Source organism: Salinimicrobium sp. WS361, assembly GCF_050750585.1.
GTDB lineage: Bacteria > Bacteroidota > Bacteroidia > Flavobacteriales > Flavobacteriaceae > Salinimicrobium.
Genome location: NZ_JBOJLM010000019.1, coordinates 1 through 57437, shown reverse-complemented (window position 1 = coordinate 57437; position 57437 = coordinate 1). Strand labels below are relative to the sequence as shown.

Here is a 57437-nt window from a genome sequence, read left to right as displayed (position 1 = left end):
TTCGGCCATGCGCTTAACCAGTTCGCCTTCTTTTTTCCGGTTTTCCACTCTTTTGTCCTGAGCGTATTGTGGTCCGGCTTCCAGCCCAAGGTAATCGTCGGGGTCGGGTTCGCTTACGTGAAGGATCCAAATCTTGGATCCGAAAGCCTGAGCAATTTCTTCGGCTTTGGCTATTAAACGATCGGCATTTTTTTCAATGTTGATCGCTACGAGGATCTTTTTCATGGTAGAAGTAAATTAGATTAATTAAAGGTAGGAAAAATACTGTAAATCTGGAAGCGAATGACTGGGGTGAATGCAAAGAGACTGTCGTTAAAGCTCTGTTTTGTGATCCTTTACACGTCTCAGATATTGTATGCTTCTGAAGGTGAGTAAAGTATGCTTCTGAATAAATTCAGAATGACATTTTACAGCTTTAAAGACAGCCTCTTTTTGCCCTTTTTGGCAGGTTAATCTAACAGGGTTTCATTAAATAACTTCAGGATTCTCCTGTATTCATCGGTCCAGCTGCTTGGTTCGGTAAAACCGTGATCTTCTACCGGATATACGGCCATTTCCCAATTCTCTTTTTTAAGTTCGATGAGCCTCTGGGCCAATCTCACTACATCCTGAAAATGCACATTAACATCTATCATTCCATGTGCTATTAGCAGGTTCCCTTCAAAACCTTCAACAAAATAAATAGGGGAAGAGCGCCTGTAGGCAATAGGGTCATTTACCGGCTCGTTGAGTATGTTTGAGGTATAGCCATGGTTGTAGTGAGCCCAGTCTGTCACTGAACGCAAAGCAGCGCCAGATTCAAATGTTTCGGCTTCAGTAAACATAGCCATGAGAGTGATGAACCCACCGTAACTACCGCCGTAAATTCCGACTTTCTCTGGGTTTACGCCATGTTCAGCAATTAAATATTTTACACCGTCTACCTGGTCGCTAAGGTCTTTACCGCCCATATGCCTGTAAATCCCGGTGCGCCAGTCACGGCCATAACCTGCACTTCCGCGGTAATCTATGTCTAGAACCGTGTAGCCAAGATCGGCCAGCAGGTTGTGGAACATATATTCCCTGAAGTAGCTTGACCACCAGCTATGTGCGTTTTGTAAGTAACCGGCACCGTGAACAAATACCACCGCAGCACCATTCTTTGCCTCGGCTGAAGGTTTGTACAACCGGGCAGGAACCATGGCGCCATCTGTGGCTTCGAACTTTACAAGTTCCGGTTCTCTCCAGTTATACTTCTGAAATTCTTCAGACTGGCCTGTGGTCACCTGTTTAGCTTCGGCTGAAGCAGTAGTTTTCTTCAAATAAAGTTCCCAGGGTTTATTGGAGTACGAATATCGTATTGCCATATAATCTTCATCTGGCGACAGGGCAACTTCATTATTTCCGGTAAGTGTAGTAAGCTGCTGCATTTTGCCCCCACGTACCGGCATTTTGTAAAAATGTCTCTGGCCAGCATCAACTTCCGAAGTAGTGAGATACCAGCTTTTTCCGTCATTGGAAAGAATAGGGTCAAAAACTTCAAAATCACCTTTGGTCAACTGTGTTTTTTTTCCCGAATTAACATCGAGAAGATAGAGGTGTGAATACCCGGTTTCTTCACTTTGAAAATAAATGGTCTTATTGTCGTTTAGCCAGCCAATATTACCTCCACTCCAGGAATAGCCTATTCCGGGGCCAGAGATCCAGGCTTCATCTCTCTGCCTGTCCAGGGATTTCAAGCTTCCTGTTTTTGGGTCTAATTCGGCAATCCATCGATCTTTATTGTCTTTGGAGCGAATTACCATGACAGCTTTATTTCCATCATTAGAGAACCAGGTGCCGTTGGGGTACACTTCCCTTACTTCTTCTTTCCATTCTTTATCGGGATAATCTTTAACAAAATCGGGCAGGTCTTTAATGCCGGGAAGATTTTCTGTATCTACTTTGAAAACAGTATCTTTTTCCAGGTTGTACACCATAGCTTCCAGTTTTGCCTGCTCACTGCCTACTTTGCTACGGGCAGGAAGATTCACTGTGTAACCTGTAAGATCGGTGTAATCGGGAACATCAGTATCTTTTGCTTCGGCGGTAGTGATAAGCTGAAATGTCACATACTCACCATTGGGGGATACCTGTAGGTTTCGCAAGTGCTTGTCGCCGGTGTAAAAGGTGAAAACTTCCGGCTTTGCAGTCATGTCACGGTAAGTTTTTTGGGCTTCTTTGTTTTCTTTCCGCTTTCTTACTTCTTCGAGCAGTTGCAGGTTTTCATCTTGCAGCCATTGATCTTGTGCAGAAAGCTCTTTGTCTTTTTGCTCTTTTTGACTACCCGCCTGAATATTGGTTAACTGAGTGATCTTTCCTGAACTTAGATCGTAAACAAATGCGTTGTTATCATTGACGAAACTAACTTTATTTTCATTGTACAAAAACTGGGGGTCTGATAGGCTCCCGCTGAGTTCCAGTAACTTTTCCTCTTTTTTTTTACGCAGGTCGTACAGGAAGAGATCTCCATCACGGGTGTACACCTTTTTATTTCGCGCCTGGTTAAAATCGCCTCCCTGCGGAAGGAGTTTTTGCTCATCCTGCCATGAAACCTTTTCTATCTTGTTCAGGTTTTTTCGGGATACCCTGTAGAGGGAATCGGCAGGGCTGTTGTCCTGATTGTAATTAAAATAAATGTATTCGCTGTGCGGGCCCCACTGCACGTTTGAAGGAAAAGTACCCATCCAGGAAGGATCCTGCATGATCTTTTCTACAGTGAGATCAGACGTTTGGGCATAGGCTGACTGCAGGCTCAAAAATGCCAGAATGTAGAGGAAGTATTTTTTGTTCATAGGTAAGATTGAAATTGGATTGGCAATATAAAAAAACCGGAGGATAGTTTTAAAAGTAAAAGCACCCCCGAATGGACCGAAGGTGCTTTTACCAGTACATATTTCTTAGCAGTTTTTAAGAGTGACTGCTCATTTCATTTCGTTGATCTTTTACTTGGGCACTGTATTTAAGCAGGCTCTTTAGAGCTTTTAATTCGAAAACACAGTTCTCAAGATAGGCTTTGTGCCTGATTAAGACCTCGCGACAGCTGCCTTCATAAATTCTGCATAAGGCTTCCTGGTATTTCTGAAGGCTTAGTTTTTTAGCTCGCAAAGCAATTTTTATGCATTTGTTCCTGCTTTCCTCGTATAACCCGGTGCGTTTTCTCACTGTATAGGAAGAAGAAGCGGGAGCTTTTTTTCCGGTGTAGTAAAGAATTTCTTCACCAAGTTCAATGGCGAATTGTGAGCGCCGGGAAGCAAGACTTTGAAAATAATTTTTTAAAGAAGCATCTTCCAGAGATTCGGCCAAATCCCGAAAAAGTTTCGAACCTGCGAAGTTATCGTCTAAAAGACGCCGCAAAGTAAGTTCTCTAATTTTCCCGTTATTCATGATTTCTTGATCTATATTTCTGTCTCTTTTTCTAACACTTTAATTTACACAATTTTACTCAATCGTTTTCGTGAAATTGGATAGTTAACTCCGTTTTGACAGTTGAAGAAGAAGACGACAAAAAGTTTCTTAAAAAGATATTTTTTGAGGCATTTATTACGATGAAAAAACAAAACCGCCTGCGAAAGTGTAGGCGGTTTTTAAAATTTCTGGTTCCAAATTAGGATTTTGCCTTTCTATTCAGGCGGTCTTCGGCCATATCGGTAAGAAGGTTGTCGGCTTTGTATTCCTCATCCAGTGTTTTTTGAAGTTTTGCAGCAATATCGTCATGTCCCAATTCTTTAGCATAACGAACAGCTGTACCATAACCAGAAATCTCGTAGTGTTCTACTCTCTGGGCCTCGGCAATTAGTCCTGCATCCTGGACATCTTTTTCGGTGTCTTCTTTTAGAAAAGATTCAGCTTCTTTCACAAGACCCTGCATAGCCTTACACGTTTCTCCCGTAGGTTTAATGCCCAATTTGTCGCAAATTTCCTCGAGGCGCTTTACATGCCCTTCGGTTTCTTTAAGGTGTTCTTCAAAAGCTTTTTTAAGCTTATCATCATTGGCATTTTTCTGCAACTTTGGGAGAGCGTCTACCAATTGGGTCTCGGCGCTGTACAAATCTTTTAGTTGATGTTCGAATAGATCTTTTAAGTTTTTCATTTTTCAAGCTTTTTTTGGTTCAGTCTAAAATATATATGGAAGAGACTGGTGCCAGTTAAATGAGTAATAAATCTTTGTTGAATTTTTACTAAAGGAGTAGTGGGAGGTACTGGGAAGAGACGCTTTTTTCTTATTATCTTCGCAGGAAACCGCGCATATGTTTAATATAGAAGCTTACATTAGAGACATACATGATTTTCCAAAAAAAGGAATCGTTTATAAGGATATAACACCCTTATTGCAGGATGCAACTGCTACAAGAGAAACAGTGGCTGCTTTTTTGTCATTTTTGGAAGGTGAGAAAATTGATAAGGTAGTAGGTATAGAATCGCGGGGCTTCTTTTTTGCGACACTTTTGGCGCAGGAATTAAATGCAGGTTTTGTGCCCATTAGGAAGCCGGGAAAATTGCCCTACGATACATACCGGGAGAGCTATTCATTAGAATATGGGGAAGATACACTTGAGGTGCATAGCGATGCAATACAAAAAGGTGAAAAGATCCTTGTGCACGATGATGTGCTGGCAACGGGAGGTACTGCTGCGGCTGCGTGTAAACTGGTGGAGAAAATGGGAGGAGAAATTGTTCAGTGCAGCTTCTTAATGGATCTCAGCTTCTTAAAAGGAAAAGAAAAACTGGATTCATATAAGGTGGTGTCGCTGGTTAGTTATTAGTTTGTAGTTAATGGTTCTTAGTTACTGGTTAATCGTGATTGGTTAATTGGGGAATGGTTAAACAGAAAATGGTCAAATAGTTATTGGTTAATTGGTGATTGGTTAATGGAGCATGTTTTTTCCATAAACCATAAACCATAAACCATAAACCATAAACCATGAATTTTGAACTTTGAATTCTTTTAGAGTGAATTTTTTGTGACCCAGGTTTTCCAGCCAATGATGGCTTTCTGAAATTTAGTTGCTTTAGCCAGGTCCAGCTGTCGCTTTGAATAGCTGGGAAGAACCTTTTTGTTGATCTTCGAAAGTGTCTTGAAAAATGTTTTTTTCATGCCGGTTGGTTTCTATCAAAGATAGAAATTAGTTCCCAATTTCCCCTTTTTGAAAGGTATAGGGGCAAAATCGCCTTCCGAAGGTCTTTCCGGGAGGCGTGTCAAAAATGGCATTTTTGGGAGGTATTATTTCTTAGTTATAATTTCAATTACTCCTTCACTGCCTTTCTTACCATATTTTTCAATGGCCTTTGGCCCTTTTAAAACCATAACTGACTCTATATTGAGAGGGGAGATACTATTGGGATCAAAATCTTTGTCCATTTCTTTTCCGTTTACTACGTATAATGCATTAGACTGAGAAAAGTCCTTATTAGGAACATTAAAGATATTTACCTCATTATCTTTTTTATTTGACTTTTTAGAAAGATTATAGGAGGTAGATAAGTTCTCTTTACTATGAAGAATATTCTTTGTCACTGATTTTTGATCTTGCTTCTTTTCATTTTCCTGTAATATTTCTGCATCAGTTTTTAAATTAATCTCAATCACCCCGTTTACAGCACGTTTCCCATACTTCTCCACGGCAGACTCTTCTTTCAAAACATTCAAACTTTTTATTGTCTCGGGATCAATTGAATTTAGATTGAAATCTTTATCCTGGACTTCTCCGTCCACAATGATAAGTGGCTTGTTTTGCAGGGAATCGATTATGGTACTTTTATGATCAAACTGTACCGCGATGATTTCTTCTGCATCTGGAATAATCTCTCCTGTGGTTGGCTTTTCATCCTCCTTTTTTTCTAGAGTGACAAAAAGAGGTGGTTCATTCTGCATTATCCAGAAATATTCCCGGTTAATATTTTTGTTATCTCTGTCTATTTCTTTTAAATGAGCATTATAGTTGTCTATAATTTCTCCTTCGGAAATTACAATGACACCGTCTTTAGCTTTGCTACCAAGCTGTTCTTCACCCTCTTCAGGTTTTAGAACGCTCCAATCTCCCAATATTTCCACATACTTATCTACCAGCTGGGAGGCGCTATATTCTTTACCTGCAATTATGAAAAGCGGGGAGTCTCCAATACCTTGTAGCGCTCCTTCAGACTTTTTTGGAATAGCATTTTCGGGGTCCATTACCACCTTATTTCCATCGGTGTAAATAAGGAGTGGAGTGATTCCGTTAGAATTGCTTAAAGTAAGATTTCCTGAAGTACCATTTGATTTTTTTCTGAAGGAAGCCGTCACCCTTGTAAGTAATCCGTCAGAAAACTGAAGGTTGTCAAACGTAAGATCAACACCTTGCTTTTTGAAGATCCTTTGATAAGAACGCAGTGTTTCTTCATCTGAATCTTTGGTAACATAGGCTGAAACTTCAACTTTTGAAGTTATGGTTTCTTTCTGGGTAGAAATTTCCATGGCTTCTGTCTTAATATTGAAGCTGAAGATGAAAACCAGCAGGAAAGGCAGCAAGAAACTGGTCTTCCAAAAATTGGACTTTTGAGTGGCATTTTTGTTTAGCATGATAATTCGTTTTTTGATGAATGATTGATAAAACTGATTGGTAAGTGTCGGCTGGAAATTCCCGACAGATATTTTTAAAAGTGTCTTTTGATACTCCTTTTTTGAAACTTGTGCTTTAATAACTTCTTTATCTGCGAGGTATTCGAGGTTCTGAACCACGCTTTTCCTGTACAGCCATGCCAGCGGATTAAACCAAAGCAGGTAAACAGCAAGACTGGTAAGGAGTTGATCAATGGAATGCCACTGCCGGGCATGGCAGCGTTCATGCCTAAGGATCAATTCCTGTTCTGTTGGGGTATGTTGAGCGGGATCAAGAACTATGAATTTAAAAAAAGAGAAAGGTTGGGTATTTCCGCATTTTTGGATGATGTAGAATTTACCGTCTTGGGTAATTTTGTGAGTAAAGATCAACTTCAGCAGTGAAAAAAGTTCGATTAAAAACTTCAGCAGAAAAAATCCGAGACCAAGAAGATAAATTATCCCAGCGACCTGCCGCCAGTCAATCCCAGCCGATTCTTCTAAAGCACCCGGAACCGGAATATTAGAAAGATCCTGCAGGAATACAGGAGTAGCAGTGGTTTCTACCATCACTTTACGCGTGATCTTCAGAAAAGGAAGGAAGACAGAGGTAAGTATACCGACCAGGAGAAAAATTCGGTTGGTTTTAAAACTTGTGTCGTTCTTTAACAGGAAATAATAGCCCGCATAAAACAGGCTTATTAATGCTGCGCTTTTCAAGAGATGTATGATCAATTCCTGCATTACTTTTTCTTTTCAATGATTTCGAGAATCTCCCGCAACTCGTCTGCACTAATTTTTTCTTCCTTTGCAAAAAATGACACTACATTCTTATAAGAGCTGTCAAAAAATTTCCTGGTGGCCATATTCATAAATTGTTTTCGGTAGTCTTCTTTTGAAACCACAGGAATATATTGATGGGTTTTCCCATAGGCCTTATGCGTCACGAAATTTTTCTCTTCAAGATTACGCACTATGGTGGAAACGGTGTTGTAATGGAGACTTTCTTCAGAGAGCTCGGCCTTGATCTCCTTTACAAAAGCGGCTTTCAGCTTCCATAGAACACGCATAATTTCTTCTTCTTTGTTCGTGAGTTTCTCCATATTATTTATCTTTTCAACTTCTTGATTACAAACATAACTAAAAATATCGTTTCATAACTATTCTTATAGTTATTAATTTTAATGTAGTGGCTTTAGCATTTAATTAACCTGCCAAAAGAGCCGAAATTCATGCATTCGCTGAGAAACTTATATCTTCGCAAAAAAAAACTGAATGAGCATTGTTTACATTATCCTTGGATTCATTTTACTTGTAGTTGGGGGAGAGTTCCTCGTAAGATCATCTGTTGCGATCTCTTTAAAATTAAATTTATCCCGAATGGTGATAGGCTTGACAGTGGTCTCCTTCGCTACTTCGGCTCCCGAATTACTGGTGAGTTTGCAGGCAGCACTGGAGGAATTTTCAGATATTTCTCTGGGTAACGTAATAGGCTCAAACATCGCAAACATTGGGCTGGTCCTGGGAATAACCGCCATGATCTCTCCCTTGATCATTGACCGGGAATTCTACAGGTTCAACTGGCCAATAATGATGCTTTTTTCCCTGGGGCTGTTTTATTTTCTTTCCACAGAACATGTGCTATCGCGCTTTGAAGGTGCTGTTTTAGTACTGGCTATTGTGCTTTACCTTGTTTTGTTGATTCGTCGTGCCCGCCGGAAACCCGAACTTCAGCCCGATGAAGTAGATCCCGATTTAAAAGTGGCTTCTAACTTTAAGACTATTCTTTGGCTGGCTATTGGAGGTGCTGCTCTTTACTTTGGATCAGAATTCCTGGTTTCGGGTGCGGTACACCTGGCTTCGGCTTTGGGAGTGAGTGAAAGGGTGATCTCGGTTACTATGATCGCCGTAGGAACGAGTGTGCCCGAGCTGGCAGCATCGGTCATTGCAGCTATGAAACAGGAAAAAGCCATTTCCCTTGGAAACCTGATTGGTTCTAACATTTTCAATATAGCCTCGGTGCTGGGTATTACTGCCTTAATTCAGCCTGTGGTAGTAAGTTCTGCAGAGATATTAAGCAGTGATATTTTATGGATGATAGGAATTGCTTTTATTTTGGTTCCGTTGGCTTTGCTTCCGAAGCGTTATTCGTTAAACAGGTGGAAAGGTTTTCTGCTTTTTGCCGGTTATGCTGTATTTGTAAGCCTTGCCTTTGTAGGATAGGCTTTGCGTGAGGGGTCTTCTTAATAAAGTATAAAATTTTTGTAAACATCCCCCAATTTTTTAGGGGGTGTAAACAATTATTAAATATATTTGTTGCTGTTAACCCATAAAACCAATTAATAAATGGCAACTTTAAGATTCCAGGCACTCAAGGAGACTTTGAACCGCAAACCTGTAGAAATTGAAGAAAATGAACGGCGTTCAGAACTTTTTGGCCGCAACGTTTTCAGCGAAAGCGTAATGCGACAATTTCTAACTAAGGAAGCATACCAGAGTGTAAAGGAAGCCAATGCCACCGGTAAAAAGATTGACCGTACTATTGCCGATCATATCTCTACCGGTATGAAAGAATGGGCTATTTCTAAAGGGGCCACCCATTATACTCACTGGTTTCAACCCCTTACCGGAAGCACTGCCGAAAAACACGATGCTTTCTTTGAAACTATTGGTGATGGCCTTGCAATTGAAAAATTTGGAGGCGGGCAACTTGTGCAACAAGAACCTGATGCTTCAAGTTTCCCGAACGGGGGAATAAGAAATACGTTTGAAGCCCGTGGCTATACCGCATGGGATCCTACTTCTCCCGCATTTATATATGGAACAACTTTGTGTATTCCCAGTGTATTCGTTTCTTACACAGGAGATGCATTAGATTATAAAACGCCACTTTTAAGAGCGTTGCAGGCTGTTGACCAGGCTGCTACCGATGTGGCAAAATATTTCGACAAAAATGTAAGTAAGGTTCAGGCTACTCTTGGATGGGAGCAGGAATACTTTCTTATAGATTCAGCTTTGGCAGCATCAAGACCCGATATTCAGCTGGCTGGAAGAACTTTGCTGGGGCACTCTCCGGCTAAAGGTCAGCAGTTAGACGATCATTATTTTGGTTCTATTCCTTCGCGGGTACTTTCCTATATGCGCGATCTTGAAAAAGAATGTATGCTTCTTGGAGTACCTGTTAAAACCAGGCACAACGAGGTGGCACCAAACCAGTTTGAACTTGCTCCAATCTTTGAAGAAGCCAACCTGGCAGTAGATCACAACTCCCTTTTAATGGATGTAATGCATAAAGTAGCAGAGCGCCATAACTTCACCGTATTGTTTCATGAAAAGCCATTTGCAGGCATTAACGGAAGCGGGAAGCACAACAACTGGTCTTTGAGTACAGATACAGGTGTAAACCTTTTAGGGCCCGGATCTACACCAATGAAAAATCTTCAGTTTTTGACTTTTTTCATCAATACCATAAAAGCTGTAAATGAAAATGAGGAGCTGCTAAGAGCTACTATTGCCAGCGCATCAAATGACTTCAGGTTAGGTGCTAATGAGGCGCCGCCGGCAATCATCTCTACTTTTATAGGTTCTCAATTGACCCAGGTGCTTGACGAACTCGAAAAAGTTACCGATGGTAAACTTTCTCCGGCAGAAAAGACCGAACTTAAACTTAACGTAGTTGGAAAGATCCCTGAGATCCTCCTCGATAATACCGACAGGAACAGAACTTCTTCTTTCGCTTTCACCGGAAATAAATTTGAATTCCGTGCAGTAGGCTCCACTGCTAACTGTGCAGAGCCCATGACCGCTCTAAATGCAATTGTTGCAAAGCAGCTGATAGATTTCAAGAAAAAGGTTGACGCTCTTATCAAGAATAAGAAGATGAAGAAGGATGACGCTATCTTCAATGTTCTTAGAGAATACATCAAAGATTCTAAGAATATTCGTTTCGAAGGTGACGGTTATTCCGAAGAATGGGAAAAAGAAGCCGCAAAACGAGGTCTAAGTAACAATCGAAATACTCCTGAAGCTCTTAAAGCCCTTGTTAGCAAGAAGACGATGGACATGTACAAGGAACTGGAGATCATGAATAATGTGGAAATAGAGGCCCGTCATGAAATTCAGTTAGAAGAATATATCATGAAAGTGCAAATTGAGAGCCGTATCCTTGGTGATATTGCCCGCAATCACGTGATCCCAACCGCGATTAGGTATCAAAACATTTTGATCAAAAACGTACGCGGATTAAAAGAGATCTTTGCTGATGATTTCAAGGAACACTCCAAAGAGCAACTCGAGATCATTAAAGAAATTTCTGAACGTATCGAGAAGATCAATTCCGGTATTACCGAAATGATCGAAGCTCGTAAGAAGGCTAACAAACTTGAGGATGCCGAGGAAAAAGCCTTTGCATACTGTAATGATGTGAAGCCATTCTTTGAGACCATTCGCTACCATTGCGATAAGCTCGAGCTGGTAATAGACGATGAGATCTGGACCTTAACCAAGTACAGGGAATTATTGTTTACCCGATAATTTGAATTCAATAGACTTATAGGCACTTCCAATTGGGAGTGCCTTTTTTATTATATAAATTCTACGATCAAAAATTCTAAACTAATTATCTTTGACCGTAAATCTATCTACATGAGCCAGGAAATAAGTAAAAGATATGCCGGCCGCGGAGTCTCTGCCGGGAAAGAAGACGTGCACAATGCCATTAAGAATGTAAATAAAGGGCTTTTCCCAAAAGCATTTTGCAAAATCGTGCCCGATCATCTCACAGGTGATGAAGACTACTGCCTCATCATGCACGCCGATGGCGCTGGTACAAAGTCTTCCCTGGCCTATATGTACTGGAAAGAAACCGGGAATCTTGATGTGTGGAAAGGAATTGCGCAGGATGCACTTATCATGAACATTGATGACCTTCTATGTGTTGGGGCAATAGACAACATCATGCTTTCTTCTACCATTGGACGGAATAAGAATCTTATCCCGGGCGAAGTGATTTCAGCGATCATCAACGGTACAGAAGAGCTACTCCATGATCTTAAAGGCTTCGGAATAAATATCCACTCCACCGGCGGCGAAACGGCCGATGTGGGTGACCTGGTGCGTACCATCATTGTAGATTCCACAGTCACTGCACGTATGAAGCGCAGCGACGTGATCAATAATGCCAACATCAAACCCGGAAATGTGATCGTAGGTCTGGCTTCTTTTGGACAGTCGACTTACGAAAAGGAGTACAACGGTGGCATGGGCAGTAACGGACTCACTTCTGCACGTCACGATGTCTTCGGAAAGAGTTTAGCTCAAAAATACCCTGAAAGTTTTGATGCTTCAATTCCTGCTGAATTGATCTACAGCGGCTCAAAAGAACTCACCGATGCAGTTGAAGGCAGCCCTTTAGATGCTGGTAAACTTGTACTTTCTCCCACTCGTACTTATGCACCGGTCATTAAAAAGATCCTTGAAAAGTATTCCAAAAATGACATTTTTGGGATGGTTCATTGCAGTGGTGGCGCTCAAACTAAAGTGCTGCATTTTGTAGATAGCATTCATGTGATCAAAGACAACCTCTTTGACGTTCCACCATTGTTTAAACTCATTCAGCAGGAAAGTAAAACAGATTGGAAGGAGATGTACCAGGTGTTCAACATGGGGCATAGGATGGAGCTATATGTTGATGAGGCCATAGCCGAAGATCTCATCTCCATTTCAAAGTCTTTTAATGTTGATGCCAAAATTGTGGGTAGAGTAGAAGCTTCAGAAGAGAAAAAGTTGACGATTAAGAGTGAGTTTGGGGAGTTTGAGTATTATTAATTTCCCGCAGATCACGCCGATTTTCGCAGATTAAATATTGTTGACTTTTCTATGGATTCCATCTATGATGTTTTCTACGTTGAAGTTGACTAGAATTCCCAATTTTAATCCTGTTAATTTTAAATAAGTAAGCGTCTGTTTGTGATGAACTGGAGCAATAGCTTCTATCGATTTCACTTCAATTAATACCTTTTCGTGTACAAGAAGATCAATTCGAAACCCAACTTCGAGTTTTTCATCATTAAAGAAAACGGGGACAGCAACTTCTTTTCTTACAGTTAGACCTTCCTTCTTAAGTTCAGATGCCAGGGCGGCGACATAAACCGATTCTAATAGTCCGGGACCAAATGCATTGAAAACCTTGAAAATGGCTCCTCTTATCTTGTATGATATTTCATTTTCAGTCATTCCAGGAATAAGATATAAAAAAATCTGCGTGGATCTGCGCAATCTGCGGGAAACTAAAGATCCATTTTTTTTAATTTCTCCAACTTCGGTTCAATATATCTTTTACAAAAAGGAGCATCGGGATTTTTCTTGTAGTAATTCTGAATAGACTCCCTTGAAGCTTTAAATTCATTAAACTCAAGAACCTGTGTCACCAGTGGTTTCTCAAATTGCTGCTGAAGTTTTTCCAGGATCTTTCTTATTTCCACTTCATCTTCCGCAGAGAAAAAATAAACCGCACTGCGATATTTCTCCCGGAACGAATGATTTGAAGTGGAATTGTGCGTATGAAGATGCACCTCCAGAAGCCGCTCTAAATTTGCCCTTTTTGGAAGGTAATGCACAATAACAGCTTCAGAGAAAGTATCGGCGGGAGCATTGGAGGCAATATATCCCTGCTCCACCTTCAGCACGCCTTCCACCGACTGGAAAACTGCTTCGGTACACCAGTGACAGCCTCCGCCCAGGCCAATTTTGTTCGTTTTACTCATTGTTCTAAAGATACAAAAGAAGCATCATTTAGAATTACTTTGTGATCTCTGCGCTTTTTCTTTTGCGGACCCTTCGAGAAATATCTCTGCAATATCGAACATGCCCTTGCTGAATAATTTTTATCTCCAGCACAAATCCTTTTCAGAAATCCGACGGATTTATCGTAAATTTGCTGCTTTAAGGAGATGTTATGATCGAGAAATTGAATATTGTGAAGCAGCGTTTTGACGAGGTGAATGATCTTATCATTCAGCCCGACGTGATTGCCGATCAAAAGCGCTATATAGAGCTGAATAAGGAATACAAGGACCTTAAGAAACTCATGGAGGTTCGGGAGGAATATGTAAGCCTTATCAACAATAAAAAGGAGGCCGAAGAGATCATTGCCGATGGCAGTGATCCCGAGATGACCGATATGGCCAAACTTCAACTCGAAGAAGCTAAAGAGCAGATCCCGGGCATGGAGGAGAAGATAAGGATGATGCTTGTGCCAAAAGATCCCGAAGACGCCAAGAACGTGGTGATGGAAATTCGTGCCGGTACAGGTGGGGACGAGGCCAGTATCTTTGCGGGAGACCTTTACCGCATGTACACCAAATATATTGAAAGCAAAGGCTGGAAACACCAGATCGTTGACTTTAGCGAGGGTACCAGCGGCGGATTCAAAGAAATTATTTTTGACGTTACCGGCGAAGATGTCTACGGAACATTAAAATTTGAAGCCGGAGTACACCGTGTACAACGGGTACCGCAAACTGAAACCCAGGGGCGGGTGCATACCTCGGCCGCTACAGTAATGGTATTGCCCGAAGCTGAAGAATTTGATGTGGAGATCGATCCAAAAGAAGTACGGATTGACTACTTCTGTTCTTCAGGACCAGGTGGGCAGTCGGTAAACACAACTTACTCTGCAGTGCGGTTAACTCACCTTCCCACAGGATTGGTGGCGCAGTGTCAGGATCAAAAATCTCAGCACAAGAACAAAGAAAAGGCCTTCCGCGTGTTGAGGTCCAGGCTTTACGAGCAGGAGCTGGCCAAGAAGATGGAAGCCGATGCCGCCAAGAGAAACTCTATGGTTTCCAGCGGAGACAGGAGTGCGAAGATCCGTACCTACAATTATGCGCAGGGCCGTGTGACCGATCACCGAATTGGGCTTACCCTTTACGATCTCGGGAACATCATTAACGGAGATATCCAGAAGATCCTCGACGAATTACAACTAGTAGAAAATACAGAAAAACTGAAAGAGAATTCCGACGTTTTTTAGAACATAATTCCAAAAGCTGCCGCACTCCGGCAGCTTTTTTTATTTCCAGCCAATGACCACTTCCCAGCTTACCGAACAAATACGCCTCAAAAAGTCCTTTTTATGCGTGGGACTTGATGTAGATCTTGAGAAGATTCCTCAACATCTTTTAAAAGAAGAAGATCCAATTTTCGCTTTTAACAAAGCCATTATTGATGCCACCCATCACCTGGCTGTAGCTTATAAACCCAATTTGGCTTTTTACGAAGCTCATGGAATAAAGGGATGGAAAGCACTGGTAAAAACCATTAATTACCTGAACGAAAATCATCCCGATATCTTTACCATTGCCGATGCAAAAAGGGGAGATATTGGCAACACGTCGGGCATGTATGCAAAGGCCTTTTTTGAAGATTTGCAGTTTGATTCGGTCACCGTGGCCCCTTATATGGGAAAAGATTCCGTAGAGCCATTTTTGGCTTATAAAGATAAACACACCATTTTACTGGCCCTGACTTCTAACGCAGGGGCGTATGATTTTCAGACGCAAACCATAAATGGCGAGGAACTTTACAAAGAAGTGATCAAAACCTCTAAAAAATGGAATAACGGGCAAAATCTCATGTACGTAGTAGGTGCTACAAAGGCCGAATACCTGCAGGAGATACGCAAGATTATTCCTGAAAGTTTCCTCCTGGTGCCGGGAGTTGGCGCCCAGGGTGGAAGTTTGGCCGAAGTATGTAAGTTTGGAATGAACCGCAATGTAGGCCTGCTCGTAAATGCGTCCCGTGCTATTATCTATGCTTCGGAAGGAATGGATTTTGCTGAAGCAGCTGCAAGCGAAGCAGAAAAACTACAGCAGGAAATGGCAACATTCTTATAGATATTTCTTCGGAAGAAAACCTGTCAAAAATGCCATTTTTGACATCTCATTTTCTTAGTTCATGAAAGTATTTTACGATCAGTTAAACCGGAAGATTGAGCTGAAGGAAGTTCCGCAGCGAATTGTGAGCCTGGTGCCCAGCCAGACTGAATTGCTGGTTGATCTTGGGCTTGAGCAGCAAATTTTGGGAATAACTAAATTCTGTGTACATCCTGAAGACCTTCGGAAGCAGAAAAAAGTGGTGGGAGGCACCAAGCAGGTGCATTTTGACCGCATAGCAGCCCTGGAACCCGATATCATCCTCTGTAATAAGGAAGAAAATACCCGGGAAATGGTAACGGAGCTTGAAAAGATCGCTCCCGTTCATGTTTCAGATATCTACACTATAGATAATTCCCTCGAACTCATCAGGCAATACGGCGAAATCTTTGAAGTGACCGGCAAAGCTTCAGAAATAATTAAAAAGATACAGCTTGAAAAAGCAGGTTTTCAGGAATATGTAAAAGACATTCCGGAGAGAAAAGTGGCGTACTTTATCTGGAAAAATCCGTGGATGGTGGCAGGGAAAGATACTTTTATAGATCACCTGCTAGAACTTAACCGCTTCAAAAATGCCTTTTTAGAAGAGGACTCCCGTTATCCGGAAATATCACTGGCACAGCTCGATGAAAAAGAGGTGGAGGTGGTGCTGCTTTCAACAGAACCATTTCCTTTTAAAGAGGAAGATATAGAAGCTTTGGAAAAAGAAGTGAAGTTGGGCTACATCCAGATTGTGGACGGGGAATACTTTAGCTGGTATGGGTCGCGCCTTACGGCTGCTTTTACCTACTTTAGGAAAGTTCAGGCTGTTTTATCCTGACTCTGCTCCATACGACGGATCTCTTTTAAGATCTTGCATGCCTTATCGTTGAGCATATCACTCCGCAGCTTATCCACTAAAGCGAGCTCAAAAGAACGGCGCATGAGAAAGCAGTACTTCTCACGAAGCCTTTCCAACGTAGATCTGGGTTCAAATAATCGAAACATATACTTATATTACTACTGCAAAGATATCCTGCAGTTTTTCGAAGAATTCATAACTGAAAGTTAACTTTATGGTAAAACTGAGTTATATACCTCTCTCCCTTGTTAAAAAGTTAAAAGGCAGCACGATAGGTGTCAGGTTCTACAAGGGTTTAAAGGAATTATTCACTGTTCATAACCCCTTTTTAGTGGATAAGGTTTAAGGTAGAAAGAGTAACAATTTTTTAATCTGTTCAGGCTTTGCTTTAAGTCTTAATTTAGGAATCTGCACCTCCGTAACCCATAACCCGCAACGCGAAACTCGCAACCTGCAGCACTTCGGAAGCATTATCTCCATAAAATGTCATTTTCAGCACCTCTTCCTAGCCTTTTTGTTAACCGACAATTTTCCCATACCAGTAGAGATTTCTCAGTCGCTATAAAAGCTCCTTCGAAAGGACAAAAGGAAACCTGTAACAGAACAAAATCTGCAACCTGCAACAGGATGAACCCGCAACGCGCAACCCTTCCGTAGCATTACCTCCTTAAAATGACATTTTTGACACCTCTTCCTGGCCTTTTTGTTAATCGACAATTTTCCCATTCCAGTAGAGATTTCTCAGTCGCTATAAAAGCTCCTTTGAAAGGACAAAAGGAAACCTACAACCTGGACAAACGTGTAACCTGCAACCTGCAACAGGACAAAAACCCGCAACCCGAAACTCGAAACTTGCAACCCGTAACCCTTTCGTAGCATTACCTCCTTAAAATGCCATTTTTGACACCTCTTCCTGGCCTTTTTGTTAACCGACAATTTTCCCATTCCAGTAGAGATTTCTCAGTCGCTATAAAAGCTCCTTTGAAAGGACAAAAGGAAACCTGTAACAGAACAAAACCCGCAACTCGCAACCTGCAACCTGCAACAGGACAAAACCTGCAACCCGCAACAGCAATGCTTCAACAGAATCGAGACTTTTTGTACAGCTAAAATGGGTTAAACATTAATCCTTAAACCTTAGTCTTTTCTAGTCCTGCAAAGCAAAAACGCGCTTCAGTAGATTGGTGGTACGGGCAGAAAAGTCGTTTCTTATTTCCTTTTCTTCAACTGCGATCATGGTATAGACACCTTCAAGAGCCTGTTGTGTCACATAATCGGCAAGATCGGGATTGACGTCATTGGTGAGCGGAATGGCGTTGTATCTCTCTATAATTTTTGTCCATACCTGGGTAGCTCCAACTTTTTCAAGGGAATTGGTGATCACAGGGTTGAATTTTGAATAGAGAGGCTCTGTCGTTTTATTGGCCAGGTAAGTGGTTGCGGCAATGTCATCTCCCAGTAAGATATTTTGAGCGTCGGTGAAGGTGATCTGCTTTACGGCATCAACAAAAATAGGTGTGGCTTCCTGTACCGCATCTTCAGCGGCGCGGTTGAGTACACGTAAACCTTCATCGGCCAGAGAACTCAAACCAATGTCGCGTAGCGTTTGATCTACTTTTTGTAATTCGGGAGGAAGTCCAATGCGCACCAGTTCATTTTTAAAGAAACCATCCTCCTGTGTAAGTTTGGTCACCTGCTTGTCTATCCCAAAATCGAGCGCCTGTCGCAGGCCTGCGGCTACTTCGGCATTAGAAATTCCTGTTCCTTCTTGCGGAAGGGAATCGGCAATTTGTTGTAATTCGGCACAGCCGAACAAAAGCGGGAGAAATATAAGGGTTACAAATTTTTTCATGATAATTTTTTCCAAAGATAGTTATTAAAATTCCCGCTTTTTGCCGGGCTAATTTTTACTCTTAATTATATAAATACTATGGTCTTGTTATTGTAAACGAGCGTTTTTCGGTCAATATGTAATTTTATCGCCCTTGCCAGAACTACTTTTTCCAGATCCCTGCCTTTGAGGATAAGATCGTTTATAGAATGGGTGTGAGAAATTCGGGTAATATCCTGTTCAATAATAGGACCTTCATCTAACTGGGCGGTGACGTAATGTGAGGTCGCACCAATGATTTTTACTCCGCGTTTATAAGCAGAATGATAAGGTTTGGCACCTGCAAAAGCTGGCAGGAAAGAGTGGTGGATATTGATGATGCGATTTGGATATGCTTCAATCAAACCATCGGGAATTATCTGCATATACCTTGCAAGAACAAAAAAATTGATCTTATGTTGGCTTAATAATTCCAGGTGTTTACTTTCTGCTTCCTTTTTGTTTTTGGGGCTAACCGCGATGTGGTGAAAGGGAATGTCAAATTTTTCTGCTATAGATCCCAGGTCTTTATGATTACTAATAATTAATGGAATGTCGACAGGAAGTTCGCCGGCTTTGTGCCGGCCCAGGATATCATAAAGACAATGATCATACTTTGACACAAAAATCGCCATTTTTAATCTGGCTTCTGCCGAATACATACGCCAAAACATTTGATATGGCACTGCCAGTTCTTCAGAAAATGCTTCCTTAAGAGAATCAATATTTGTAGCATCTAAAAACTCGCATTCCAGCCTCATTACAAATATGGAATTTTCTACATCTACATATTGATCAATGTACACTATGTTTCCTTTACGATTAAAAATGAAGGAGGTCACATTGGAGATGATCCCTGCCTTATCGGGGCAATGAATGAGGAGTATAAATCGAGACATTTTTGTAAAAATAGAAGTTTAAAAGTAGGCATTTCCCTTCATTCCCACTAATGTGCAGTAGAGATTGAGCTATTCTTAAATTAGCTGTACGACTATTTCTATTTTCGTAAATTGCAGGCTTTAATAGAAGATAAAATTCAATATGGAACAACAAGCTCCTTATAAACCCAACAATAAAGTAAGAATTGTAACCGCAGCTTCGCTCTTTGACGGGCATGATGCCGCCATAAATATTATGCGCCGTATCATCCAGTCTACAGGAGTAGAGGTAATTCACCTGGGGCATGACCGCAGTGTGGAGGAGGTGGTGAATTGTGCAATCCAGGAAGATGCCAATGCCATTGCCATGACCTCCTATCAGGGCGGGCATACCGAATATTTTAAATATATGCACGACCTGCTTAAGGAAAAAGGGGCCGGGCACATCAAGATCTTTGGCGGCGGCGGCGGAGTAATTCTGCCTGAAGAGATCAAAGAGCTTGAAGAATATGGGATCACCAGGATCTATTCTCCCGATGACGGCCGCGAACTTGGGCTGCAGGGAATGATCAACGACCTGGTGAAAAAATCTGATTATCCGCTGGGGGGCAGCCTTAACGGGGAGGTAGAAGAGTTGGAGAAGAAAACCCCGGGAGCTATTGCAAGGGTGATTTCGGCTGCCGAGAATTTTCCTGAAGTTGCCAAAGAAACTCTTGATAAAATTCATTCTGAAAATAAAGAAAAAGAGATCCCTGTGCTGGGAATTACCGGAACAGGTGGCGCCGGAAAATCTTCTTTGGTAGATGAGCTTGTACGCCGGTACCTAATGGATTTTCCTGAAAAAACTATAGGAATCATTTCTGTAGATCCTTCAAAAAGGAAGACCGGCGGAGCCCTTTTAGGAGACCGTATCAGGATGAATGCGATCAATAATCCGCGGGTTTATATGAGGTCTTTGGCTACCCGTCAATCGAACCTTGCCCTGTCAAAATACGTTGCTGAAGCCATTGAGGTGCTAAAAGCCGCAAGTTATGACCTTATTGTTCTGGAAACTTCGGGAATTGGGCAGAGTGATACAGAGATCCTGGAGCATTCTGATGTTTCACTTTATGTGATGACGCCCGAATTTGGTGCGGCTACGCAGCTGGAAAAGATCGATATGCTCGACTTTGCCGATCTTGTAGCGATCAATAAATTCGATAAACGTGGTGCTTTAGACGCCCTTCGTGATGTGAAAAAACAGTACCAGCGCAACCACGGATTGTGGCATGAAAACCCTGATAGTCTTCCTGTTTTTGGAACAATCGCTTCTCAATTCAACGATCCCGGTATGAACACGCTCTACAAGCAGATCATGGACAGGATCGATGAGAAAGTTGGAAGTAAGTTTAGTTCTACTTTCAACATCTCAAAGGAAATGAGCGAAAAGATCTTTGTGATCCCGCCAAACAGGACGCGATATCTTTCTGAAATTTCAGAAAATAACCGCAGCTATGATGAGAAAGCAGCCTCACAGGCTGAAGTTGCTCAAAAGCTCTACGGAATATACAAAACCATTGAATCGGTAACCGGGACTAAGGTCGGTCTGAATCAATACGGACTCGAAGAAGATGAGCTGAAGGATGCCACAACTTCAGAAAATGAGGAGCTGGTAAATCTGCTGAAGAAAGAGTTTGATAAAGTAAAAATGGATTTCGATCCATACAACTGGGAGATCGTTACCGGGTGGGATGAAAAGGTAAATAAATATAAAGATCCTATCTACTCCTTTAAGGTGCGCGATAAGGAAATCAAAATTGAAACCCATACCGAATCTCTTTCTCATACGCAGATCCCGAAGGTTGCACTACCAAAATACCAGGCCTGGGGTGACATTTTAAGATGGTGCCTGCAGGAAAATGTACCGGGAGAATTCCCTTATACTGCGGGATTGTATCCTTTCAAAAGACAGGGAGAAGATCCTACCAGGATGTTTGCGGGAGAAGGTTCCCCCGAGCGTACCAACCGCCGTTTTCATTACGTGAGTATGGGCTTGCCGGCAAAGAGGCTTTCTACAGCATTTGATTCGGTTACGCTTTACGGAAACGATCCCGACCATCGCCCTGATATCTACGGAAAGATCGGTAATGCCGGAGTTTCCATCTGCTGTCTTGATGATGCGAAGAAGTTATACTCTGGTTTTGATCTTGCCGATCCTATGACTTCTGTAAGTATGACCATTAACGGCCCCGCGCCAATGTTGCTTGGATTTTTCATGAACGCTGCTATAGATCAGCAGTGTGAGAAGTACATCAAAGAAAACGGCCTTGAGAAAGAGGTGCAGGAAAAGATCGATAAGATCTATGCTGAAAAAGGTATGGGGCAGCCGAAATATCGAGGTGAACTTCCGGAAGGAAATGACGGCCTCGGACTCATGCTATTAGGTGTAACGGGAGATCAGGTGTTGCCTGCAGATGTTTATGCAGATATTAAAGAAAGAACGCTTAGCCAGGTGCGGGGAACTGTACAGGCAGATATCCTGAAGGAAGATCAGGCGCAGAACACCTGTATCTTTTCAACAGAATTTGCTTTGAGATTGATGGGTGACGTACAGGAATATTTTATTCAGGAAAATGTGCGGAATTTCTATTCGGTTTCTATTTCAGGTTATCACATCGCGGAAGCCGGAGCCAACCCAATTACGCAGCTCGCCCTAACGCTTGCCAACGGGTTCACTTATGTGGAATATTACCTGAGCAGGGGAATGGATATCAATAAATTCGGGCCGAATTTATCGTTCTTTTTCTCTAACGGAGTTGATCCCGAATATGCGGTAATTGGAAGGGTAGCGAGAAAGATCTGGTCAAAAGCAATGAAGTATAAGTACGGTGCAAATCCGCGGGCGCAGATGCTGAAATACCACATCCAAACCTCCGGAAGATCATTGCACGCACAGGAAATTGATTTTAATGACATAAGAACTACGCTTCAGGCGCTTTATGCTATTTATGACAATTGTAATTCTTTGCATACCAATGCTTACGATGAAGCTATTACTACGCCTACAGAGGCTTCAGTAAGAAGAGCGATGGCTATACAATTGATCATCAACAAAGAGTTAGGGTTAACAAAGAATGAGAATCCAATTCAGGGAGCATTTATAATAGAAGAGCTTACCGATCTTGTGGAGGAAGCTGTACTTAAAGAGTTTGACCGCATCACCGAAAGAGGCGGTGTTCTTGGTGCAATGGAAACCATGTACCAGCGTAGTAAGATCCAGGAAGAGAGTCTTTACTACGAAACCCTGAAACACAATGGAGATTTCCCAATCATTGGAGTAAATACTTTTCTGAGCTCTACAGGTTCGCCAACTGTGACTCCTGGAGAAGTAATCCGTGCCACCGAAGAGGAAAAACAGAGTCAGATCCAAACTTTGCAGGACCTGCATGAGGCGAAGAAGGAACTGGAACATGAAACGCTCGAAAAGGTGAAAAATGCAGCCATTCAGAATGAGAATATTTTTGAGGTGCTTATGGAAGCTACAAAGGTTTGTTCATTAGGACAGATCACTACAGCTTTATTTGAAGTAGGAGGGCAGTACAGGAGAAATATGTAAGAAAATAAGCTCTTCAGTATTGTGATTATTTTTATATTTACTGAATAAGGTTCATAGTTCAATTGATTTTGCGTGCGATCCAGCAGCAGTTTCGGAGTGGTAAGTATTTTTATCAAATTATACATTTAGAATATTAAAATCTAAACCTCCTATACATATAAATCTATAATTACAACGTCATCATTTAAACTAAAGTTGAATGGCTATGAACCTTTTTCTTTATGAAAAGAGATTTTTTGGAGCTTTCAGATAAACTGGATCTTGCCAATTTTTTAGGTATTACAGTAAAGCAATTAGATTTTAATCTCTATAACACTGAAGGGCGATATAACTCTTTTTCTATTCCCAAAAAAAGTGGAGGGAAGAGGATAATATTAGCTCCTATTCCTTCCTTGAAAACAATACAGGCTAAACTTGAGAAAGAATTCAGTAAACATTATAAAATTAAAAACCATGTACATGGCTTTGTTTCTAAAAAAGGTATAAAGAGTAATGCGAAAATCCATATTAAGCAGAATCATGTTTTAAATCTGGATCTAGAAAATTTTTTTCCTTGTATCAATTTTGGTAGAATTCGAGGAATTTTTTTAAAAAATCCTTTCAATTTCAATCAAGAAGTTGCCAGTTTATTGGCGCAATTATGCACTCAAAATAATCAGCTGCCGCAAGGAAGTCCTTGTTCTCCTGTTCTTTCTAATTTCATTTGTAGGAGATTAGATAATGAATTAAGAAAACTTGCAGCTGGTAATAAATGTTACTATAGTAGATACGCTGATGATATTACTATTTCTACCAATCTGAAGTTTTTTCCCGGAGGAATAGCTAAAATTATTCAGGAAAAAATAGAACTAAGTTACCCGGTTTTAAAGATTGTGAAAAGCAACGGGTTTATTGTTAATTAATCTAAAGTATCGATTCGAAAACCTTATGAACAACAATATGTTACGGGGCTAACTGTGAATGAGAAAGTTAACGTGAAAAGGATCTTTCTACGAAAAGTTAGAGCTATGCTTCATGCTTGGGAGGTTTATGGTTTGGAAGATGCTGCCAAAGAACATTTTAAAAGTCATTCAGTAAGACATAAAGGAAAAAATAATAAAGAGCTTTTTAGAAGAATACTAGAAGGGAAACTCTTATTTATTTCGGATATACGAGGAAAAGATGATCCTCTTTTCAAATCTTTACTTACTAAATTTCAGAAACTTACTACCGGTAGAAGTCTTCAAAATTATCTTTCATATCAAGGAGAAAAGATTCAGATCTTCACAGAAGGTAATACGGATTGGATGCATTTAAAAGCCGCTCTTAATTCGTTAAGTGTAATTAATCTCCATTACTCTAATCTTAATTCTATGATTGAAATTGTTGAATATGAGCATAATTATGTGATTGGAGACTCCAAGTTAAAGGGACTTCTAGAGGGGCACTTAATTTCTAAGTCCAAAAAGCCAATAATTGCAATATTTGACTCGGATAATCTTCAAAAGATTGGAGAATTTGCACCCGTTACTGCAAGGAAGTATAATAAGTTTGAAAAAAGTGTCTACACTTTTTATTTACCTAAACCTTCACATAGAAAAACATCAAAAAATTGTATTGAACATTATTATAAAGACTCAGATTTAAAACTGAAGAATAAAGATGATCGTCGACTATACTTAGCTTCAGAATTTGATGGTGTAACTGGAAAACATAAAGAGATAGCAGGTATAAGATGTACCTTAAGTCAGAAAAAGTTGAGTACTACAGAGGGTATTATAGATAACAACGTCATAGATGAGAACGAGAATAGTTTAGCTCTTTCCAAAAAAGATTTTGCTCAAAACATTTATGATCAAACTGAATCACATCGAACAGTGAATTTTGATAGTTTTAAGATGATTTTTGATATCATCAGTAGTATCATAAATGATATTCAAAGGGAGCCAACTTAGTTACCTCAGTTATGTTCTTATTGGTGCCCATCCCTACTGTTTACTGAAAATCGAATAGGTTTTTAATTTTTTACTATTCTACTTTAGGAAATCGTGAAAAATTTTTAATCGGTTTCTCAAAGCAGTAGAAATTAAACACCTTATTTTAACTGAGATATATACTAGCCTTCCATCGAAAAATATGCTGATCTGCGTTGGCAACAGATTTTGGGAATTATGCCTATGTACGAGGAGAAGGTATTCTGAGGTATAAAGTGTTATCTTCTAAAGTAAATTTAGGATTACCTCAAGCTATTTTCAAACCTCACAGGTTTTTAAAACCTGTGAGGTTTTTTCGTGAGAGGTTGTTTTTCTACGAAACCTAATAGGTCTTAGAGACCTGTTAGGTTTTTTATATCATGGGTTTACGATAACTGACTTCCCTTATTCCAGCCAAGCCTGCAAGGTCTTTTTTGACCGTGTAGGTTATATAGTAGAAAGAGAAAGATCACAAGTTCCTAGAACCTTTCAGGTCTGGAGTAGACAATATTCCAGTCCTCCAGACCCTACTTCTGTAGGCAGATATATAACAAGATAAACTTTAGGAGAAGTAGTAATTTACCTGATATCATTGTTTTGGAAAGGGGTCTCAAAAATGGCATTTTTGAGACCCCTTTTCGAAAATCGTTTTTATTCAGAAGTAAACTAGAAAACTAGTCCTCCCCGTCAAATGGATTATCAAAAGGAATGTTGTCATCTGGATCTACATCATCATAATTCACTCCCGGAGGATTAAATAATCCCCAGCGATCAATTATGTAGTTCCACTGGTCAAAATTCTTCACCCATTCTGCGAAGAGCACGCGGAATTCTTCAACCTCGGCCTTCAAAAGATCAAGATATTCCACCTCTTTAAAACCTTCTATTAAAAATCCGTTGCAACCTACAGAGATTTCGCGGGCGCACTTGCGAATCACTGCGGCATTCTCCATCTTTATGTCATAGAGGTCGACACCTTCTGCTCCGGCTATTTTGGGTGCAAGCTGAAGGGCATCAGTATACATATTCCTGGCAACTGAAGCAGCAAATTCATTTTCTTCAGGTACCAGTTGCATGATCCTCTCCACAATATCAAGGATCTCCATAGCCTTTTTATACAAAGGCATACGCTCATTTTGTCTTTATTCACAAAGCAAGGTATTAGGCTGGAGATTCATCTTCAATGTTACTGGCGGAATTGTCCTGGTGAAGTTTCCACTTCTCGTAGTTCACGAGATCATCACTTACCAGTGCAAGGCAGGCCGCAATTACTCCTGCGTCATCAAGAAAACCGGCGACGGGAATAAAATCGGGGATGAGGTCCAGGGGCATAAGTACGTAGAGCAAAGCTCCCACAACTGCAGCAATAGTTTTCCAGGGCACTTCCCTGTAATTGCCATTCCAGTAATCCCGAACAAGGCTAAACATACTTTTTGCCTTGGCCAGGTATCCGCTCATCGATTCATTGTTACGGAATTTGTCTTCAATTTTTTGCTCTTTTGCAAGTACCTTTTTAAGGTCCTTTTGTTCTACCTTCTCTGCCTGTTCATTAAGAGCGCGATTTGCCTCTTCGGGGCTAATGTCTTTCATAATTGTTTAATCTTAATTTTTATTTTGGTTTAGTTGTCCGGTTCTTTTTAATATATTATCAATGGTATATTCCGCAGCACTTTTAATCTTTGAGAGCTCCCGCCATTCAATTGGTGTCGCAACGCCTGCATCTTCAGTGGCTCTTAAGGAATAAGGGCATACAGCTGTTTGGGCGTATGCATTCCGCAGATAATCTACAAAAATTTTTGATCCGCGCTTTTCTTTTCTTATTTCCGTAGTGAATAATTCTGGATGGCGCTGTTCTGCTTCTTCTGCTATTTCGCGGGCTGTTGCTTTTACCTGGTCAAAATCTTTTCCTCTTCTTATTTTGTAGTATAAATGTAAGCCGCTTTTCCCGCTGGTCATAAGGGAAGGATCTATGTCTTTCTCTTTCAGTATTTCTCGCAGTGCCTTAGCCCCTTTCTTTATTTTTTCAAAATCATCATCGGAAGGATCCAGATCAAAGATGATTTTATCAGGCTGCCGTAATTTGTCTTTTTTGCTCAACCATATATGAAATGCCACGGTACCCTGGTTGGCTATGTACACAAGCGTTTTGGTGTCATTGCAAAGAATTTGTGTGTTTGATCCTTCTTCGGTTTCAATTTCTACAGTCTTTATAAAATCGGGAAAATAATCTGAAATGCTTTTTTGATAGAAACCGTTGTTGTTAATTCCGTTTGGAAATCGGTGCAGGGTAAGCGGCCTGTCCTTTAGAAAAGGAAGCATGAGAGGGGCAATTTTTTCATAATATTTCACCATGTCTCCCTTGCTGATCTTTTTCTTCGGAAAAATGATCTTGTCATAATTAGAAATCTCTACCCCGGCAACTGTCATTCACTACAGATTTTTAGATTCTTCTTGTGCTATTTGATTCAGTGTCCTTCCTGAAGTGACGCTTTTAGACTGAGTACTTACAGGGTTGCGGCGGGCATCGGCTTCAGCATCATCCTGCTTCATAAGCAGCCAGTTTCCCTTCATCTTTCCGCCTTTCATTTCCACAAGATTATAGCCGCCTTTAAGCTTTTTTCCGTGAAGGGTGACTTCAATACTGCCTGCATCAAAGCTTTCTTCCAGGGAAATAAGCTTACCATCTTCATTTTTTTTATTGCTCTCAATGGTGCCGGTGTCCCAAATCATTACTGTACCCCCGCCATATTCTCCCTTTGGAATTACTCCTTCAAAATCGGCATAAGCAATTGGATGATCTTCGGTAGGGATCGCCATTCTCTTTATTGAAGGATCTGTGCTGGGACCTTTGGGTACCGACCATGACTTAAGGGTATTGTCAATCTCCAGCCTGAAGTCATAATGAAGGTTCGTGGCATCGTGCTTCTGAATTACGAATATGGGTTGCTTATTTTTCTTTTTGGATGGTACATCCCGCGGCTCACCAGTCTTGCTGAAATCCCTTTTTTCATTATAACTTTTCATGCTATTCAAATTTTTGCACATTCCGCAGGTTGGAAAATGTACAAAAAATGCTTCTGTGCCTTCGTTAAAGAAGTCTCAAAACTTATTCTGAAATAAAATAAATATGGATGGAAGGTTGTTTTTGCATGAAGTTTATTTTAGATACTTTTACCGCGTGTAATCTTTAGCACCAAAAGAATTAAATGGAAGGAATTTGGGTATTTGCCATTGCGGTGTTTACAGGGTTTATTGCTATTAATAATCCTGTAGGAAATGTGCCTATATTCCTTAGCCTGACCCGCCAGGCAGATAGGCCTACAAAAAAGAAGATCTCCAAAAAGGCCACTTTTACAGCCTTTGTTATTGTCTCTGGATTTATAATTCTGGGTAAATATATTTTTGATTTTTTTGGACTTACCATTCCTGCCTTTAAGATTACCGGGGGCATCCTGGTATTTTTTGTAGGTTTTGAAATGATTCGCGCGCAGGTATCAAGTATTGACAACCAGACAGAAATAAACTTCAACGAAGAAATATCTATTTCGCCGCTTGGGATTCCTATCCTTGCCGGTCCCGGTACTATTGTTACAGCAATGAACTTTACTACTACCGCCACCTACCTGCAATTAGGAATTATTCTGGTGATGTTTGCGCTGGTAATGTGGCTAAATCACCTGGCATTTCTCTCAAGTGAATACCTTGTGCGCTATATTGGAGCCAACAAAATTGTGGTGGTAGAGAAAATCATGGGTCTTATAATTGCAATTATCGGCGTTAACATGCTGATAGAGGGGATTCATATTGCTTTTATGGAATAGAAAAGCTATTCAAAATAATAAATTGATTTATAGTAGGTTATCAATTTAATAGTTGTATCTTCGCAGTCAATTTAATTTTATATAATGAATAAAGGTACAGTTAAGTTCTTTAATGAATCAAAAGGTTACGGATTTATTAAAGACGAAGAATCAAATGATGAGTATTTCGTACATGCTAATGGTCTTGTAGATGAGATCAGACAGGATGACGAAGTAACTTTCGACCTTGAAGAAGGTAGAAAAGGTGTAAATGCAGTAAACGTGAGACAAGCTTAGTCTCAATTTTTGATATTTATATTCTTAAGCCTTACTATTTAGTAAGGCTTTTTTTATGCCTTACCCGAAAATACATCTGTGGATGCTGGAATTTTTATTACCTTAATTCCATGAAAAGAATTATCTTTTTTATGTTCCTGAGCCTGCAGCTCTCCGCCCAGGAATTAATGATAAAAAAAGGAATTGTCGTAGATGACTTCAAGGTCTCTGACACCCTCCAGGAAAGTTATGCCCTTTATCTTCCCACCACCTATCAAAATAACAAATTATGGCCGGTACTTTTCTTGTTTGACGGAGAGGGCAGAGGTAAGGCTGCTGCACAATTATTCCAGTCTACTGCCGAGGAGCAGGGTTACATCCTTGTCTCTTCAAATAATATAAGTGAACAAAATGAATTAAAGGAAAATGCCGTTATTGCCGCGAGGTTGTTACAACGAGTCGCGAATATTTTACCTTTAGATTCCCGGCAAATAGCCGCTGCAGGTTCTATGACTGGTGGTAAGGTGGCAAGTTCGCTGCCTCTTATTTTTGATAATATTTTGGGTGTTGTGGCAGTTGGAGACCACTGGGTGAATTTTAACCTGCTCGATAATAAAAAGAATTTCCTCTTTATTGGAATAGTAGGAGATGAACAATTTTCGGGTCGGGCAATGAATAGCACTGCAGCTGCTCTTTCCCAACTCAGGTTTCCCACACAGATCTATACTTATTCCGGAGGGGAAGACTGGCCTGTTCCAGAGATCATTTCCAGTGCCGTGGGCTCTCTTACGCTTGAAGCTATGCGCGAAGGGAATCGTCCTTTAGACAATCAGCTCATTGAACAGTTGTACCGTAACGATCTTTCCCGCGTAAACAGGCTAATGAGCCAAAATCAACTTATAAATGCCGAAGTTCTTCTGGAGGTGATGGAAGAAAAGTACGATAAGCTGGTGAATATGGCAGAAATAAGGTCAAAACAGGACCAGTTGTTGCGTTCCCGGAATTACGACCAGCAAAAACGCCAGCAAGTAAGCATTCTTGAAAAAGAATCGAGACTGCTGGATGATTTTGTTTATTACCTGGAAGAGGATATTCGCACCGCAAATTTTGAAAATCTCGGCTGGTGGAATTACCAGAAAAATCAGTTGGATTCTCTGGCACAAAGAAAACATGGGGAGGCAAAAATGGCACTTCGGTTAAAAGATTTTATAAAAGAATATATTCATCTTAAACGCCAGGACATGAGTAAATCTCGTGTGCCCCTGGAGAGTGAACTTATAGCAAATATGATCCAGACTATCTTTGATCCCAAAGCTTTTGGTGCCTATAAAAATATTATTTCACTAAGTGCGCAAGACAATGATTTCCCCACAGCCTACTTCTACCTTGAAGAAATGCTGAAGCACGGTTATAAAGACATGCAGGAATTATATAACATTGAAGGAACTTTGGGTTTACGTTTAACCCCGGAATACAACCAGATTATTGAAAATTACCTGGGCGCCTCGAGATATTATGATTCTAAAGAAGAGTCTCAAAAATGAGGTTTTTAAGCATCTTCCTGTTTCTGTTGTTCCCGGGTGTGGTCATTGGGCAGCAGGACTCTACATTTATTGCATTTCAGGAAGAGATCAATTCAGAATTTAAAGATGCGGCCACTTCTCCTTTGTCAGAAAAGGATCGGGAAAGTTTTGAAGCTCTGAATTTTTTTCCGTTTGATCCTGACTTCAGGATTGAAGCTGAATTTTTGAGAACTCCTCAGGAAGTTCCGTTTGCTATGCCCACTACTTCTGAAAAAAAGAAGATGTATGTGAAGTATGGCGAATTGTATTTTACTCTTAAAGGAAAAGAATTTAAACTGAATGTTTACCAGAGCCTGACACTGTCACAAACTGAAGAATACAAAGACTACCTGTTTTTGCCTTTTACAGATCCTACTAACGGAGTGACTACTTATGGAGGAGGAAGATATCTTGATTTAACGATCCCCGCCACCAAGGTGGTTCAGCTGGATTTCAATAAAGCTTACAATCCTTATTGTGCTTATAGCGGCGGCTATTCCTGCCCCAATCCGCCGGCCGAAAACAAGCTGGGAATACCTGTAACCGTAGGGGTGAAGAAGTACGGGAAGCACTAGCTCAGTTTAGATAACCAGATTCCGATTAAAACGGCAGCAATTCCCAGGAAGATACTTCCGGCAGAATATATCCCAAAGTTGATGTAATCTCCTGCTTTCAGCAAAGCCTGGTTTTCAAAGCTAAATGCCGAAAAGGTGGTGAACCCGCCACAAAATCCGGTGGCGAGCAGCAAAGTTGTGTTAGGGGAAATGGCCTCCTGTTTCATTCCCAATCCTAATATGAACCCTATCAAAAGACTTCCGAAGAAATTAACCAGCAGCGTGCCCAGCGGGATGGAAGAAACTGAGTTGAGGTTTTTTGAAATTAGAAATCGAAGGGCACTGCCAAATCCCCCGCCAAGAAAAACCAGTAGCACCTGTTTCATTATTCTACCGGAATATAAATTTCTGTGACCCAGAGCGCCGGATTGTCAATTTTAGTAGGGTCGGTAATCAGCATCTCAAAAGGTTGACCTTGTGCATTTACAATTAAACCGTTTTCTTCAATATAGCGGTAAGTGCGTTCCCAGGCTTCGGAAGCATTCTTGTGATGCCCATTAAGAGTGGTTTTAACCACTTTTTGAGGCTCGAGATAACCATTAAGGATCTCACTTCCGGCAGGAGTAATCACCTGGTTTGGGGTAGGAACACCGGCTGAAAAAATCGTAGTGCCATTGCGGTCATCCCGCTGATTATAAATAATAAGAGGCTGCCCGCTTATTGAAATGTTGTTCTGGTTCATGTACAGTTTCACCTGTTCAATCATACTGGCTGCACGGGTATTGACCTCACCCATGCGTGAGGCGGTAGTGGTGTACATATAATATCCTCCACCATGTTCGGTCACCCCATCTACATTTATAGAATAGGCCTCCATCTTTCTAATGACGTGCTGTTCCAGGTTCTCAATACTCTGTTCAAAGATGGGAAGAAAAACTTCAGCGAGTTCTTCATCCTGTACGGTAAAAGCCAGTTTTTCCTTAAAGCTTTGATTGCCTTCCAGCTTCCAGGTGACCCGTGTGCCTTCGTCTTCGGGAGTGAAGGTCCAGGTGATTTTACCTTCGGCTTCACCAATTATGGTTTGTGTCTTCAATATTTGTTCAATATTTGAATACGGGATTGCTGCTGTCGTTACTATACTTCCATCTCTTATGGCCTCTGCCTGCCATGAAATAACTGTGTCTTTTTCAGAAGTCGCTCCGGCAACATTGAGGTCCATTCCTTCAATTTGGGTCCAGGCTTCCCACGATTTCCAGTTCGAAAAATCGGCAACCTCTCGAAATAGCATTGGCGCAGGCGCATTAATGAGCTTGCTGGTCTCAACTTTGTATTGGCCATCTTGAGTGGCAATGTATATGGAGCCTGCGATAAAGAGGATTAACAGCAGGAAAAGAAGGTACTTTAAGATCTTCATGATGTGAGGCGGGTTTATAGTATTTACTATGCTAATATAAATAATTTGAAAATGTTAATTCTTACATTTGTTAACTAATGGTGAAAGTCCTGCAGGTTGGAAATTTATACTGCTTTCCTTCCTGAAAGTTTCTCCGACACTTTTAATAATTAAACTCTTAAAAATGAAAATTAAAGCTTATTTGATGCTGTTTTTTGCGGCAACAATTCTTTTTTCCTGCGCAGATTCCAAGATGGAAAATCCTGCAGCTATGGGAGAAGTTGATCAAACCGACGATTTTGATTATCAGGTAGATGAATTTGCAGATATCAAGATCTTGCGGTACCAGATTCCCGGCTGGGAAGATCTTAGCCTAAAGGAGCAAAAACTGGTGTATTACCTTGTACAGGCCGGTCTTAGCGGGAGAGATATTATTTGGGACCAGAACTATAAACACAACCTTAAAATTAGGGAAGCCCTTGAGAATATCTACACCAGCTACGAAGGAGACAAAACTACCGATGACTGGAAGAATTTTGAAACCTACCTTAAGAGGGTGTGGTTCTCTAATGGGATTCACCACCATTACTCAATGGACAAGCTGAAACCTGAATTCAGCAAAGAATATTTTGATACCCTTCTTAGCGAGACCAACACTCAGTTTACAGGAGAGGCGTATGAAGTGATCTTTAATGATAAAGACGCTAAAAAGGTGAACCTTGATGAATCTAAAGGTTTGGTTGAAGGTTCTGCGGTTAACTTTTATGGTGAAGGCATCACTGCAAAAGATGTTGAGCAGTTCTATGCCAACAAAAAATCCCCAAACCCAAACAGACCTTTGGCGTTTGGTCTTAATTCAAAACTCGTAAAGGAAAACGGGCAAATCGTAGAAAAGGTTTACAAGAGTGGCGGCATGTATGGCCCTGCAATAGACAAGATCATCTTCTGGTTGGAAAAGGCAAAAGGAGTTGCCGAAAATCAGCAGCAAGCAGATGCACTTGGGCTGTTAATAAAGTATTACACCACCGGAGATCTTCAAACCTGGGATGACTACAATATCGCATGGGTTGAAGCTACCGAAGGAAATATTGACTACATCAACAGTTTTATCGAAGTTTATAACGACCCGCTTGGTTACACAGGTTCTTACGAAACTATTGTGCAGATCAAAGATTTTGATATGAGCAAGAAGATGCAGGTGCTTGAAGAAAACGTGCAATGGTTTGAAGACAATGCACCTTTGATGGAAGAGCACAAGAAAGATTCTGTGGTAGGGGTTACTTACAAAACAGTGATCGTTGCAGGAGAGGCAGGAGATGCTTCGCCTGCTACTCCTATTGGTGTAAACCTTCCTAACTCTAACTGGATAAGAAAAGAGCACGGTAGTAAATCTGTCTCTCTTGGAAATATCATTAACTCATACAACAATGCCGGCAGCACTGGCAGGCTTGAAGAATTTGCTCATGATGAAGAAGAGATCACTCTTGAAAAAGAATACGGGCAACTTGCCGATAAACTTCATACCGCACTTCACGAAGTGGTAGGTCATGCTTCAGGGCAACTTAATCCTGGAGTTGGAGAAACCAAAGAAACCCTAAAAAGTTATGCTTCTACTTTGGAAGAAGGCCGTGCCGACCTTGTAGGTCTTTACTACCTTATGGATCCAAAACTGGAAGAACTCGGGTTGGTTGATGATTATGAAAAAGTAGGGAAAGCTGCTTACGACGGGTACATTAGAAACGGATTAATGACGCAGCTTATCCGTCTTGAGCCGGGAGCCGATATTGAAGAAGCACACATGAGAAACCGCCAGTGGGTGAGTGCATGGGTGTTTGAAAAAGGCCAGGAAAAAGGTATTATTGAGAAGGTAACCAGAGATGGAAAAACTTATTTCAATATTACAGACTACGCTGCACTTCGTGATCTTTTCGGTCAACTGCTAAAAGAGACCCAAAGAATTAAATCTGAAGGAGATTACCAGGCGGCAAAAGACCTTGTAGAGAACTACGGTGTAAAAGTAGATCAGGATATTCACACCGAAGTTCTTGAAAGAAATGCACAGTTCAAATCTGCTGCTTATAGCGGATTTGTGAATCCTATTCTTGTTCCTGAGACAGATGATAATGGTGAGATTACAGCTATTAAAGTGGTACAGCCAACTTCTTTTGAAGAGCAAATGCTTAAGTATTCAGAAGAATTTGATGTACTTCCTCTGGAAAACTAGTTAGAGCACCAAATTAATATAAGCCGCCATTCTGCAAAGAGTGGCGGTTTTTTTATGCTGAATTTTATCCTTTTAAAAAGCTTTTAAGAACAAACAGGAGCAGGATAAAAGCAATAAACCCAAGTAAGATGAAGATTGTGCCTTTATAGTATTTGCGGTGCAGTTTGATGTCTTTTCGATAGCTGAAGATGATCACTCCCACAAAGGCCACAAAGAACAATGCGGCAAAAATCCATTGTCCTGTGCTAAACATTTCCATAGGGCCTTAATTTTTCTAATTTTATGCGAATTTAAAGCATTAGGATGAAAAAAAGCTTAAAAGCAGTACAGGAGTTTCATGAAGCTTTTGGTTTGGGAGTGAAACAGCAGCCCACAGCAAGGCTCGAAGACGGAAAAACACAATTGCGGTACGAATTGATGAAGGAGGAGAATGAAGAATACCTGGAAGCAGCAAAAAATGATGACCTGCCCGAAATTGCAGATGCCCTGGGCGATATGTTGTACATTTTGTGCGGTACAATTTTAGAGCACGGCCTGCAACATAAAATTTCTGAAGTTTTTGATGAGATACAGCGCAGCAATATGAGCAAACTTGGCGAAGATGGGAAACCAATTTACAGAGAAGACGGGAAGGTGCTCAAAGGACCAAATTATTTCAGGCCGAACTTTGAAAAAATTTTGAGGTAAAATTGTAGGTCTAATATGCCATTTTTGACACCCGACTGAGAACAGTGATTTTCTCACTTATCAGGCAGATCGTAAATATTTAAAAGGGTAGAAGTAAACCGGCAACAGGTAACCTGCCATGCTTTTCCATATTTTGAAATTTTAGTATCTTATAAAGATGAGAGCAATATATTTCATTTTTATAAGCCTGGTCTTTATGTCCTGTCGCAATTCCGGGGGAGGTGAAGAGGCACAGGCGCCAACGTTGGGAGTGGAAACTGTACAGGAGGAGCAAAACCCGAAGCTGCAAACCTACACCTCCCAAAAATGGCATTTTTCAGCAGAAATTCCGCAGGGATTTGAGGTTTTTGAAGGGCAACTTCCGGGGGAGTCCCCTGTAATTAATTTCTACGCCGGCGACCTTGAGAAGGAACCGCCGTTTGGCATTCATAATGATGCCTCTATGGCCTATATCACCGTGCTACCGCAGGGTTTTGGTGTTGATGCACCTGGTGGGCCGCGTAAATCATTAAAAGATTGGGAAGGGAACCTGCCTTTGTCGTTCAACATCAATAAAAACGATTCCTACGCCTATTTGCTGGAAAATGGTGAGCCGTGGGCAATAGGTGTCAGCTTCAATTCGCCGCCGCCGGGCTGGAATGAGTATGGAACCATCTATATTTTTTATGAGGTAAATGATTTTAGAGCAGAATGCTTCAGCAGTAGCACCGGTGAAGAAATAACTATGGAACAATGTGATCCTTTAGGAGGGGATGCCATGAAGTTCTACGGAAAGGTTTCCGAAGAAAAAAGGGCAGCCTTAAATGCCATTTTAGAGAGTTTACATTTTATTGATCCCAACCGGGAGCGCGAAGAGATTGGGAATTTAATTAAGCCTGAAGTACCCGAAAGAAACGCTACTGTGACTTCGCCGCTGCAAATAGAAGGCAGGGCAAAAGGCACCTGGTTTTTTGAAGCGAATGCGCCGGTAAAGCTGGTGACCGAAAGTGGGAAAGTACTGGCCGAAAGTTACCTTGAAGCACAAGGAGACTGGATGACCAAAGATTGGGTGCCGTTTAGTGGGCAGCTTGAATTTAAGACAAAAGAAAAGCGCGGCTATTTGATCTTTAGCCGCGCCAATGCTTCAGGAAAACCGGAGCATGACAGGATGCTTCGGATTCCGGTAGTATTTAATTAATTCTTTTTGACAGCATACCTCCAGCCAAATTTATCTTCGGCTTTGTTGTACTGTATTTCCATTAACTTCTGTTTTAAAAGTGAAGCATAAGAATCTTCCAATTGTGGCAGTTCATATTTTTTGCCTTTGTTTCCAAAACCTCTTACGGGGTTAATGGTAGCAGCGGTACCCGATCCAAAGATCTCCTTGAGTTCACCTTTTTCGGCAGCTTCTACAATTTCAGAAACTTTGATACGCCTTACTTCTGCTTCAATTCCTAACTCTTCGGCAAGGGTGAGCACGCTTTTTCGGGTTACCCCGTCAAGGATACGATCACTGGTAGGAGCCGTGATAAGTTTGTCGCCAACCCTAAAGAAAATGTTCATGGTACCGGCTTCTTCCAAATATTCGTGAGAATTGGCATCGGTCCACACAATTTGCTGGTAGCCTTCCTCTTTGGCAAGATTGGTAGGGTAAAATTGCGCTCCGTAGTTTCCGGCCGCTTTGGCATACCCCACACCACCATCGGCAGCACGGCTAAATTTATCTGCAAAGAACACCCTTACTTCGCCGCTGTAATAAGCCTTGGCAGGAGAACAGATGATCATGAATTTATAAGATTTTGAAGGAGAGGCCGAAACCCCTTTTTCAGTAGCAATTACGAAAGGCCTTATATAAAGGGAATTTCCGAAGCCTTTTTTGATCCAGTCACGATCTAAATTTAGAAGGGCTTCAAGACCTTCAAGAAAGACATCTTGTGGAAATTCTGGGATCGCAAGTCTTTGCGAAGATTTATTAAAACGCTCAATATTGGCGACAGGACGAAATAGCCACACCTGGTCGTCATCATCTTTAAAAGCTTTCATTCCCTCAAAAATAGCCTGCCCGTAATGGAAGACTTTAGCTGAAGGATCCAGCTGAATGGGACCATAAGGTTTTATCGTGGGATTTTGCCATTGACCGTCGTGATAATCGCATTCCATCATATGATCTGCAAATACATTTCCGAAGACCAGGTTATCAAAATCAACCGAATCGATATTTGAAGTTTTAGTTTCAATTACATCGATTGCGAGAGGTGTATTTTTCATGGATATCTATTTGAAGCAAATTTACCGAAATAAATACAGGTTCTAAAGATGTGTTTTAACTAATTTTATTTTAATTTGAAATTTACAAACCTTTAACAGGAACACAATGAAGAAAATTAATTTATTGCTGCTGTTATCTTCTTTAATGATGACAATATCCTGTTTTGCACAGGAAAAGAAATTAGGTGAGGCGGGAGGTTATGTTTCTGTAGGAGAGGAGTTTGAGCTGGTTTCGGCACTTTCTGCACAGCGTATGCAGGAGCACTATAACACCCTTAAACCCGGCGATACTGTCAATGTAGTTTTTAGGGGAAATGTGGCTTCGGTTTGTAAAAGCAAGGGTTGCTGGATGAAAGTAGCTCTGGAGGATGATCGTGAAGTTATGGTGAAGTTTAAAGATTATGCCTTTTTTGTTCCTAAAGATATTGAGGATAAGGAAGTAATAGTGGAAGGAAAAGCCTTTGTGACTGAAATGTCTGTTGAAGACCGGCAGCATTATGCTGAAGATGCAGGAAAAACCCCTGCTGAAGTCAAAGCTATAACCACTCCCGAGCTTACACTCTCATTTGTTGCCGATGGAGTTAAAATTAAAAACTAGGTCTTGAAACGTGAGATTATAAAAACCGGGGATGGTTCTTCCACCATTTTTCTGCCCGAGTGGAACGAGCATTACCACTCCAAACACGGTGCCTTGCAGGAGGCATTGCATGTCTTTATCAAAAGTGGTTATCAATTCTACCTTTCAAGCCATGAGCCCACACAACTTTCAATTCTTGAAATAGGATTTGGAACAGGCCTTAACGCGTTCCTCACTTTAATTGAGGCTGAAAAAGATAGGATACACGTAAATTATACAGGCGTTGAAGCATATCCCGTGGAGGCAGAAGAACTTCAGGTATTAGATTATTCTGAAGTTGTAGGGGAGAAAGTGGCTTCAGAAGTTTTCAAAAAGCTGCATGAAACTCCCTGGGAAAAATCTGTTGAAATTTCGCCATTTTTCAGACTTCAGAAGGAAAAGAAATTCTTTAGTGAAATATCTGCAGTACAGGAATTTGATCTTATTTTTTTTGATGCCTTTGGTCCGCGGGTGCAGCCCGATCTATGGAGTGAAGAGGTATTCAGGAACATGTATGCAGCCTTGAATACCAACGGTGTATTGGTAACCTACTCTGCCAAAGGTGATGTGCGACGGGCTATGCAGGCGGCAGGTTTTGAAGTGTCACGTTTACATGGGCCACCGGGAAAGCGGGAGATGCTACGGGCTGTCAAAAAATAGCGCTGTTAAACCTTTAATAAACAGCGGGGCTGTTTGAGGATAATGCCGTAAATTCAAAATAAAAATGCGAATTCTTATTACCGGAGCCACCGGCCTGGTAGGTTCCGAAATTACCCGATTGTGTCGTGAAAAGGGCATCAATGTCAATTTTCTAACCACGAGCAAGGGGAAAATTGAAAAGAGTGAGGCCTATCGTGGCTACTACTGGAACCCCTCAACCGGAGAAATAGATGTCAAATGCCTGGATGGCGTGGGTGCAATTATCAATCTTGCCGGGGCAAGTGTCTTCCAACCCTGGACGAAATCTAACAAGGAGAAAATTCTTAACAGCAGGCTGGATTCTTTAAATCTACTGTATAAAACCCTTGAACAGAATTCTCACCAGGTAGGGCAGCTGGTTTCTGCGAGTGCTATTGGTATCTACCCTAGCTCAAGAAGCAAGATGTACGAGGAAAAGGATACTGTGGTGGCCAATGACTTTTTAGGAGAGGTTACGCAGCAATGGGAAGCAGCAGCTGATAAATTCCAGGATCTTAGCCTGCGGGTTGCCAAAGTGAGGATAGGTATTGTACTCTCGGCCGAGGGCGGCGCACTACCTCAAATTATGAAGCCAGTGAAGTTGAACCTGGGAGCACCTTTGGGTTCAGGGAAGCAGTGGCAATCGTGGATTCACATAAAGGATCTCGCCAGTATCTTCCTCTTTATAATCACTAATGGTTTACAGGGTGTGTACAACGGCGTAGCGCCAAATCCTGCCACCAATGAAGAGCTCACAAAAGAAATAGCAAATGCTCTCGATAAGAAATTGTGGCTTCCAAAAGTCCCGGGGCTGGCATTAAAAGCAGTGATGGGAGAAATGTCTGGCGTGGTGTTGGGGAGCCAGCTGGTGAGCAGCTCAAAAATCCAGGAAAAAGGCTTTGAATTTTCCTTTGTGAATTTAAGGCCTACTATTAAAGATTTGATCAATAAAAAAGCCGGCTAAATGAAGCCGGCTTTTCTTAGTTCCTATTTGAAGAGGATCTTAGTTTGTTTTGCGAGCGGTAACATTAACTGTTAGCTCCATTTCGTCACTAATAAACTTGTCTCCAAGGTTATCAAAAACAGATTTTGAACCGTAGTTCACTCCCCAATTAGTTCTGTCAATAATGAAAGTCTCACTCTTAAGAGTAATTGTTTCACCATTAATTTCAGTATTTACGGGGAACTGGATGTTTTTAGTTTCCTCTTTAAGGGTAAGATTTCCCTGAAGTACTTTTTGTCCGTTTTCCTCGGTCACTCCGGTAATTTCAAAAGTAGCTGTAGGGTATTTATTCACATTAAAAAAGTCAGTTTCTTTGCCTTCAACAGTTCCTTTAAGGTGGTCTTCAAGACTTCTTTTGTCTTTCTCTTCCATACCTTCATCGGTCACGGTGATAGAATTCATGTCGATAACAACACGTCCGCTGGTAATTTCTTCAGTCGTAGCCATGAGGGTTCCGTCTTCAATGTTGATGGTTCCCACGTGCTCACCGGTAGGTTTTGTACCTCTCCAGTCTATAGTAGATGCAGTAGTATCTATCTCGTAAGTCATTGCTTCTTCTGTTGCAACAGCTGCTTCCTGGGCTTCACCCGGTTCAACTTTATTTTCATTATTGTTTTTACAGGCCACGGTTCCCATGGCAACTCCTGCAACAAGTACGAAATTTAAAAATCTTTTTTTCATCTGGATATTTAATTGTTTAACCTGCAAAATTAGTTTTTTTACCGGGCCTTTATCCTAAAAGAATATTAAAACTTTCCTGTGACATTTTGGCATTTCAAATTTCTTGGCAGACCTTTTGCTAATTGTGTCACGGAATAAAATACGTATCACATGAGCGAGAAAGAACATAAAGAGGAAAATATTTCAGAAGAAGAAGTTATAAAAGACCAGGTAGAGGACATACTGGATGAAGCCATAGAAAAAGCCGATACACAGGAAGACACTACTCAGGATGAGGAAGTTTCAGAAAAAGAAACCCTCAAAAATGAACTTGAGAAGGAAAAAGATAAATTCCTGAGGCTCTTTGCTGAATTTGAAAATTACAAGAGGCGTACCAGTAAAGAGCGCATAGAGCTGTTCAAGACTGCCAGCCAGGACGTCATTGTGGCAATGTTGCCGGTGCTTGATGATTTTGATCGTGCCCTTAATGAGATCAATAAAGCAAAAGACAAGGAATTATTGAAAGGCGTAGAGCTTATTAACAATAAATTCAGGGAGACCTTACGCGCTAAGGGGCTTGAGCAAATGGAGGTAAAAGAGGGAGATACTTTTGACTCTGAGATCCATGAAGCTATCACGCAAATTCCTGCCCCAAAAGATAAATTAAAAGGCAAGATTGTTGACGTGGTTGAAAAAGGATACAAACTGGGCGACCGCATTATTCGTTATCCAAAAGTGGTGACCGGGAAGTAACTTTTAATCTGAGAACTTTAAAAATATCATGAAAGAGGACTATTACGAAATATTAGGATTAAGCAAGAACGCGACCACAGCCGAAATCAAAAAGGCGTACCGCAAGAAGGCTATAGAATTTCATCCCGACAAAAATCCGGGAGACTCTAAGGCAGAGGAAATGTTTAAAAAAGCTGCCGAAGCTTATGAAGTTCTAAGCAACGAAGATAAGCGGGCACGATATGATCGCTTTGGTCACCAGGCATTTGAGAATGGCGGCTTTGGTGGCGGTGGTGGCGGAATGAATATGGATGATATTTTTAGCCAGTTTGGAGATATTTTTGGCGGTGCTTTTGGCGGCGGCGGAGGTTTCTCGGGCTTTGGTGGCGGCTTTGGCGGCCAGCGAAGGGCTAAAGGTAGTAACCTGCGAATTCGCGTAGCCCTCACCCTCGAAGAAATTGCCAATGGTACCGAGAAAAAGATAAAGGTTAAAAGAAAAGTCCAGGCACCGGGTACTACCTATAAAACATGTTCAACATGTAACGGTACAGGCCAGGTGACCCGTGTGACAAATACTATTTTAGGGCGTATGCAAACCGCTACCCCCTGTACTACTTGTGGCGGAAGCGGACAAATGATCGATAATCGTCCTGCCGATGCCGATGCTCAGGGACTTGTAGTAAACGAAGAGACCGTTTCTATTAAAATTCCTGCAGGGGTAGTAGAAGGGATGCAGCTCAAAGTATCAGGGAAAGGTAACGAAGCACCCGGCAATGGCGTTCCCGGAGACCTCCTGGTAGCCATTGAAGAAAAAGAGCATCCTGTACTGCAACGGGAAGGAGATAATCTTCATTATGATCTTTACATCAGCCTTTCTGAGGCTGTGCTGGGAACCTCAAGAGAAATTGATACAGTATCAGGAAAGGTTCGCATCAAGATAGATGAAGGTGTACAATCTGGAAAGATTTTGCGCCTTAGGGGCAAAGGTATACCGAACATAAATGGCTACGGAAAAGGCGATCTTTTAGTGCACGTAAATGTGTGGACTCCAAAAACGCTTAACAAGGAACAAAAAGACTTTTTTGAGCGTATGGCAAATGATGAACACTTCCAGCCGAAGCCCGAAAAATCTGATAAATCATTTTTTGAAAAAGTTAAAGATATGTTTACATAATTTGCATTTGTTAAAAATTTTTGCATATATTTGAGCATCACTAATTCAGGTTAGTGGTAAATTTTTCTTTTTCATAGCAATTTTTTTCCCATCCTTAAGTCAATTAAGGGTGGGTTTTGCATTTAATGGGATAACGTTTTTCGCATTTTAGAGAATCTTAAATTCTTCCTAATGGCGATAAAGCTTTTTTCAAAACTCTATCTTTACACAAAGCCCGTATATGAATAACCTTTTGGTAGCCGAAAATGTTTCAAAACAGTTTGGTAACTTCACAGCACTCAACAACATTTCTCTGGAGATTCCAAGAGGAAGCATCTTTGGCCTTTTAGGGCCTAATGGAGCAGGGAAGACTACCTTTATAAGGATCATCAATCAAATAACCCTGCCCGACAGTGGCAGGATGTTGCTTGACGGGCGGGCGCTACAGCCAAACGATATTCAGCATATAGGTTACCTTCCGGAAGAGCGGGGGCTTTATAAATCCATGAAAGTGGGAGAGCAGGCCCTGTACCTTGCACAGCTCAAAGGCCTTTCAAAAGCTGAAGCCAAAGAGCGGCTTCAGTATTGGTTTAAGAGACTGAATATTGAAGACTGGTGGGGTAAAAAGATTCAGGAGCTTTCAAAAGGGATGGCCCAAAAAGTGCAATTTGTGGTCACGGTTTTACACCGTCCAAAATTGCTGATCTTTGACGAACCCTTTAGTGGTTTTGACCCTGTGAATGCAAATTTGATCAAAGACGAAATTTTGCAGTTGCGGCGCGATGGTGCCACGATCCTGTTCTCTACCCATAGAATGGAAAGCGTGGAAGAAATGTGTGACTATATGGCGTTGATACATCGGGGAAACAAATTACTTGATGGGGAAGTGAATGAAATTAAGAGGCAGTACAAATCGAACACTTATGAAGTGGGGCTAATGGCTGCCCGGCCCGAAAATCTAAGGAAGGAACTGGAGGAGAAATTCCGCATTTCTGACACCGAGTTTAAAAGCATCAATGACGATCTTAAGCTGCAGATTCAGATTGACGGCGATGCTTCACCAAACGAACTACTTACTTTTCTCACCTCCCGGGCAGAGGTAAACCATTTTGTGGAAGTGATTCCTTCAGTAAATGATATATTCATAAAAACCGTTACCACCAATGCGTAACCTAAAACTAATTATCAGGAGGGAATACCTGGCAAGGGTCAAAAATAAAGCCTTCATCGTAATGACATTTTTGAGCCCTCTTATCCTCGTTGGGATGATCGTGCTTATTGCTTACCTGGTAAACCTAAATTCCGAAGAGCAGCACGTAATTGGAGTCAATGATGAAAGCGGGATCTTTGTAGATGATTTTGACAGTTCTAGGGATGTTAAGTTTATTGACCTATCTAATATTGAACTTGAAGCAGCTAAGACCATTGTAAAAGAAAAAGAATATTACGGATTGCTGCACATCCCGCAACTGCAGGAGAACAGGGTTCCCGATATTGAGTTCTTTGCCAAAGAAGCCCCGGCCTTTGGGTTTTTGAGCGAGATAGAGAAGACCATTGCCGAAAAACTTACCAACAGGCAGCTGCTGGCCCGCGGAATTGACCTGGATGTTATTGCGTCTTCGAGAGCAAAGGTGGATATTGGTATCCAGAATTTTTCGGGCGAAAAGACTTCAAAAATGTCAACTTATGTCAAGATGTTTTTTGGCGGGGCAGCCGGTTACCTGTTGATGATGTTCATTATTATCTACGGAAACATGGTAATGCGCAGTGTGATTGAAGAAAAGACCAACCGCATTATTGAGATCATAATTTCTTCTGTAAAACCTATACATCTTATGCTGGGTAAAATACTGGGCACTTCTCTTGCCGGAATTACTCAGTTTCTTATCTGGGTGATCCTGGGAGGAGTAATGCTTACTGTAATTACTGCAATTTCTGGGATGAGCATGGCCGAACTCCACGGCCCGCAGCAGCAGGCAATGGAACAGATTAGCGACAATGAACTTCAGCAACTGGTTATAGATATCGCAAATTTACCTATGCTGTTACTGCTGGTAAGTTTCCTGGTTTACTTTATAGGAGGTTATTTCTTATACAGTGCCATTTATGCGGCAATTGGCGCAGCTGTTGATAACGAAACCGATACGCAGCAGTTCATGCTTCCGGTAATACTGCCTTTAATGCTGGGTATCTACGTAGGCTTCTTTGCTGTAATTAAAAATCCGCATGGGGTTGTTTCCACAGTATTTTCAATGATCCCGCTTACATCGCCAATCGTGATGCTTATGCGCATACCATTTGGGGTAGCATGGTGGGAATTGGCTATATCTATAGCTATTCTATTCCTTACTATAGCAGGTGTGGTATGGGTAGCTGCAAAGATCTACAGGGTTGGGATTTTGATGTACGGTAAAAAACCCGGATATAAGGATTTGTATAAATGGCTGAAATATTAAGATTTTTTTGAGAGGGTTCCCCATGAAGCTTGTGTTACTTTACACTAGCAACCCAAATAAAAAAATGAAAAATTTAATCTTTTATCTAATTGTTGCCCTGCTGTTTTCCGGACTTTACGACATGCAGGGGCAAAATACAGATCTTGCCAGAATTGAATATACGTACTTTCCGCAGTCAGATTCAGACAACTCTTTCAGGAGGTTCAGGACCTTTGCCAACTTTCCTATAAAACTGAAGAAAGAAGGCAGTTACCTGTTTCCGGGAATAGAGTACGAGAACATTAACTTCAAATATGAAGATAAGGCTCCGGTCACCGGAAGAGAGGACTTAGACAGGTACCAGTCTTTTACTGCCAGCCTGGGCTATACCTTTAAAATGCAGAAGAACTGGAGATTTGCGGCCACGGCAGGTGTAATGCTGGCCTCTAACTTTGAATTAGGAGAGGCGCTAAATGACGACCTCCTTTATACCGGTTCAGTATTTTTTATTAAAGATGAGAACGGCGAAGAAAACCTTAAGCCCTGGAGGTTAATACTAGGGCTTCATTATTCTACCACTTCAGGAATGCCGTTCCCGTTACCGGTGGTGAATTACTACCGGGAAATTTCACCCAACTGGTCTTATTCTGCCGGGGTTCCAAAGTCAAACCTTAAGTACTCTTTTAACGAAAAACATCACCTGCAGCTCTTTGCTACTTTAGATGGTTTTTTTGCTAATATTCAGAACAACAGGCTGATGTCTACCACAGGAAAGGTAGCAGAAAATATTTCTATGACCATTGTGCTGGGAGGAATAGGTTATGAATATAACTTTACTAAACATTTAGTATATTACCTCTACGCCGGTCATACCATTATGAACGATATAAGGCTTAGAGATGGGGACAAAGATGATGTTTATGTGGTAAATGAAACTAATACTTTTTACGGCCGAAGCGGAATAAAATTTAAAATTTAGAAGCATGCCAAAAATACTTTTGATTGAAGACGAAGCCGCCATTAGAAGGGTTTTGATCAAGATACTTACTGAAGAAAATGCTAACTACGAAGTCGAGGAAGCTGCTGATGGCCTTGAGGGGGTTGAAAAAATAAAAGACCAGGACTACGATCTTGTCCTGTGCGATATCAAGATGCCAAAAATGGATGGGGTAGAGGTATTGGAAGCGGCTAAAAAAATAAAACCTGAAATTCCTATAGTCATGATCTCTGGTCATGGCGATCTAGACACTGCAGTGAATACCATGCGGCTCGGGGCCTTTGATTATATCTCGAAGCCGCCCGATCTTAACAGGTTACTCAACACTGTACGCAACGCCCTCGACAGGAAAGAGCTGATGGTAGAAAATACCCGTCTTAAGAAAAAAGTGGGTAAGAACTTCGAGATGATAGGAGAATCTGAAGCTATTACAAGGATCAAGAACATCATTGAGAAGGTGGCACCTACAGATGCAAGAGTACTTGTTACTGGCCCCAACGGGACTGGAAAAGAACTGGTGGCCCACTGGTTACATCAAAAAAGTGATCGTTCAGCCGGACCTATGATTGAAATGAACTGTGCTGCTATTCCTTCCGAATTGATTGAAAGTGAACTTTTTGGGCACGTAAAAGGGGCATTTACTTCGGCAAATAAAGACCGTGCCGGGAAATTTGAAGCCGCTAACGGTGGTACAATCTTTCTTGATGAGGTAGGTGATATGAGCCTCTCAGCGCAGGCTAAAGTCTTACGTGCACTGCAAGAGAGCAAGATTTCAAGAGTGGGGAGCGACAAAGACATCAAGGTAAACGTTCGCGTAATTGCAGCTACCAATAAAGACCTCAAAAAAGAGATTGAAGAAAACAACTTTCGGGAAGATCTTTATCACAGGTTGGCGGTGATCCTCATCAAAGTCCCTGGGCTCAACGAAAGAAGGGATGACATCCCGTTACTCGTAAATTTTTTCTCAGACAAAATTTCTGAAGAACAGGGAGTAAATAAAAAAACCTTTACCGAAGACGCACTTAATTTGCTGAAAGAATACAACTGGACAGGAAACATCCGGGAGCTGCGTAATGTGGTGGAACGGCTCATTATACTCGGTGGTCAGGAAGTCAGCGAAGAAGATGTCAGGTTGTTTGCGAGCAAATAGTCATTAGTAGTGAGTATGAAGTATTGAGTATTGAGGAGTTATGCTGCATTGAAGACAACCGAAGAAGAATTTAATTTGAAACAAGAATTCTTATTTTGTAATAAAGGACGTAAAGATGGATATTCAAGCTGAGAAGATAGAATTGGCAAAATTGTTATTAAACACTAACAATCCAAAGATTATTCAATCTATCAAGCAGATCTTCAAAAAAGAAAAAACTGCTGATTTTTGGGACGAACTCACTACTGACCAAAAGAAAGAAATTAAAACTGCAAAAAAACAGATAGAGGAAGAAAAATCGTCAGACTACGAGTCATTTATGAGCAAACATAGATAATGAGTAGAAAGATTATAATTTCAGAAATAGCGGAAAAAAGATTAGAAGCTCTTTTTGAATATTTAATGGAAGAATAGTCTTTTAAAGTAAAATCGGACTTTATAAAAGAGCTGGATAAGAACATCCAAATCATTAAAGATCAGCCAGATGTTTTTCCGGAATCAGATGAAGAAAGTGGTTTGAGAAAGTGTGTAATTACTAAACAAACTACTTTATATTACCAATTTAATGATATTGAAGTTCACCTGTTGACTTTTTTTGATGCACGACAGGATCCTGAAAAGCTAAAGAAAGATTTTTAAAAGACTCAGCATAACAAGCTAACTCAATTTGCAGAATTCCTCTCAAAAATGGCATTTTGAACTACTTTTAAAATCAGGTTGTTAACGGATAAATTTGAGCTGAATGATTTGAGGCTTACAATCTGGAGTGGGTGTCAAAAATGTCATTTTTTCCTTCCTTTTCTCCTCCTCTACAGAGGAAAGAGCATCTTTAGAAGATTTCCTTTTCAGAAAAGATACTGACCTCTGCTGCGTTCTACCCAAATGACCAAGCATTTTCCAGGGAGCTCCCATATCCAAACCATAATTTCTTACTGACTTTAAACCTTTTTGGTTTGCTTCAGTCTCATTTACCACACCTGCTGTGGAACGGTCTTTGTTACACAGAAGACAACTTCAGGTACAGAAGAATCCATGAAAAGAACAGTTTTACTTTTTTTAATTGCCCTGCCTTTACTGGCTTTTACTGCTGTGCATAAATTCTATGTTAGTGCGACAAATATTGAATACAACGAAAAACAGCGTTCCCTCCAGATAATTTCCCATGTTTTTACAGATGATATGGAAGACCTTCTGCAAACCCGGTACAGTGAGAGTTTAACGCTTATCAAAGGGAATGAACACCCTGCGGCCGATGAATTTATTCAGAAATATTTCGGGGATAAGTTCCGTGTAACTGTAAATGGCGAGCAACGTGCTGTTAACTACATAGGTAAAGAATATGATAAAGACCAGCTACTGGTGTACCTTGAGGTGGAAGACGTGGAACCTATAAAAAACATAGGTGTCGAAAATAGCATTTTGACAGATCTTTTTCCGGAGCAAAAAAATGTAATAAAAGTCGAGTACGGTGGGAAGATAAAAAGTCTCTTACTCATGCGTGATGCGCCGGGCGGCACGTTAAAATTCAGCAATTAAAATTGTGAAACTTATAAATTCAGTTATTTTTAGCAACCTAAACTCAGAAACTACATATGAAATCTATTAAAACTGCCTTTGCGGCTTTTTTTATTTTAATGTCGGCCGGCCTTTATGCGCAGGAGGCAGAGCAGCAAGCAGAGCAAAAGGAGGGAGGCCACCTCAATGAGAATAAATTCCGGCAGTTGTACCAGGAATTTTCAACCCCAAACCAATATCGCACCGGTAGTGGTGCACCCGGTCCTGCTTATTATCAGAATGAAGCCGATTATAAAATGGACATTGAACTGGATGATAAAAATCAAAAGTTAACGGGGCACGAGACCATCACTTACCACAATAATTCTCCCGATGTACTTGAATATCTTTGGGTGCAACTTGATCAAAATATTCGCTCTAAAGAATCTGTAGCCAAATTAAAAGATGGTAATGGAATAGCACCGGTGGCGCAGCCGGGTAACTTTGTTTCAGAATATATGCAGGAACCTTTTGATGGAGGTTTTAATATTACTGAAGTAAGTGCCAATGGCAAGCCTTTAAAAACGGTTATCAACAATACTATGATGCGGGTAGATCTTCCGCAGCCATTAAAGGCAGGAGAAAAATTCACTTTTGACATTGCTTGGTGGTACAATATTAACAATCATCTTGAAGACAGGGGGCGTTCTGGATTTGAACATTTTCCAGAAGATGGGAACAACAGTTATGTGATAGCACAGTTTTTCCCCCGAATGGCCGTTTACAATGATGTAGAAGGATGGCAGAATTACCAGTTTTGGGGAAATGGTGAGTTCGCGCTTCCTTTTGGAGATTACGAGGTAAATATTACTGTGCCTGCAGATCATATTCTTGACGGGACCGGAGAGCTGGTAAACCGAAAAGAGGTTTTTTCAAAAGAAATGATGCGTCGCTATGAGCAGGCTAAGAAGTCGTATGATAAGCCTGTAATGATCGTGACTCAGGAAGAAGCTGAAGCAGCCGAAAAAGGTTTTTCTGATAAGAAGAAAACCTGGAAGCTTAAAGCTGAGATGGTAAGGGATTTTGCTTTTGCTACCTCCCGTAAATTTATCTGGGACATGATGGCTGTAGATCTTGGAGAGAAAGACGTGATGGCCGTATCTCTGTACCCACAAGAAGGTAACCCGCTGTGGGAAGACTATTCTACCAAAGTTGTTGCGCATACCTTAAAATCATATTCAGATCACACTTTTGCCTATCCTTACCCAAAGGCAATCTCGGTACATGCCAAGAACCAGGGAATGGAATATCCTATGATTTGCTGGAACTATGGAAGGCCAAATGAAGATGGCACGTACAGTGACCGTGTGAAATATGGAATGATGAGTGTGATTATCCACGAGGTAGGACACAACTTCTTCCCTATGATCGTAAATTCTGATGAGCGCCAGTGGGGCTGGATGGATGAAGGACTTGACACCTTTATGCAGTATGTGGCCGAACAGGAATACGGTGAAAAATTTCCGAATGATATTGAACCGCATACCAAATATCCTTCAAGAAGGGGAGAGCCTTCAAAGATTGTAGATTACATGAAGGGAGATCAGAAATACATCTCTCCCATCATGTCCAACCCAGAAAATGTTTATCAGTTAGGAAATAATGCCTACGGAAAACCGGCAACTGCACTAAATATTCTGCGGGAGACCGTAATGGGAAAAGAACTTTTTGATTACGCTTTTAAAACCTATGCGCAAAGATGGATGTTCAAGCACCCAACCCCCGAAGATTTCTTCAGAACAATGGAAGATGCATCGGCTGTAGATCTTGACTGGTTCTGGAGAGGCTGGTTCTACACTACAGATAATGTAGACATAGGGGTTTCAGAAGTTAAGAAGTATTATGTAACAGATCAACCTACCAAAGAGGGAACAGAGCTGCTTCAACGTTACGGAGTAGAAGACCCTTCTACTATGGATATTCTTTATGTGGTTGAAGAAGGCAGTGAAGAATTTGAGGCGTCTTTAAAGGGAAAATCTCCTGCGGAAAATTCAACAACTTTGAATGAGTATTTGATGGACAACTTTACGCCGCAGCAAAGAGCAGAGATGAAAATGCCGAAATATTTTTATCAGGTGACTTTCAATAAACCGGGCGGATTGGTAATGCCTATTATAGTTGAGTATACCTATGCCGACGGTACTTCCGAAAAAGTGACTTATCCGGCACAAATCTGGAGAAAGAACGATCAGGAAGTCAGCAGGGCGCTGGCAACTGACAAAGAGATTACTAAAATTGTAGTTGACCCCGATCTTGAAACTGCCGATGTAAATGTGAACAACAATTCATGGCCACAGGAGGCAGAGGTAGATAAATTTCAGGAATTCAAGGAGAGAACTCAGGGCTAACCTGGTTTTTCCGAAGAAATCCTATTCCAAAATCTTTTGTAAAACTCTCCTTTTTGAGGGGGAGTTTTTTTATGCGGTTAATTTTTAAAAACTAAATAGGCTGGAATTTATTTTTACTGAAAACTCATTCTGAAAATTGCTGAAAAGTTTTTAACAAGCTGACTTTTCTAGTGACTGGAATAGTAAGTATATTTGCAACGTATGCAAACACTTCCGTTATTTATTAGTGGTGCCGAGATCGCCTTTATCATGTTCATCCTGGTGATGGTGTTTGGTGCCGATAAAATCCCTGAAATTGCCCGAGGTTTGGGTAAGGGTATGCGCAGCATTAAAAATGCCACAGAAGACATTAAGTCGGAAGTAATGCGAAGCGCCGAAAAACAAGGCATGGATACTTCTATTGGCGACGATGTGAAAAAAGAGGTTGACAAGGTGAAAGAGGAGATCGAGGAGCTCACAGGCTCGGTGAAACGAAGGTTTTAATTCAGTAAGCAGTGCACAGTCTAAAGTAGGCAGTTACTAAATTATAATCCAATTTCAGATATCAGGCAACCCATTTTCCAACATTAAATTTCAATTTTGGTCACAACCGGCTTTTTGATTTATCACCAACAGCTAATGGTAAAAAGCCAATAGCTTTTTTCACTTCGTACTTCTAATTTCTAAACCCGTACTTCCACATGCATTTTTTGCCACAAGAGATAGACGATTACGTCGTTCAACATTCAGCTAAAGAGCCGGAATTGTTACAGCAATTAAACCGGGAAACCAATCAGAAGGTACTGCAACCGAGAATGCTGAGCGGGCATTACCAGGGGCGGCTGCTAAGTCTTTTGTCAAAGCTTATCAATCCGCAGAATATCCTGGAAATTGGGACTTACACGGGATATTCCGCTTTGTGCCTGGCAGAAGGTATGAAAGCTGGCGGAATTTTGCATACTATAGATATAAACGAAGAACTGCTAGACCTCCAAAAAAGGTATTTTGAGGCCTCTCCCTGGAAAGAACAGATCGTTCAGCATTTAGGAGATGCAACCCATATTATTCCAGCTCTGAAAGAAAATTTTGACCTCGTCTTTATTGATGCCGATAAACCAAATTACCCGGATTACTTTCAGCAAATAATGGAAAAGCTGCGTCCTGGAGGCGTAATTTTATCTGATAATGTGCTGTGGAGTGGAAAAGTTGTGGAGCCGGTGAAAAAAGACGATGAATCGACTCAGGCTTTACTAGAATACAATCGACTTTTGGCAGAAGACGATCGATTAGAGACGGTGATGTTGCCGGTTAGAGATGGGTTGACGATTAGTAGAAAAAGGTAGCTTATTTAAAGATAGGTGTTAGTGCTTTTTTCCGGTTGCCCCAACCCTAAAGGGTGCCGGAAAAATAGATCATGATTACAATATATTTTTTCAAGGTCTACTTTCTACATACTATTATCGTGATATGGATTATCTTTTATCATAGTTTTAAATTTAATAAAAATTAATTCTCACTCTTTAGGGAAGGGTAAAAGAATTAGTTTTTTAAAAGGATACTATTTGTATTTTTTCCGGTTGCCCCGGCCCTAAAGGGTGCCGGAAAAAAATAAATCGTTATTGTAATTTTTTTTGGGGGGGCTACTTTCTAAATACTATCATCGTGATATGGATTAACTTGTCATAGTTTAAATTTAATAAAAACTAATTCTCACCCTTTAGGGAGGGGCAAAAAAATTAGTTTTTTATAAAGCTTTTGTTTGAACTTTTTTCCGGTTACCCCGGTCCTAAAGGCTGCCGGAAAAATAGATTATTAATGTAATATATCTTCTGAAGGAGCCCCTTTCCACATACTATTATCGTGGTATTGATTATCTTTTAACCTAATTTAAAGTTTAATAAAAACTAATTCTCACCCTTTAGGGAGGGGCAAAAGAATTAGTTTTTTTCCGGTTGCCCAACGAGGGGAGCTAGAGACCATCCTAAAATTTCTTCTTAAAAAGTGTATTTTTGAAACAAATTTTTCAGGATGACTTTCCAAAACACCTTAGACTACGCCCAACAACTTGATCAACAAGATCCTCTAAAAGTATACCGCAATAAATTCCATTTTCCGAAGGTAGGCGGTAAAGATGTCATTTATTTTACCGGGAATTCCCTGGGGCTGCAGCCAAAGAACGCAAAGGAATACGTGGACGAGGTCATGACCGATTGGGCCGGGCTGGCTGTGGAAGGTCATTTTCAGGCAGAGAAGCCATGGTGGGACTATCACGAAAGATTTTCAGAAAAACTGGCTCCCATAGTCGGGGCAAAACCTTCGGAAGTTACGGTTATGAATACCCTAACCGTTAATTTACATTTACTGATGGTTTCATTTTACAGGCCAACTTCTAAGCGATTTAAGATCATTATGGAGGAGAAGGCTTTTCCAAGTGACCAGTACATGATTGCGAGTCAGGTGCGGTTTCATGGATTAGAGCCGGATGAAGTTATTGTGGAAGTAAAGAAAAGAAATGGAGAACATCATTTTAGAAGCGAAGATATTCTGCAAAAGATTAGCGAAGTAGGAGAAGAGTGCGCCTTGGTGCTCATGGGCGGAGTAAATTATTATAACGGGCAGGCTCTGGACATGGAGACGATTACCAAAGCCGGAAAAGAGGTGGGAGCCTTTGTTGGATGGGACCTGGCACATGCCGCAGGAAATATAGAATTAAATCTGCATGAATGGGGCGCTGATTTTGCTGCCTGGTGCAGCTATAAATATATGAATGCCGGCCCGGGAAATGCTTCAGGATGTTTTGTGCATGAGCGGCACCATGGGCAGAAAGATATTCCACGTTTTGAGGGCTGGTGGGGATATAATAAAGGCCGTCGTTTTTTGATGGAACCTGAATTTCAACCCGAGCCCAATGCCAATGCCTGGCAAATTTCTAACGCACCTGTGTTGGCCCTGGCTCCGTACCTGGCTTCCCTGGAATTGTTTGAAGAAGTGGGAATGACGGTTTTAATTGAGAAACGAAAAAGGATCGTCGCATACCTTGAGTTTATATTGCAGGAAATTGCGCGGGAAGTACACTGCAATTTCGAAATTATCACACCAAAAGATAGGGGAACACAGTTATCGGTGTTCCTACACGGACAGGGAAAAGAACTCTTTCATTATTTAATGAGGAATGGCGTGGTCACCGACTGGCGGGAACCCAACGTTATTAGGTTAGCGCCGGCGCCTTTCTATTGTTCTTATGAGGACATGTGGAAGTTTGGTCAGGTTTTGAAGGATTACTTTAAAAAGGAATAAGTATCAAGAAGCAAGAGACGAGGATTTATAAAATTGAAGATTTGAAATTGTTCCGCAAAAATGCAAGGAAGACCAATGGCCAACGGTTTTGCTAAAAATCTCTTTAATATCTAGACTTTAAAGTCTGATGTCTCTGTTATTCAACACTAACATCCGTAAAGAAAAGCTCGAAACTTCCATCTTTGTTCCGATGTGTTTTTGCGATGGGAATTCCTCTATGCTCTTCGTAATTTTCCCAGGTAGTGGCAAAAGGGTTTTCCCTGCTGCCACCCGATAGATATACCCACTCCCTGATCATATTATCTTCTCCAAAATAGATCTCGTACATGTCGCCGGGAGTATAACCTGCTTCGCCGGGATATTTCACTGTTACCCGCTGCATTTGTTCACCACTTATTGGTGCGGTAGCCTCCTTTGTGTGCTCCCACTCCATATCATCCCATACCAGGTGGAATGGGAATAATAGCCAGTACTGGTCGTTTATAAACTGCTGGTCGATCTTCTCATTTGCAGCTGCTTCTGTCTCATGGTTATAGGTGACGGTGTTATTGGCAGTATTAAGGCTGACTTCATGTGTTTTAGGTTTCCACGTCCATGCCCTGCTGGTTCTAAGGCTGTCATTTACTTTTACGTTAAAAGTGTAACGGATTTCTTCGACATCGTTCCAGTTTTCAAAACCATTAGCTTCTGCAATTTGCTCAACTATAGTAGTTTCTTTTTTCTGATTGTTGCAGGAGATAATTAAAAAAAGGAGGGGAAGGAAGAGAAGTGTTTTTTTCATTTTGAATATGAGTTGGTACTGGATAAAGATATGAAAATGGGAATTATTTAATTTGTGAATTGGGGATTGGTTAATCGATAAACTAAAAAGCACGATTTTCAAGCCAAAATTTCGCAATCCACTATTAAGATAAAGCTAATAGCAAAAGGCTTCTTCCAAAACTTGAGAATAAAGTGAGGGGTAACATGGTAGAAGATCAATTTCTCCGACAATTGGACGAGCAGAACCTATAAGTGTGTATGTTTATCGAAAATGAATCCTCTTCTTTTTTCATCAATGGAAAAAAGAAGCAAAAAAATCCAGGCTTACTAAATTTTTTGTTCAGCAGCTAAATTTTAGGAACTCGCCAGGATAAAATAGTTTCGAGATAGAATCGCATAAGCTCAAACAGCCTAAAATTTCACGCTGCTTTCACTTCAAATTTGTCGTCAATTTTTCGTAGGCCGTTTAGGTTCTGGTTTTTATTGAAGCAGTTCCTTATTTTCTTGGGAACGGATAAAGAATCAGTTTTTGGAGACTTCAACAAACTCTCCAAAAATAGGAAAAGACACCAGCTGTTGGCGCGGATCTGTGATTCGTGACGATTATCAAAACTAGAACAGATGGAGATGTACTACATCCAAGGGGGAGATTACTTCAGTCGCCTTGTCAGCTCCTTCGTCAAGACGTAAAGATGCTAAACAGTTGAAAAAAAGACTGCCAACTAAAAACTGCGCACTGCCTACTTCTTTTCCCGGCTCACTTTTAGTCCCGATAGCCATCGGGAGGGGTAAAACGGGAAAAGGAAATACTTCGACTAATCCACCCTTTGGTCGGACTCAATGTTAGAATTTCCCGCAACCCGCAACCCGCAACCCGCAACAGTGTCAACTTGTAACCTGGAACCTACAACAAATATTTTTTCGTACTTCTAACTTCTAAAGTCTGAATTCTAAGATCTTACTTTAAAGTGCTTTCACACTCATACCGCCATCAGCGACTATATTTTGTCCCGTAATAAAAGAAGATTGATCCATAGCCAAAAATGCGATGACTGATGCTATTTCTTCGGGTTCTGCAATACGGTGGAGCGGAGTACGTCGCAAGATCATTTCTTTTCGCTCTCCCTGCAGTACCGAATCGGTTAGAGGAGTGCGTGTGTACCAGGGTGAAACCGCATTGACTCTAATATGGTCTCGTGCCCATTCCACAGCCAGACTTCTGGTTTGTTGTAAAAGTCCGGCTTTTGCCATAGCATATGGCGTGCCGGTGCCAACATCCTGAGTCGCGGCAGCCGAAGAAATATTGATGATCTTTCCGTTTTTGGATTTTACCAGTTGCGGATACAATTCGCGAGCAAGGAGGAAAGGTGAAATCAGATTCGTTTCCAGTACCTGCCGGTGCTCTTCTTCAGAAATATCTGTAGCTTTTTTCCGAATATTTATTCCGGCATTGTTTACCAGGATAGTCACTGCTTTCCAGTTATTCAGTGTCCACGTAGCAATTTTATTGCGGTCTTCGGCCTTGGTGACATCAGCAACTATTCCTTTTACTACATGACCCTGAGCTGTATATTCATCTTCTACCTTTAGAATGTCATCTGCATTTCTTGCGGTAAAGAGCACTTCTGCACCCAACTTGAGAAATTCCTCAACAGTTGCCCTGCCAATTCCTTTTGATCCGCCGGTGATTACTGCGGTTTGTCCTTTAAGGTTCCACATTTTTTTAATGATTAAAGTTTAATGACTAAGGATTAATTATGACCAGAAAAACTGAGCGGCCGCAGATGTGCACACCAATTCATACTTTCATTGCTGGCGCAGATTTGTAATCCGTGCCGAGGTTCAGAACAAACTTCCAGTACTGGCGCGGATTTGTAATCCGGGCCGAGGGTTTAAGACAAACTTCCCTTACTGACACAGATTTATGGTCTTTGCCGAGGCTCAAAACCAACTTACATTATTATATAGTTTCGAATAAAACTTACTGCCTATTGCCCACTCTAATTCCATTTTTGCCGTGATGAACTTAGCATTAACAAAAAAGGCATAAACTGAGAGACCGCCTCAAATAAAGACAAGAAAGATCCAAAATCACCAGAAGATGATAGAGGTATTCTTCTTCTCAATATTTACCGAGGCGGCCTCTGTTTTCTACAGACTTCTTCCTGTAAGGAGTTTGTATATGATCAGGATTACTGCGATCACGATCAAAATATGGATTATGCTTCCAAGGTCTGGAAAGGCGAAATAGCCTATTAACCATCCAATAATTAATAAAACGATAATAAGCCAAACTAGGTCTCTCATAATTGATTAATTTGTGCTACCACCTGGTAGCTGGTTAGTTTTTCATGGTTATTCACCTAAAATCTGTATTTCTAAGTCGGTTTTTCACAGATTATTTATTAAAAGTACAAAAGCTTTAATCTCAATAATCTACTTTAACGGAGGTTTAACCCTTCAGAAGATTTTGAGTTAAAAAAATATAGATGATTTAATTGGTCTCAGGTTAGGGTCTTAAACCCTGCAATTTTATTCATAGGAGGGTAAATACCCCGAGGCTTGCCTCGTTAGTAAATGTTGTAAAGTTTGAAAACGTGTTCCACTAAAATGCTCCGTGGGCTTGCCCCGGAGAAATTTACTGCAGAACTTTAGTAGTGCGA

56 protein-coding genes (1 of these 56 running past the window's edge) are annotated in these 57437 nt (G+C 41.0%); 32 read left to right on the top strand and 24 right to left on the bottom strand.

The features are described 5' to 3' along the window. The 4 genes from ACQ93I_RS15230 to ACQ93I_RS15215 form a co-directional block, all read right to left on the bottom strand. Positions 1-225, bottom strand: the 5' portion of a protein-coding gene (locus tag ACQ93I_RS15230; RefSeq protein WP_423818386.1) for a universal stress protein. 222 nt of this gene lie to the left of the window's left edge; 225 of the gene's 447 nt are visible here — the first part of the coding sequence; the start codon lies at positions 223-225; the stop codon falls past the left edge of the window. Between the two features lie 224 nt (positions 226-449). Then, positions 450-2813, bottom strand: coding sequence for a prolyl oligopeptidase family serine peptidase (locus ACQ93I_RS15225; RefSeq protein WP_431699263.1), 2364 nt, complete (start codon positions 2811-2813; stop codon positions 450-452). Between the two features lie 115 nt (positions 2814-2928). Beyond that, positions 2929-3405: a DUF2383 domain-containing protein gene (locus ACQ93I_RS15220; protein WP_431699262.1), complete on the bottom strand. Its 477-nt coding sequence runs from the start codon at positions 3403-3405 to the stop codon at positions 2929-2931. A 220-nt stretch (positions 3406-3625) separates the two neighbouring features. Further along, positions 3626-4111, bottom strand: coding sequence for a ferritin-like domain-containing protein (locus ACQ93I_RS15215; RefSeq protein WP_431699261.1), 486 nt, complete (start codon positions 4109-4111; stop codon positions 3626-3628). A 157-nt stretch (positions 4112-4268) separates the two neighbouring features. On the opposite strand from ACQ93I_RS15215, the gene ACQ93I_RS15210 reads away from it, so the two are divergent. Then, on the top strand, positions 4269-4784 hold the full coding sequence (locus tag ACQ93I_RS15210) for an adenine phosphoribosyltransferase (RefSeq protein WP_266070760.1): 516 nt from the start codon (positions 4269-4271) through the stop codon (positions 4782-4784). Positions 4785-4966: 182 nt separating this feature from the next. On the opposite strand, the gene ACQ93I_RS15205 is transcribed toward ACQ93I_RS15210, so the two are convergent. The 3 genes from ACQ93I_RS15205 to ACQ93I_RS15195 form a co-directional block, all read right to left on the bottom strand. Next, on the bottom strand, positions 4967-5116 hold the full coding sequence (locus ACQ93I_RS15205; protein ID WP_431699260.1) for an SsrA-binding protein: 150 nt from the start codon (positions 5114-5116) through the stop codon (positions 4967-4969). 126 nt (positions 5117-5242) lie between these two features. Beyond that, the gene (locus ACQ93I_RS15200) at positions 5243-7342 is read right to left on the bottom strand and encodes a M56 family metallopeptidase (protein ID WP_431699259.1); all 2100 of its coding nucleotides are present in this window, start codon (positions 7340-7342) and stop codon (positions 5243-5245) included. Continuing rightward, positions 7342-7701 carry a BlaI/MecI/CopY family transcriptional regulator gene (locus ACQ93I_RS15195; protein ID WP_431699258.1) on the bottom strand — a complete coding sequence of 120 codons (360 nt, stop codon included), beginning with the start codon at positions 7699-7701 and terminating at the stop codon, positions 7342-7344. Before ACQ93I_RS15195 ends, ACQ93I_RS15200 begins: the two co-directional genes overlap by 1 nt. A gap of 172 nt (positions 7702-7873) precedes the next feature. Here ACQ93I_RS15195 and ACQ93I_RS15190 point away from each other — a divergent pair, with 172 nt between their 5' ends. The 3 genes from ACQ93I_RS15190 to ACQ93I_RS15180 all read left to right on the top strand — a co-directional run bounded on the left by ACQ93I_RS15190 (position 7874) and on the right by ACQ93I_RS15180 (position 12424). Then, on the top strand, positions 7874-8821 hold the full coding sequence (locus ACQ93I_RS15190; protein ID WP_431699257.1) for a calcium/sodium antiporter: 948 nt from the start codon (positions 7874-7876) through the stop codon (positions 8819-8821). 123 nt (positions 8822-8944) lie between these two features. Then, positions 8945-11131 (top strand): glutamine synthetase III, encoded by a 2187-nt coding sequence (locus tag ACQ93I_RS15185; RefSeq protein WP_431699256.1) that lies wholly within the window; start codon positions 8945-8947, stop codon positions 11129-11131. 111 nt (positions 11132-11242) lie between these two features. Then, on the top strand, positions 11243-12424 hold the full coding sequence (locus ACQ93I_RS15180) for an AIR synthase related protein (protein ID WP_431699255.1): 1182 nt from the start codon (positions 11243-11245) through the stop codon (positions 12422-12424). 30 nt (positions 12425-12454) lie between these two features. Here ACQ93I_RS15180 and ACQ93I_RS15175 read toward each other — a convergent pair whose 3' ends face one another. Together ACQ93I_RS15175 and ACQ93I_RS15170 are read right to left on the bottom strand one after the other, a co-directional pair. Further along, positions 12455-12832: a GxxExxY protein gene (locus tag ACQ93I_RS15175; protein WP_431699254.1), complete on the bottom strand. Its 378-nt coding sequence runs from the start codon at positions 12830-12832 to the stop codon at positions 12455-12457. Between the two features lie 53 nt (positions 12833-12885). After that, positions 12886-13362 carry a peptide-methionine (S)-S-oxide reductase gene (locus ACQ93I_RS15170; protein WP_431699253.1) on the bottom strand — a complete coding sequence of 159 codons (477 nt, stop codon included), beginning with the start codon at positions 13360-13362 and terminating at the stop codon, positions 12886-12888. Between the two features lie 191 nt (positions 13363-13553). On the opposite strand from ACQ93I_RS15170, the gene prfA reads away from it, so the two are divergent. The 3 genes from prfA (at position 13554) to ACQ93I_RS15155 (ending at position 16351) form a co-directional block, all read left to right on the top strand. Then, on the top strand, positions 13554-14630 hold the full coding sequence (prfA, locus tag ACQ93I_RS15165; protein ID WP_431699252.1) for a peptide chain release factor 1: 1077 nt from the start codon (positions 13554-13556) through the stop codon (positions 14628-14630). 52 nt (positions 14631-14682) lie between these two features. After that, positions 14683-15492: an orotidine-5'-phosphate decarboxylase gene (gene pyrF / locus ACQ93I_RS15160; RefSeq protein ID WP_431699251.1), complete on the top strand. Its 810-nt coding sequence runs from the start codon at positions 14683-14685 to the stop codon at positions 15490-15492. 61 nt (positions 15493-15553) lie between these two features. Continuing rightward, positions 15554-16351: an ABC transporter substrate-binding protein gene (locus ACQ93I_RS15155; RefSeq protein WP_431699249.1), complete on the top strand. Its 798-nt coding sequence runs from the start codon at positions 15554-15556 to the stop codon at positions 16349-16351. Here ACQ93I_RS15155 and ACQ93I_RS15150 read toward each other — a convergent pair. From ACQ93I_RS15150 to purU, 3 genes are all read right to left on the bottom strand, one after another. Beyond that, the gene (locus ACQ93I_RS15150) at positions 16333-16518 is read right to left on the bottom strand and encodes a Lacal_2735 family protein (RefSeq protein WP_266070749.1); all 186 of its coding nucleotides are present in this window, start codon (positions 16516-16518) and stop codon (positions 16333-16335) included. The two genes, ACQ93I_RS15155 and ACQ93I_RS15150, sit on opposite strands and share 19 nt — an antisense overlap. Before the next feature lie 1001 nt (positions 16519-17519). Next, a complete protein-coding gene (locus tag ACQ93I_RS15145; RefSeq protein WP_431699248.1) occupies positions 17520-18224 on the bottom strand; it encodes a DUF4197 domain-containing protein in 705 nt (234 codons plus the stop codon). 65 nt (positions 18225-18289) lie between these two features. Continuing rightward, on the bottom strand, positions 18290-19141 hold the full coding sequence (gene purU, locus ACQ93I_RS15140; RefSeq protein ID WP_431699247.1) for a formyltetrahydrofolate deformylase: 852 nt from the start codon (positions 19139-19141) through the stop codon (positions 18290-18292). 142 nt (positions 19142-19283) lie between these two features. On the opposite strand from purU, the gene ACQ93I_RS15135 reads away from it, so the two are divergent. The 3 genes from ACQ93I_RS15135 to ACQ93I_RS15125 all read left to right on the top strand — a co-directional run bounded on the left by ACQ93I_RS15135 (position 19284) and on the right by ACQ93I_RS15125 (position 24649). Further along, complete coding sequence (locus tag ACQ93I_RS15135) at positions 19284-22715, top strand: methylmalonyl-CoA mutase family protein (RefSeq protein WP_431699246.1); 3432 nt, start codon at positions 19284-19286, stop codon at positions 22713-22715. Positions 22716-22936: 221 nt separating this feature from the next. Next, positions 22937-23617 (top strand): reverse transcriptase domain-containing protein, encoded by a 681-nt coding sequence (locus ACQ93I_RS15130; RefSeq protein WP_431699245.1) that lies wholly within the window; start codon positions 22937-22939, stop codon positions 23615-23617. A 105-nt stretch (positions 23618-23722) separates the two neighbouring features. Continuing rightward, positions 23723-24649, top strand: a complete 927-nt coding sequence (locus ACQ93I_RS15125) for a hypothetical protein (RefSeq protein ID WP_431699244.1) — start codon at positions 23723-23725, stop codon at positions 24647-24649. Between the two features lie 692 nt (positions 24650-25341). Here ACQ93I_RS15125 and ACQ93I_RS15120 read toward each other — a convergent pair. From ACQ93I_RS15120 to ACQ93I_RS15105, 4 genes are read right to left on the bottom strand one after another with little or no spacing between them, the layout of a single operon-like run. Next, on the bottom strand, positions 25342-25794 hold the full coding sequence (locus ACQ93I_RS15120) for a hypothetical protein (protein WP_431699243.1): 453 nt from the start codon (positions 25792-25794) through the stop codon (positions 25342-25344). Between the two features lie 34 nt (positions 25795-25828). Further along, positions 25829-26257, bottom strand: coding sequence for a YkvA family protein (locus ACQ93I_RS15115; protein ID WP_431699242.1), 429 nt, complete (start codon positions 26255-26257; stop codon positions 25829-25831). 12 nt (positions 26258-26269) lie between these two features. Next, positions 26270-27094: a non-homologous end-joining DNA ligase gene (gene ligD / locus ACQ93I_RS15110; RefSeq protein WP_431699241.1), complete on the bottom strand. Its 825-nt coding sequence runs from the start codon at positions 27092-27094 to the stop codon at positions 26270-26272. Between the two features lie 3 nt (positions 27095-27097). Beyond that, entirely contained in the window at positions 27098-27691 is a 594-nt protein-coding gene (locus ACQ93I_RS15105) for a DNA polymerase ligase N-terminal domain-containing protein (RefSeq protein ID WP_431699240.1), read from the bottom strand. A gap of 182 nt (positions 27692-27873) precedes the next feature. On the opposite strand from ACQ93I_RS15105, the gene ACQ93I_RS15100 reads away from it, so the two are divergent. The 4 genes from ACQ93I_RS15100 (at position 27874) to ACQ93I_RS15085 (ending at position 30880) form a co-directional block, all read left to right on the top strand. Next, positions 27874-28488 (top strand): MarC family protein, encoded by a 615-nt coding sequence (locus tag ACQ93I_RS15100; RefSeq protein ID WP_266070741.1) that lies wholly within the window; start codon positions 27874-27876, stop codon positions 28486-28488. Between the two features lie 84 nt (positions 28489-28572). Then, on the top strand, positions 28573-28764 hold the full coding sequence (locus ACQ93I_RS15095) for a cold-shock protein (RefSeq protein ID WP_029035283.1): 192 nt from the start codon (positions 28573-28575) through the stop codon (positions 28762-28764). A 110-nt stretch (positions 28765-28874) separates the two neighbouring features. Further along, complete coding sequence (locus ACQ93I_RS15090; protein ID WP_431699239.1) at positions 28875-30287, top strand: hypothetical protein; 1413 nt, start codon at positions 28875-28877, stop codon at positions 30285-30287. Next, positions 30284-30880, top strand: coding sequence for a DUF1684 domain-containing protein (locus ACQ93I_RS15085; RefSeq protein WP_431699238.1), 597 nt, complete (start codon positions 30284-30286; stop codon positions 30878-30880). Before ACQ93I_RS15090 ends, ACQ93I_RS15085 begins: the two co-directional genes overlap by 4 nt. On the opposite strand, the gene crcB is transcribed toward ACQ93I_RS15085, so the two are convergent. Together crcB and ACQ93I_RS15075 are read right to left on the bottom strand one after the other, a co-directional pair. Continuing rightward, a complete protein-coding gene (gene crcB, locus ACQ93I_RS15080) occupies positions 30877-31245 on the bottom strand; it encodes a fluoride efflux transporter CrcB (protein ID WP_266070738.1) in 369 nt (122 codons plus the stop codon). The genes ACQ93I_RS15085 and crcB overlap by 4 nt on opposite strands. Next, positions 31245-32273 carry an SRPBCC family protein gene (locus ACQ93I_RS15075; protein ID WP_431699237.1) on the bottom strand — a complete coding sequence of 343 codons (1029 nt, stop codon included), beginning with the start codon at positions 32271-32273 and terminating at the stop codon, positions 31245-31247. The genes crcB and ACQ93I_RS15075 overlap by 1 nt, the downstream gene beginning before the upstream one ends. A 163-nt stretch (positions 32274-32436) precedes the next feature. Here ACQ93I_RS15075 and ACQ93I_RS15070 point away from each other — a divergent pair, with 163 nt between their 5' ends. Next, the gene (locus ACQ93I_RS15070) at positions 32437-34476 is read left to right on the top strand and encodes a dipeptidyl-peptidase 3 family protein (protein ID WP_431699236.1); all 2040 of its coding nucleotides are present in this window, start codon (positions 32437-32439) and stop codon (positions 34474-34476) included. A 64-nt stretch (positions 34477-34540) separates the two neighbouring features. Here the strand turns inward: ACQ93I_RS15070 and ACQ93I_RS15065 are convergent, their stop codons facing one another. After that, entirely contained in the window at positions 34541-34729 is a 189-nt protein-coding gene (locus ACQ93I_RS15065) for a hypothetical protein (RefSeq protein WP_266070770.1), read from the bottom strand. Between the two features lie 50 nt (positions 34730-34779). Here ACQ93I_RS15065 and ACQ93I_RS15060 point away from each other — a divergent pair, with 50 nt between their 5' ends. Next, positions 34780-35163: a hypothetical protein gene (locus ACQ93I_RS15060; protein WP_431699235.1), complete on the top strand. Its 384-nt coding sequence runs from the start codon at positions 34780-34782 to the stop codon at positions 35161-35163. A gap of 157 nt (positions 35164-35320) precedes the next feature. Next, positions 35321-36340 (top strand): Gmad2 immunoglobulin-like domain-containing protein, encoded by a 1020-nt coding sequence (locus tag ACQ93I_RS15055; RefSeq protein WP_431699234.1) that lies wholly within the window; start codon positions 35321-35323, stop codon positions 36338-36340. Here the strand turns inward: ACQ93I_RS15055 and ACQ93I_RS15050 are convergent. Next, on the bottom strand, positions 36337-37410 hold the full coding sequence (locus tag ACQ93I_RS15050; protein ID WP_431699233.1) for a branched-chain amino acid aminotransferase: 1074 nt from the start codon (positions 37408-37410) through the stop codon (positions 36337-36339). The genes ACQ93I_RS15055 and ACQ93I_RS15050 overlap by 4 nt on opposite strands. A 106-nt stretch (positions 37411-37516) precedes the next feature. On the opposite strand from ACQ93I_RS15050, the gene ACQ93I_RS15045 reads away from it, so the two are divergent. From ACQ93I_RS15045 to ACQ93I_RS15035, 3 genes are all read left to right on the top strand, one after another. Then, positions 37517-38008: a DUF4920 domain-containing protein gene (locus ACQ93I_RS15045; protein ID WP_431699232.1), complete on the top strand. Its 492-nt coding sequence runs from the start codon at positions 37517-37519 to the stop codon at positions 38006-38008. Between the two features lie 3 nt (positions 38009-38011). After that, positions 38012-38686: a tRNA (5-methylaminomethyl-2-thiouridine)(34)-methyltransferase MnmD gene (mnmD, locus tag ACQ93I_RS15040; protein WP_431699230.1), complete on the top strand. Its 675-nt coding sequence runs from the start codon at positions 38012-38014 to the stop codon at positions 38684-38686. A 64-nt stretch (positions 38687-38750) separates the two neighbouring features. Further along, positions 38751-39668 carry a TIGR01777 family oxidoreductase gene (locus ACQ93I_RS15035; protein ID WP_431699229.1) on the top strand — a complete coding sequence of 306 codons (918 nt, stop codon included), beginning with the start codon at positions 38751-38753 and terminating at the stop codon, positions 39666-39668. Positions 39669-39707: 39 nt separating this feature from the next. On the opposite strand, the gene ACQ93I_RS15030 is transcribed toward ACQ93I_RS15035, so the two are convergent. Continuing rightward, positions 39708-40388, bottom strand: coding sequence for a YceI family protein (locus ACQ93I_RS15030; RefSeq protein ID WP_431699228.1), 681 nt, complete (start codon positions 40386-40388; stop codon positions 39708-39710). 150 nt (positions 40389-40538) lie between these two features. Here ACQ93I_RS15030 and ACQ93I_RS15025 point away from each other — a divergent pair, with 150 nt between their 5' ends. The 12 genes from ACQ93I_RS15025 (at position 40539) to kynU (ending at position 54012) form a co-directional block, all read left to right on the top strand. Then, entirely contained in the window at positions 40539-41120 is a 582-nt protein-coding gene (locus ACQ93I_RS15025; protein ID WP_431699227.1) for a nucleotide exchange factor GrpE, read from the top strand. A 28-nt stretch (positions 41121-41148) separates the two neighbouring features. Next, a complete protein-coding gene (gene dnaJ, locus ACQ93I_RS15020) occupies positions 41149-42273 on the top strand; it encodes a molecular chaperone DnaJ (protein WP_431699225.1) in 1125 nt (374 codons plus the stop codon). A 220-nt stretch (positions 42274-42493) separates the two neighbouring features. Further along, positions 42494-43423, top strand: a complete 930-nt coding sequence (locus ACQ93I_RS15015; RefSeq protein ID WP_431699224.1) for an ABC transporter ATP-binding protein — start codon at positions 42494-42496, stop codon at positions 43421-43423. Then, positions 43416-44708: an ABC transporter permease gene (locus ACQ93I_RS15010; protein WP_431699223.1), complete on the top strand. Its 1293-nt coding sequence runs from the start codon at positions 43416-43418 to the stop codon at positions 44706-44708. The genes ACQ93I_RS15015 and ACQ93I_RS15010 overlap by 8 nt, the downstream gene beginning before the upstream one ends. Positions 44709-44772: 64 nt before the next feature. Further along, positions 44773-45666 (top strand): DUF6268 family outer membrane beta-barrel protein, encoded by an 894-nt coding sequence (locus ACQ93I_RS15005; protein ID WP_431699222.1) that lies wholly within the window; start codon positions 44773-44775, stop codon positions 45664-45666. A gap of 4 nt (positions 45667-45670) precedes the next feature. Beyond that, the gene (locus ACQ93I_RS15000; RefSeq protein ID WP_431699221.1) at positions 45671-46834 is read left to right on the top strand and encodes a sigma-54-dependent transcriptional regulator; all 1164 of its coding nucleotides are present in this window, start codon (positions 45671-45673) and stop codon (positions 46832-46834) included. A 115-nt stretch (positions 46835-46949) separates the two neighbouring features. Then, positions 46950-47171: a hypothetical protein gene (locus ACQ93I_RS14995; RefSeq protein ID WP_431699220.1), complete on the top strand. Its 222-nt coding sequence runs from the start codon at positions 46950-46952 to the stop codon at positions 47169-47171. Positions 47172-47866: 695 nt separating this feature from the next. Continuing rightward, positions 47867-48370 carry a DUF6702 family protein gene (locus ACQ93I_RS14990; RefSeq protein ID WP_431699219.1) on the top strand — a complete coding sequence of 168 codons (504 nt, stop codon included), beginning with the start codon at positions 47867-47869 and terminating at the stop codon, positions 48368-48370. A 56-nt stretch (positions 48371-48426) separates the two neighbouring features. Next, positions 48427-50736, top strand: a complete 2310-nt coding sequence (locus ACQ93I_RS14985; protein ID WP_431699217.1) for a M1 family metallopeptidase — start codon at positions 48427-48429, stop codon at positions 50734-50736. Positions 50737-50937: 201 nt separating this feature from the next. Further along, positions 50938-51219 (top strand): Sec-independent protein translocase subunit TatA/TatB, encoded by a 282-nt coding sequence (locus ACQ93I_RS14980; RefSeq protein ID WP_345597910.1) that lies wholly within the window; start codon positions 50938-50940, stop codon positions 51217-51219. Between the two features lie 197 nt (positions 51220-51416). Then, complete coding sequence (locus tag ACQ93I_RS14975) at positions 51417-52058, top strand: O-methyltransferase (protein ID WP_431699216.1); 642 nt, start codon at positions 51417-51419, stop codon at positions 52056-52058. A gap of 685 nt (positions 52059-52743) precedes the next feature. After that, positions 52744-54012 carry a kynureninase gene (kynU, locus tag ACQ93I_RS14970; protein WP_431699215.1) on the top strand — a complete coding sequence of 423 codons (1269 nt, stop codon included), beginning with the start codon at positions 52744-52746 and terminating at the stop codon, positions 54010-54012. 136 nt (positions 54013-54148) lie between these two features. Here the strand turns inward: kynU and ACQ93I_RS14965 are convergent, their stop codons facing one another. From ACQ93I_RS14965 to ACQ93I_RS14955, 3 genes are all read right to left on the bottom strand, one after another. Next, the gene (locus tag ACQ93I_RS14965) at positions 54149-54793 is read right to left on the bottom strand and encodes a hypothetical protein (protein WP_266068658.1); all 645 of its coding nucleotides are present in this window, start codon (positions 54791-54793) and stop codon (positions 54149-54151) included. A 944-nt stretch (positions 54794-55737) separates the two neighbouring features. After that, positions 55738-56493: an SDR family oxidoreductase gene (locus ACQ93I_RS14960; protein ID WP_266068660.1), complete on the bottom strand. Its 756-nt coding sequence runs from the start codon at positions 56491-56493 to the stop codon at positions 55738-55740. A 432-nt stretch (positions 56494-56925) separates the two neighbouring features. Continuing rightward, entirely contained in the window at positions 56926-57081 is a 156-nt protein-coding gene (locus ACQ93I_RS14955) for a lmo0937 family membrane protein (protein ID WP_029038389.1), read from the bottom strand. Positions 57082-57437: the final 356 nt, after the last annotated feature.

Bases quoted from the DNA above. Each gene is read 5' to 3' on its own strand.
- ACQ93I_RS15000 (WP_431699221.1), top strand. From the start codon at position 45,671: ATGCCAAAAATACTTTTGATTGAAGACGAAGCCGCCATTAGAAGGGTT.
- crcB (WP_266070738.1), bottom strand. From the start codon at position 31,245: ATGAAACAGGTGCTACTGGTTTTTCTTGGCGGGGGATTTGGCAGTGCC.
- ACQ93I_RS15005 (WP_431699222.1), top strand. From the start codon at position 44,773: ATGAAAAATTTAATCTTTTATCTAATTGTTGCCCTGCTGTTTTCCGGA.
- ACQ93I_RS15125 (WP_431699244.1), top strand. From the start codon at position 23,723: ATGCTTCATGCTTGGGAGGTTTATGGTTTGGAAGATGCTGCCAAAGAA.
- ACQ93I_RS15145 (WP_431699248.1), bottom strand. From the start codon at position 18,224: ATGAAAAAATTTGTAACCCTTATATTTCTCCCGCTTTTGTTCGGCTGT.
- ACQ93I_RS15090 (WP_431699239.1), top strand. From the start codon at position 28,875: ATGAAAAGAATTATCTTTTTTATGTTCCTGAGCCTGCAGCTCTCCGCC.
- ACQ93I_RS15070 (WP_431699236.1), top strand. From the start codon at position 32,437: ATGAAAATTAAAGCTTATTTGATGCTGTTTTTTGCGGCAACAATTCTT.
- prfA (WP_431699252.1), top strand. From the start codon at position 13,554: ATGATCGAGAAATTGAATATTGTGAAGCAGCGTTTTGACGAGGTGAAT.
- ACQ93I_RS15045 (WP_431699232.1), top strand. From the start codon at position 37,517: ATGAAGAAAATTAATTTATTGCTGCTGTTATCTTCTTTAATGATGACA.
- ligD (WP_431699241.1), bottom strand. From the start codon at position 27,094: ATGACAGTTGCCGGGGTAGAGATTTCTAATTATGACAAGATCATTTTT.
- ACQ93I_RS15085 (WP_431699238.1), top strand. From the start codon at position 30,284: ATGAGGTTTTTAAGCATCTTCCTGTTTCTGTTGTTCCCGGGTGTGGTC.
- purU (WP_431699247.1), bottom strand. From the start codon at position 19,141: ATGTCTCGATTTATACTCCTCATTCATTGCCCCGATAAGGCAGGGATC.
- ACQ93I_RS14985 (WP_431699217.1), top strand. From the start codon at position 48,427: ATGAAATCTATTAAAACTGCCTTTGCGGCTTTTTTTATTTTAATGTCG.
- kynU (WP_431699215.1), top strand. From the start codon at position 52,744: ATGACTTTCCAAAACACCTTAGACTACGCCCAACAACTTGATCAACAA.
- ACQ93I_RS15190 (WP_431699257.1), top strand. From the start codon at position 7,874: ATGAGCATTGTTTACATTATCCTTGGATTCATTTTACTTGTAGTTGGG.
- ACQ93I_RS15095 (WP_029035283.1), top strand. From the start codon at position 28,573: ATGAATAAAGGTACAGTTAAGTTCTTTAATGAATCAAAAGGTTACGGA.
- ACQ93I_RS15200 (WP_431699259.1), bottom strand. From the start codon at position 7,342: ATGCAGGAATTGATCATACATCTCTTGAAAAGCGCAGCATTAATAAGC.
- ACQ93I_RS14960 (WP_266068660.1), bottom strand. From the start codon at position 56,493: ATGTGGAACCTTAAAGGACAAACCGCAGTAATCACCGGCGGATCAAAA.
- ACQ93I_RS15105 (WP_431699240.1), bottom strand. From the start codon at position 27,691: ATGAAAAGTTATAATGAAAAAAGGGATTTCAGCAAGACTGGTGAGCCG.
- ACQ93I_RS15120 (WP_431699243.1), bottom strand. From the start codon at position 25,794: ATGCCTTTGTATAAAAAGGCTATGGAGATCCTTGATATTGTGGAGAGG.
- ACQ93I_RS15170 (WP_431699253.1), bottom strand. From the start codon at position 13,362: ATGAGTAAAACGAACAAAATTGGCCTGGGCGGAGGCTGTCACTGGTGT.
- ACQ93I_RS15210 (WP_266070760.1), top strand. From the start codon at position 4,269: ATGTTTAATATAGAAGCTTACATTAGAGACATACATGATTTTCCAAAA.
- ACQ93I_RS14965 (WP_266068658.1), bottom strand. From the start codon at position 54,793: ATGAAAAAAACACTTCTCTTCCTTCCCCTCCTTTTTTTAATTATCTCC.
- ACQ93I_RS15155 (WP_431699249.1), top strand. From the start codon at position 15,554: ATGAAAGTATTTTACGATCAGTTAAACCGGAAGATTGAGCTGAAGGAA.
- ACQ93I_RS14975 (WP_431699216.1), top strand. From the start codon at position 51,417: ATGCATTTTTTGCCACAAGAGATAGACGATTACGTCGTTCAACATTCA.
- dnaJ (WP_431699225.1), top strand. From the start codon at position 41,149: ATGAAAGAGGACTATTACGAAATATTAGGATTAAGCAAGAACGCGACC.
- ACQ93I_RS15060 (WP_431699235.1), top strand. From the start codon at position 34,780: ATGAAAAAAAGCTTAAAAGCAGTACAGGAGTTTCATGAAGCTTTTGGT.
- ACQ93I_RS14990 (WP_431699219.1), top strand. From the start codon at position 47,867: ATGAAAAGAACAGTTTTACTTTTTTTAATTGCCCTGCCTTTACTGGCT.
- ACQ93I_RS15115 (WP_431699242.1), bottom strand. From the start codon at position 26,257: ATGAAAGACATTAGCCCCGAAGAGGCAAATCGCGCTCTTAATGAACAG.
- ACQ93I_RS15035 (WP_431699229.1), top strand. From the start codon at position 38,751: ATGCGAATTCTTATTACCGGAGCCACCGGCCTGGTAGGTTCCGAAATT.
- ACQ93I_RS15150 (WP_266070749.1), bottom strand. From the start codon at position 16,518: ATGTTTCGATTATTTGAACCCAGATCTACGTTGGAAAGGCTTCGTGAG.
- ACQ93I_RS15225 (WP_431699263.1), bottom strand. From the start codon at position 2,813: ATGAACAAAAAATACTTCCTCTACATTCTGGCATTTTTGAGCCTGCAG.
- ACQ93I_RS15175 (WP_431699254.1), bottom strand. From the start codon at position 12,832: ATGACTGAAAATGAAATATCATACAAGATAAGAGGAGCCATTTTCAAG.
- ACQ93I_RS15075 (WP_431699237.1), bottom strand. From the start codon at position 32,273: ATGAAGATCTTAAAGTACCTTCTTTTCCTGCTGTTAATCCTCTTTATC.
- ACQ93I_RS14980 (WP_345597910.1), top strand. From the start codon at position 50,938: ATGCAAACACTTCCGTTATTTATTAGTGGTGCCGAGATCGCCTTTATC.
- ACQ93I_RS15065 (WP_266070770.1), bottom strand. From the start codon at position 34,729: ATGTTTAGCACAGGACAATGGATTTTTGCCGCATTGTTCTTTGTGGCC.
- ACQ93I_RS15180 (WP_431699255.1), top strand. From the start codon at position 11,243: ATGAGCCAGGAAATAAGTAAAAGATATGCCGGCCGCGGAGTCTCTGCC.
- ACQ93I_RS15050 (WP_431699233.1), bottom strand. From the start codon at position 37,410: ATGAAAAATACACCTCTCGCAATCGATGTAATTGAAACTAAAACTTCA.
- ACQ93I_RS15010 (WP_431699223.1), top strand. From the start codon at position 43,416: ATGCGTAACCTAAAACTAATTATCAGGAGGGAATACCTGGCAAGGGTC.
- ACQ93I_RS15185 (WP_431699256.1), top strand. From the start codon at position 8,945: ATGGCAACTTTAAGATTCCAGGCACTCAAGGAGACTTTGAACCGCAAA.
- ACQ93I_RS15220 (WP_431699262.1), bottom strand. From the start codon at position 3,405: ATGAATAACGGGAAAATTAGAGAACTTACTTTGCGGCGTCTTTTAGAC.
- ACQ93I_RS15030 (WP_431699228.1), bottom strand. From the start codon at position 40,388: ATGAAAAAAAGATTTTTAAATTTCGTACTTGTTGCAGGAGTTGCCATG.
- ACQ93I_RS15135 (WP_431699246.1), top strand. From the start codon at position 19,284: ATGGAACAACAAGCTCCTTATAAACCCAACAATAAAGTAAGAATTGTA.
- ACQ93I_RS15130 (WP_431699245.1), top strand. From the start codon at position 22,937: ATGAAAAGAGATTTTTTGGAGCTTTCAGATAAACTGGATCTTGCCAAT.
- ACQ93I_RS15195 (WP_431699258.1), bottom strand. From the start codon at position 7,701: ATGGAGAAACTCACGAACAAAGAAGAAGAAATTATGCGTGTTCTATGG.
- ACQ93I_RS14995 (WP_431699220.1), top strand. From the start codon at position 46,950: ATGGATATTCAAGCTGAGAAGATAGAATTGGCAAAATTGTTATTAAAC.
- ACQ93I_RS15205 (WP_431699260.1), bottom strand. From the start codon at position 5,116: ATGAAAAAAACATTTTTCAAGACACTTTCGAAGATCAACAAAAAGGTT.
- ACQ93I_RS15055 (WP_431699234.1), top strand. From the start codon at position 35,321: ATGAGAGCAATATATTTCATTTTTATAAGCCTGGTCTTTATGTCCTGT.
- ACQ93I_RS15025 (WP_431699227.1), top strand. From the start codon at position 40,539: ATGAGCGAGAAAGAACATAAAGAGGAAAATATTTCAGAAGAAGAAGTT.
- ACQ93I_RS14955 (WP_029038389.1), bottom strand. From the start codon at position 57,081: ATGAGAGACCTAGTTTGGCTTATTATCGTTTTATTAATTATTGGATGG.
- ACQ93I_RS15100 (WP_266070741.1), top strand. From the start codon at position 27,874: ATGGAAGGAATTTGGGTATTTGCCATTGCGGTGTTTACAGGGTTTATT.
- ACQ93I_RS15215 (WP_431699261.1), bottom strand. From the start codon at position 4,111: ATGAAAAACTTAAAAGATCTATTCGAACATCAACTAAAAGATTTGTAC.
- pyrF (WP_431699251.1), top strand. From the start codon at position 14,683: ATGACCACTTCCCAGCTTACCGAACAAATACGCCTCAAAAAGTCCTTT.
- ACQ93I_RS15015 (WP_431699224.1), top strand. From the start codon at position 42,494: ATGAATAACCTTTTGGTAGCCGAAAATGTTTCAAAACAGTTTGGTAAC.